Source organism: Mesonia phycicola (assembly GCF_900141885.1).
GTDB lineage: Bacteria > Bacteroidota > Bacteroidia > Flavobacteriales > Flavobacteriaceae > Mesonia > Mesonia phycicola.
This window is the reverse complement of the sequence record NZ_FQYY01000001.1, coordinates 1-57671: the sequence shown is the minus strand read 5'-3', so window position 1 is coordinate 57671 and position 57671 is coordinate 1. Positions and strand designations below refer to the sequence as shown.

57 protein-coding genes (1 of these 57 running past the window's edge) are annotated in these 57671 nt (G+C 29.2%); 14 read left to right on the top strand and 43 right to left on the bottom strand.

The window, feature by feature from the left end; translation table 11 throughout:
* On the bottom strand, nt 1-754 hold the 5' portion of the coding sequence (locus BUC03_RS00300; RefSeq protein WP_073147072.1) for a hypothetical protein. Its footprint begins 53 nt before the window's first position; only the first 754 of its 807 coding nucleotides appear in the window; it begins with the start codon at nt 752-754; the stop codon falls past the left edge of the window.
* Between the two features lie 136 nt (nt 755-890).
* Between BUC03_RS00300 and BUC03_RS00295 the strand changes: the two genes are divergently transcribed.
* The 5 genes from BUC03_RS00295 to BUC03_RS00275 all read left to right on the top strand — a co-directional run bounded on the left by BUC03_RS00295 (nt 891) and on the right by BUC03_RS00275 (nt 6478).
* Complete coding sequence (locus tag BUC03_RS00295; protein WP_143159108.1) at nt 891-1262, top strand: hypothetical protein; 372 nt, start codon at nt 891-893, stop codon at nt 1260-1262.
* 322 nt (nt 1263-1584) lie between these two features.
* Nucleotides 1585-2505 carry a hypothetical protein gene (locus BUC03_RS00290; protein WP_073147071.1) on the top strand — a complete coding sequence of 307 codons (921 nt, stop codon included), beginning with the start codon at nt 1585-1587 and terminating at the stop codon, nt 2503-2505.
* Nucleotides 2506-2509: 4 nt separating this feature from the next.
* The gene (locus tag BUC03_RS00285; protein WP_073147069.1) at nt 2510-4486 is read left to right on the top strand and encodes a TonB-dependent receptor plug domain-containing protein; all 1977 of its coding nucleotides are present in this window, start codon (nt 2510-2512) and stop codon (nt 4484-4486) included.
* Nucleotides 4487-4526: 40 nt separating this feature from the next.
* Entirely contained in the window at nt 4527-5375 is an 849-nt protein-coding gene (locus tag BUC03_RS00280) for an MbnP family protein (protein ID WP_073147067.1), read from the top strand.
* Nucleotides 5376-5443: 68 nt separating this feature from the next.
* Nucleotides 5444-6478, top strand: coding sequence for a cytochrome-c peroxidase (locus tag BUC03_RS00275; protein ID WP_073147065.1), 1035 nt, complete (start codon nt 5444-5446; stop codon nt 6476-6478).
* 134 nt (nt 6479-6612) lie between these two features.
* Here the strand turns inward: BUC03_RS00275 and BUC03_RS00270 are convergent, their stop codons facing one another.
* The 10 genes from BUC03_RS00270 to BUC03_RS00225 form a co-directional block, all read right to left on the bottom strand.
* Nucleotides 6613-6999, bottom strand: coding sequence for an acyl-CoA thioesterase (locus BUC03_RS00270; RefSeq protein WP_073147063.1), 387 nt, complete (start codon nt 6997-6999; stop codon nt 6613-6615).
* On the bottom strand, nt 6996-7562 hold the full coding sequence (locus tag BUC03_RS00265; RefSeq protein WP_073147061.1) for a PAS domain-containing protein: 567 nt from the start codon (nt 7560-7562) through the stop codon (nt 6996-6998). The genes BUC03_RS00270 and BUC03_RS00265 overlap by 4 nt, the downstream gene beginning before the upstream one ends.
* 163 nt (nt 7563-7725) lie before the next feature.
* The gene (locus BUC03_RS00260; RefSeq protein WP_073147059.1) at nt 7726-9093 is read right to left on the bottom strand and encodes a spondin domain-containing protein; all 1368 of its coding nucleotides are present in this window, start codon (nt 9091-9093) and stop codon (nt 7726-7728) included.
* Between the two features lie 104 nt (nt 9094-9197).
* Nucleotides 9198-10670, bottom strand: a complete 1473-nt coding sequence (locus BUC03_RS00255) for a HAMP domain-containing sensor histidine kinase (protein WP_073147057.1) — start codon at nt 10668-10670, stop codon at nt 9198-9200.
* Nucleotides 10671-10674: 4 nt separating this feature from the next.
* Nucleotides 10675-11376: a response regulator transcription factor gene (locus BUC03_RS00250; RefSeq protein WP_073147055.1), complete on the bottom strand. Its 702-nt coding sequence runs from the start codon at nt 11374-11376 to the stop codon at nt 10675-10677.
* A gap of 295 nt (nt 11377-11671) precedes the next feature.
* Nucleotides 11672-12355 (bottom strand): type 1 glutamine amidotransferase domain-containing protein, encoded by a 684-nt coding sequence (locus BUC03_RS00245; protein ID WP_394333492.1) that lies wholly within the window; start codon nt 12353-12355, stop codon nt 11672-11674.
* Nucleotides 12356-12493: 138 nt separating this feature from the next.
* The gene (locus BUC03_RS00240) at nt 12494-14728 is read right to left on the bottom strand and encodes a TonB-dependent receptor (protein WP_234971582.1); all 2235 of its coding nucleotides are present in this window, start codon (nt 14726-14728) and stop codon (nt 12494-12496) included.
* 103 nt (nt 14729-14831) lie between these two features.
* A complete protein-coding gene (locus BUC03_RS00235) occupies nt 14832-15410 on the bottom strand; it encodes a DUF1287 domain-containing protein (RefSeq protein ID WP_073147051.1) in 579 nt (192 codons plus the stop codon).
* 118 nt (nt 15411-15528) lie between these two features.
* Nucleotides 15529-16041 carry an ankyrin repeat domain-containing protein gene (locus BUC03_RS00230; protein ID WP_073147049.1) on the bottom strand — a complete coding sequence of 171 codons (513 nt, stop codon included), beginning with the start codon at nt 16039-16041 and terminating at the stop codon, nt 15529-15531.
* 55 nt (nt 16042-16096) lie between these two features.
* Nucleotides 16097-17617 carry a catalase gene (locus BUC03_RS00225; protein ID WP_073147048.1) on the bottom strand — a complete coding sequence of 507 codons (1521 nt, stop codon included), beginning with the start codon at nt 17615-17617 and terminating at the stop codon, nt 16097-16099.
* 111 nt (nt 17618-17728) lie between these two features.
* Here BUC03_RS00225 and BUC03_RS00220 point away from each other — a divergent pair, with 111 nt between their 5' ends.
* The gene (locus BUC03_RS00220) at nt 17729-18652 is read left to right on the top strand and encodes a hydrogen peroxide-inducible genes activator (RefSeq protein ID WP_073147046.1); all 924 of its coding nucleotides are present in this window, start codon (nt 17729-17731) and stop codon (nt 18650-18652) included.
* An 81-nt stretch (nt 18653-18733) separates the two neighbouring features.
* Here BUC03_RS00220 and BUC03_RS00215 read toward each other — a convergent pair whose 3' ends face one another.
* The 11 genes from BUC03_RS00215 to BUC03_RS00160 form a co-directional block, all read right to left on the bottom strand.
* Nucleotides 18734-19576 (bottom strand): DUF6503 family protein, encoded by an 843-nt coding sequence (locus BUC03_RS00215; RefSeq protein WP_073147044.1) that lies wholly within the window; start codon nt 19574-19576, stop codon nt 18734-18736.
* Nucleotides 19577-19730: 154 nt separating this feature from the next.
* Nucleotides 19731-21224, bottom strand: coding sequence for a DUF5018 domain-containing protein (locus tag BUC03_RS00210; protein ID WP_073147043.1), 1494 nt, complete (start codon nt 21222-21224; stop codon nt 19731-19733).
* Between the two features lie 589 nt (nt 21225-21813).
* The gene (locus BUC03_RS00200; RefSeq protein WP_073147039.1) at nt 21814-22290 is read right to left on the bottom strand and encodes a Dps family protein; all 477 of its coding nucleotides are present in this window, start codon (nt 22288-22290) and stop codon (nt 21814-21816) included.
* A 70-nt stretch (nt 22291-22360) separates the two neighbouring features.
* Entirely contained in the window at nt 22361-24508 is a 2148-nt protein-coding gene (locus tag BUC03_RS00195) for a DUF748 domain-containing protein (RefSeq protein WP_073147037.1), read from the bottom strand.
* Nucleotides 24509-24801: 293 nt separating this feature from the next.
* Entirely contained in the window at nt 24802-25221 is a 420-nt protein-coding gene (locus BUC03_RS00190; RefSeq protein ID WP_073147035.1) for a hypothetical protein, read from the bottom strand.
* A 22-nt stretch (nt 25222-25243) separates the two neighbouring features.
* Nucleotides 25244-25651 carry an OsmC family protein gene (locus BUC03_RS00185; RefSeq protein WP_073147033.1) on the bottom strand — a complete coding sequence of 136 codons (408 nt, stop codon included), beginning with the start codon at nt 25649-25651 and terminating at the stop codon, nt 25244-25246.
* Between the two features lie 6 nt (nt 25652-25657).
* Complete coding sequence (locus BUC03_RS00180; protein ID WP_084112703.1) at nt 25658-26260, bottom strand: YceI family protein; 603 nt, start codon at nt 26258-26260, stop codon at nt 25658-25660.
* A 72-nt stretch (nt 26261-26332) separates the two neighbouring features.
* Nucleotides 26333-26893, bottom strand: coding sequence for an RNA polymerase sigma factor (locus BUC03_RS00175; protein WP_073147031.1), 561 nt, complete (start codon nt 26891-26893; stop codon nt 26333-26335).
* A 151-nt stretch (nt 26894-27044) separates the two neighbouring features.
* On the bottom strand, nt 27045-27965 hold the full coding sequence (locus BUC03_RS00170; protein ID WP_073147029.1) for a hypothetical protein: 921 nt from the start codon (nt 27963-27965) through the stop codon (nt 27045-27047).
* A 125-nt stretch (nt 27966-28090) separates the two neighbouring features.
* Nucleotides 28091-29428: a hypothetical protein gene (locus BUC03_RS00165; RefSeq protein WP_073147027.1), complete on the bottom strand. Its 1338-nt coding sequence runs from the start codon at nt 29426-29428 to the stop codon at nt 28091-28093.
* A gap of 18 nt (nt 29429-29446) precedes the next feature.
* Nucleotides 29447-31861, bottom strand: coding sequence for a TonB-dependent receptor (locus tag BUC03_RS00160; RefSeq protein ID WP_084112701.1), 2415 nt, complete (start codon nt 31859-31861; stop codon nt 29447-29449).
* A gap of 100 nt (nt 31862-31961) precedes the next feature.
* Here BUC03_RS00160 and BUC03_RS00155 point away from each other — a divergent pair, with 100 nt between their 5' ends.
* Nucleotides 31962-32933, top strand: coding sequence for an AraC family transcriptional regulator (locus BUC03_RS00155; RefSeq protein WP_073147025.1), 972 nt, complete (start codon nt 31962-31964; stop codon nt 32931-32933).
* A 26-nt stretch (nt 32934-32959) separates the two neighbouring features.
* Here the strand turns inward: BUC03_RS00155 and BUC03_RS00150 are convergent, their stop codons facing one another.
* On the bottom strand, nt 32960-33694 hold the full coding sequence (locus BUC03_RS00150) for a flavodoxin family protein (RefSeq protein WP_073147023.1): 735 nt from the start codon (nt 33692-33694) through the stop codon (nt 32960-32962).
* 226 nt (nt 33695-33920) lie between these two features.
* On the opposite strand from BUC03_RS00150, the gene BUC03_RS00145 reads away from it, so the two are divergent.
* The 4 genes from BUC03_RS00145 to BUC03_RS00130 all read left to right on the top strand — a co-directional run bounded on the left by BUC03_RS00145 (nt 33921) and on the right by BUC03_RS00130 (nt 37153).
* Nucleotides 33921-34730, top strand: a complete 810-nt coding sequence (locus BUC03_RS00145; RefSeq protein WP_073147021.1) for a YHYH protein — start codon at nt 33921-33923, stop codon at nt 34728-34730.
* A gap of 6 nt (nt 34731-34736) precedes the next feature.
* Nucleotides 34737-35351 (top strand): toxin-antitoxin system YwqK family antitoxin, encoded by a 615-nt coding sequence (locus BUC03_RS00140; RefSeq protein WP_073147019.1) that lies wholly within the window; start codon nt 34737-34739, stop codon nt 35349-35351.
* Nucleotides 35329-36021 carry an SCO family protein gene (locus tag BUC03_RS00135; RefSeq protein ID WP_073147018.1) on the top strand — a complete coding sequence of 231 codons (693 nt, stop codon included), beginning with the start codon at nt 35329-35331 and terminating at the stop codon, nt 36019-36021. The genes BUC03_RS00140 and BUC03_RS00135 overlap by 23 nt, the downstream gene beginning before the upstream one ends.
* 139 nt (nt 36022-36160) lie before the next feature.
* Entirely contained in the window at nt 36161-37153 is a 993-nt protein-coding gene (locus BUC03_RS00130; protein ID WP_073147016.1) for an IS110 family transposase, read from the top strand.
* Nucleotides 37154-37236: 83 nt separating this feature from the next.
* Here the strand turns inward: BUC03_RS00130 and BUC03_RS00125 are convergent, their stop codons facing one another.
* Entirely contained in the window at nt 37237-38160 is a 924-nt protein-coding gene (locus BUC03_RS00125) for a ketopantoate reductase family protein (RefSeq protein WP_073147014.1), read from the bottom strand.
* 202 nt (nt 38161-38362) lie between these two features.
* On the opposite strand from BUC03_RS00125, the gene BUC03_RS00120 reads away from it, so the two are divergent.
* Nucleotides 38363-39202 (top strand): oxidoreductase, encoded by an 840-nt coding sequence (locus BUC03_RS00120; protein WP_073147012.1) that lies wholly within the window; start codon nt 38363-38365, stop codon nt 39200-39202.
* A gap of 128 nt (nt 39203-39330) precedes the next feature.
* On the opposite strand, the gene BUC03_RS00115 is transcribed toward BUC03_RS00120, so the two are convergent.
* From BUC03_RS00115 to BUC03_RS00105, 3 genes are all read right to left on the bottom strand, one after another.
* Entirely contained in the window at nt 39331-40095 is a 765-nt protein-coding gene (locus tag BUC03_RS00115; protein ID WP_073147010.1) for a DUF2490 domain-containing protein, read from the bottom strand.
* Between the two features lie 207 nt (nt 40096-40302).
* On the bottom strand, nt 40303-40971 hold the full coding sequence (locus BUC03_RS00110; RefSeq protein WP_073147008.1) for an ATP-binding cassette domain-containing protein: 669 nt from the start codon (nt 40969-40971) through the stop codon (nt 40303-40305).
* The gene (locus BUC03_RS00105) at nt 40972-41253 is read right to left on the bottom strand and encodes a hypothetical protein (RefSeq protein WP_073147006.1); all 282 of its coding nucleotides are present in this window, start codon (nt 41251-41253) and stop codon (nt 40972-40974) included. It abuts the gene before it with no gap.
* Nucleotides 41254-42183: 930 nt separating this feature from the next.
* On the opposite strand from BUC03_RS00105, the gene BUC03_RS00095 reads away from it, so the two are divergent.
* Both BUC03_RS00095 and BUC03_RS00090 read left to right on the top strand, forming a co-directional pair.
* Nucleotides 42184-43098 carry a helix-turn-helix domain-containing protein gene (locus BUC03_RS00095; RefSeq protein WP_073147002.1) on the top strand — a complete coding sequence of 305 codons (915 nt, stop codon included), beginning with the start codon at nt 42184-42186 and terminating at the stop codon, nt 43096-43098.
* A 119-nt stretch (nt 43099-43217) separates the two neighbouring features.
* On the top strand, nt 43218-43955 hold the full coding sequence (locus tag BUC03_RS00090; RefSeq protein WP_073147000.1) for an SDR family oxidoreductase: 738 nt from the start codon (nt 43218-43220) through the stop codon (nt 43953-43955).
* An 835-nt stretch (nt 43956-44790) separates the two neighbouring features.
* Here BUC03_RS00090 and BUC03_RS00080 read toward each other — a convergent pair.
* The 16 genes from BUC03_RS00080 to BUC03_RS15140 form a co-directional block, all read right to left on the bottom strand.
* Entirely contained in the window at nt 44791-45534 is a 744-nt protein-coding gene (locus tag BUC03_RS00080) for an SDR family NAD(P)-dependent oxidoreductase (RefSeq protein ID WP_073146998.1), read from the bottom strand.
* 10 nt (nt 45535-45544) lie between these two features.
* Nucleotides 45545-46129: a DUF4334 domain-containing protein gene (locus tag BUC03_RS00075; RefSeq protein WP_073146996.1), complete on the bottom strand. Its 585-nt coding sequence runs from the start codon at nt 46127-46129 to the stop codon at nt 45545-45547.
* 201 nt (nt 46130-46330) lie between these two features.
* Nucleotides 46331-47080: an SDR family NAD(P)-dependent oxidoreductase gene (locus tag BUC03_RS00070; protein ID WP_073146994.1), complete on the bottom strand. Its 750-nt coding sequence runs from the start codon at nt 47078-47080 to the stop codon at nt 46331-46333.
* A gap of 124 nt (nt 47081-47204) precedes the next feature.
* Nucleotides 47205-47783, bottom strand: a complete 579-nt coding sequence (locus BUC03_RS00065) for a Crp/Fnr family transcriptional regulator (protein WP_073146992.1) — start codon at nt 47781-47783, stop codon at nt 47205-47207.
* Between the two features lie 153 nt (nt 47784-47936).
* On the bottom strand, nt 47937-48371 hold the full coding sequence (locus tag BUC03_RS00060; RefSeq protein ID WP_073146990.1) for a hypothetical protein: 435 nt from the start codon (nt 48369-48371) through the stop codon (nt 47937-47939).
* Nucleotides 48372-48699: 328 nt separating this feature from the next.
* Entirely contained in the window at nt 48700-49230 is a 531-nt protein-coding gene (locus BUC03_RS00055; protein ID WP_073146988.1) for a hypothetical protein, read from the bottom strand.
* Nucleotides 49231-49387: 157 nt separating this feature from the next.
* The gene (locus tag BUC03_RS00050; protein ID WP_073146986.1) at nt 49388-50665 is read right to left on the bottom strand and encodes a sulfatase-like hydrolase/transferase; all 1278 of its coding nucleotides are present in this window, start codon (nt 50663-50665) and stop codon (nt 49388-49390) included.
* A gap of 305 nt (nt 50666-50970) precedes the next feature.
* Complete coding sequence (locus tag BUC03_RS00045) at nt 50971-51858, bottom strand: carotenoid biosynthesis protein (RefSeq protein WP_159432683.1); 888 nt, start codon at nt 51856-51858, stop codon at nt 50971-50973.
* Between the two features lie 86 nt (nt 51859-51944).
* On the bottom strand, nt 51945-52544 hold the full coding sequence (locus tag BUC03_RS00040) for a Crp/Fnr family transcriptional regulator (RefSeq protein WP_073146982.1): 600 nt from the start codon (nt 52542-52544) through the stop codon (nt 51945-51947).
* A gap of 173 nt (nt 52545-52717) precedes the next feature.
* Nucleotides 52718-53146, bottom strand: coding sequence for a hypothetical protein (locus BUC03_RS00035; protein WP_073146980.1), 429 nt, complete (start codon nt 53144-53146; stop codon nt 52718-52720).
* Nucleotides 53147-53326: 180 nt separating this feature from the next.
* On the bottom strand, nt 53327-53668 hold the full coding sequence (locus BUC03_RS00030; RefSeq protein WP_143159107.1) for a hypothetical protein: 342 nt from the start codon (nt 53666-53668) through the stop codon (nt 53327-53329).
* A gap of 238 nt (nt 53669-53906) precedes the next feature.
* A complete protein-coding gene (locus tag BUC03_RS00025; protein ID WP_073146976.1) occupies nt 53907-54470 on the bottom strand; it encodes a helix-turn-helix domain-containing protein in 564 nt (187 codons plus the stop codon).
* A 594-nt stretch (nt 54471-55064) separates the two neighbouring features.
* Nucleotides 55065-55256 carry a hypothetical protein gene (locus tag BUC03_RS00020; RefSeq protein ID WP_073146974.1) on the bottom strand — a complete coding sequence of 64 codons (192 nt, stop codon included), beginning with the start codon at nt 55254-55256 and terminating at the stop codon, nt 55065-55067.
* A gap of 217 nt (nt 55257-55473) precedes the next feature.
* On the bottom strand, nt 55474-56211 hold the full coding sequence (locus BUC03_RS00015; protein WP_073146972.1) for a PA3715 family protein: 738 nt from the start codon (nt 56209-56211) through the stop codon (nt 55474-55476).
* Between the two features lie 256 nt (nt 56212-56467).
* Entirely contained in the window at nt 56468-56842 is a 375-nt protein-coding gene (locus tag BUC03_RS00010) for a GNAT family N-acetyltransferase (protein ID WP_073146970.1), read from the bottom strand.
* Nucleotides 56843-56991: 149 nt separating this feature from the next.
* On the bottom strand, nt 56992-57671 hold a 680-nt coding region (locus tag BUC03_RS15140), incomplete at its 5' end, for a hypothetical protein (RefSeq protein ID WP_073146968.1).

The following is a 57671-nucleotide window of genomic DNA, read 5'->3' as shown; positions in this document are numbered from 1 at the left end:
CAATGTCTTTTTTAAAATCTTTTAAATTGAAGTTTAATTCATTTATAGAAGAATACATTTTTGTAATTCTTAATAGTGAAGGAGGTAAACTTAAATTTTTGTAAGCAGCCAATTTGTGGTGTCCGTCTAAAATAAAATTTCCAGAGTTGTAATTAGATTGCCAAGAAGTACCGTCTTTGTAACTACCTTTTGATTTAGCCTGCCCACTATAAACAATAGCAGTAGGTCTAATGCCTGTATTTAAAAGCTCTTCGTAATGTTTAACTCTTTCTTGGTTTAAGCTTTGTGTAGGTTGGGTGTAAATAAAATATTCACTAAACCCATCGTAATAAGATTCAGATAGAAAATCTAAATTTTCTTTATCTTCACAAAACTCTATTTTGCCTTTTTCTCTCATAATTTGATTAGAGGTATAGAGGTGGTGGTTTTTAGCAATATCCCAAAAATCAGAAATATCATATTCAGGTTCAAAACTTAACTCATAAGTTGCATTCTCAAAAAGACTAAGTAGTTTATTAAGATGGTTAATGTTATTTTTCAATTTAAACTTTCCAGAGTTGAGTTTTTCTTTTAGGTCTACATCAATTTTTTCTTTATGTTCTTTTGTGTAAGAAAAAATAGCATAAAATTGAGCAATAGAACCTTGACAATCACTCCAATTTATCGCTAATGGCTTAATAAATTTTAAATAGCTACCAAGCTCATTCATTTTTAATTGAATAAGAGATTTACCATTTTCTACTTTAATAATCATATAGAAAAAACCTTTAAAGTGAATGTGTGTTTAACGGGGGAAAATGTATATAATAATTGTCAAAAATAATAATGCTTCAGTGTAAAAAAATAAATAAAATTTAGCCTTTTATAAATAAAAGTAAGATATTTGTAGAGTGAAAAAGGCAACCTTCATATTATCTTTTCTAATACTTTTTAAGCCTGTTATTCCTGTGTTAGAATATATGGCTTTTTACGATTACATTAAAACGGAGCTTTGTGTAAATAGAGACAAACCTAAACTTCAATGTAATGGTAAGTGTTATTTAATGAAAAAATTAGCCGAATCTTCCGAGTCAGAGTCTGATAATGATAAAAACAACTCTTCAACCTCTTCAGGAGAACTTCAAATTGTTTTCTTTCAAGAGTTTTCTATAAATAATTTATTTATTCTTCCAAAAGAAGAGAAATCAAAAGTACTTTCTTCTTATAGCAATATCTATAAATTTAGTTTTATAGATTGTATTTTTCACCCTCCACTAGTTTAATTACATTTTATAAATAAATTACTCTGTACTATATATTCTAAAATTTTCAATAAGAATTATATACGGATACGTTATGCTGTTATTTTAACGAAATAGAATTTTGTATTTCTGTTTAATTGGTAATAAACCAACTTAAATGGTAGTGCAGCAATTTTATAAAAGAGTACTTTATTTATCTTTTATAGGAGCTATAAAAAGCAAGGTTTTGTATGTATAAATATGCAATTGAAATTAAGCATTGCTTTTTTTACTCCTACCCAAACACTAGCGTTAACATAAACGATTAGCTAAATTTTTATTGGCTTTTCTAAAATTAATTAAAATGAAAAAATATATTTTTTTTATCGCGACCCTGTGTCTTATAATTACCTCTTGTACGTTAGACAAAACAGATTATGAAGCAGAAATAAACACAGAGGTAACAGAGTATTTTGAGTTTGAAGAAGCGCTTACTATAAGTAGTGCTACTTATAAAGTGAGTATAGAAACTTTAAATGCTAGCTTTTTTAAAGGTTATAATGAAATTCATTTAAAAATTATAGATACGCAAACCAACGAAAGCGTAAAAGGTTTGCCAATTACTTTTTTACCAATATTAACAGATGCTAACGGTAATAAATCTTCTTGTCCGCATTTATATAATTTAGAATACAATGAAGAAGAAGCTTATTACAAAGGCTATGTAGTTTTTACTAGCGAGAGTGACACCACCAATAATTGGCAGCTCTATATTGATTTACAAGATGAAGAGGTAAATACTTTAAATGAAGTAATTACGGTAGAGTCACAAACCAATATGAATTTGAATATGACTGCTTTTACGGGTAATGATGATGAGCAATATTTTATAGCATTAATAGCCCCACAAAGTCCAGGAGTATCAGAAAATGATTTGGTAGCGGGAATTTACAAATACAACCAGCCTACCACTTCTGAAGGTGAATTTCCAGATTTATCTCAATATTCATATAGTAAAGTAGAAGGCTATACTTTGTATTTAGACCCCAGAATGCCAGAGCCTTCTATGGGGAACCACTCTTCACCAAATAACCAAGACTTAACTCAAGGCGAAGATGGTTTGTACTACGGTGTGGTTAATTATACTATGACAGGAAACTGGACCTTAAATTTCATTTTTAAAAATGAAAATGGAGAGCTTATAAAAGGGACAGAGGTTTCTACAGATTTTACTCCAGGAATAGAGGGAGAAAAAAGTGAACTATATATTGACATCTTATTTTAATTTCATGAATAAAATTATAGTTGTTATTTCTCTTTTGTTAGTCTCTTGGCTTCAAGCGCAAGAAAATACCTCTACGCCAGATAGTTTAGAGGTAGTAGTTATTGTAGCAGCAAAGAAAAGCAAGATAGAAACAGACTTAAAAATGGCAGTTTCTGTAGATGAGTACTTAGCTTCTTCCGACAATATAAGTTTTATAAAAAGAGGATCTTATGCTTGGGAGCCATTACTAAATAATATGAGTACAGAACGATCTGTAGTAACTATAGATGGCATGCATTTATTTGGTGCTTGTACAGATAAAATGGACCCAGTTACTTCTTATGTAGAAAGTAATAACCTTTCTGAGGTTGAGGTGAAATCTGGGCAAGAAGGAAGTATGCACGGCTCTACAGTAGCAGGAAGTATAGATTTAAAAAGAAGAAGTACACCGTTTGGCTTAGTTAAAAAATGGAAAGGAGACTACCAAACTGGTTTCGAGTTTAATAACAATCAGTTTTTTAATTTTGGTAACGTAGCCTATTCTTCAGATAAACTTGTGATAGATGGAAGTATTTCTAGTAGAAAAGCAGAAAATTATAATGATGGTAATAACAAAGAGATTAAACACTCGCAGTATAATAAATTTAACACCTCTCTTGGGCTAGCATACAAAACAGGAGATTTATCTTCTGTACGTGTAGATGCTATTTTTGATAAAGCTAAAGATGTGGGGTACCCAGCACTACCTATGGATTTATCATTATCTAGAGCTTTAATAACCTCACTTGCTTATAAACAGTTTTTTGAAAAAGGACTAATTAAAGTCTGGGATACAAAATTATACTTCAATACCATAGAGCATTATATGGATGATACTACAAGACCAGAAAACCTTGTACATATGGATATGCCTGGTTGGAGTACAACTTATGGATTTCTTTCAAAAATTAATTTGAAAAAAGATAACTACTCTTCAGAAATACAATTGAATGCGTACGACAATTTATCTATTGCAGAAATGAGAATGTATCCGCAAGATAGAAGTGAGAGAACTATGTTTGCTTACAGTTGGCCTTGGGTAACTACTCGTTATGCAGGTTTATCTATAAATAACTCTTGGGATATTACTAATAAAAGCCAATTGAATTTTGGAGGTAGTTTGGGGGTAAATTACAATTACTCTAAATATGTAGAGTTTAATTGGATTTTTCATCCGGGAGCGCCGCAAGAAAAAACTAGATATTTACCTAATCTCTACGCCAACTACCAATTTCATTTAAATAATTTTAATGCATCTGTTGGTGGTGGTTTCGGGCATAGAGCGCCTTCTGTTTCAGAAGGTTATGGGTATTATATTTATAATAGTTTTGATAGGTATGATTATATAGGTGATCCTAATTTAGAAAATGAAATTTCTTATGAAGCTAACGTAAGTGTTGGGTTTACTTATAAAAACGGAAGCATACAGGCAAAAGCTAATTATTTCTATATTCAAAATTATATTATAGGTAGAATTTTAAGCGCGGGTAGCCCCATGAATTACCAGTCTGTGGGTGTAAAAGGCTACACTTCGTTAGATTATTCTACATTATTCAACTTTTCTCTACAAGCTAAGTATGCCATTTTAGAAAATTTACATTGGAATGGAACATTAACTTATGCTAGAGGTTTAGATGATAATAAAAATAACCTACCATTTATACGTCCGTTAAGTTACCAAACAAGTTTACATTTTAAGCATCACAAATTTGGTTTTTTAACCTCTTTAAATGGAGATGTAGAACAAATTAATTACAGTCCAGAATACGGAGAAGATAGAACACCATCTTACACCAATTGTAATATTTCTGCAGATTATACTTTTCAAATAAAAAATAAAAAAACGGTAGTGCAAATAGGGGCAGAGAATGTCTTTAATAACTATTACAGTACATATGCAGATTGGGGAAACATACCAAGAATGGGACGCAATTTTTTTACGTCTCTTAAAATAAATTTATAAAAATTAAACAAAAACTATTAATAATTAAATCAAATCAAAAATGAAAACCATTAAAAATTATTTCTTATTAGCAATTGCCTCATTAACTATTATTTCTTGTAGTGATGACGATACACCGGTGGCAAACAATGTAACTTTAGAATTTAATAACACTTTTAAAGGCACGCCAATTGTTTTGGGAGAAGAAGCTTCTACCACGGCAACTGTAAATACTTCTGCAATGGGGCAAGATCACTATTTTTCAGAATTGAAATACGTAATAAGTAACATTCGTTTAATTAAAGAAGATGGTACAGAAATACCTTACAATGTAAATAATTTAGATAACGGAGCAACTGTAGTTAATCAATCTAAAGAAGAGACATTGTCTTATGTTTTAAGTGAAATACCTACCGACAATTACAATCAAATAAAATTTGGATTAGGAGTGAAAACAGATTTAAACACCTTAGATGAGGTGAGTTTTCCTGAGTTTTATGCATCTGCTGGGGCAAACGATACAGAAATGCATTGGGAATGGGGTACAGGATACCGTTTTACTAAAATTGAAGGATTTTACGGTGCAGATGATTCAGAATTATCTTTTCACTCTGGGAGTACTATAGAAGGAGAAGAAGGTAATTATACACAAGGTGTAGATGCTTATAGAGATATTATATTAGATCTTCCTGAAAGTGCTAATGTTGGTAATAGTGCGCCAACAATTAAAATTGAAGCAGATTTTGATGCTCTATTAAGTGGGCACACTAATACTATAGAATTAGGAGAAGATAACGCAACGCCTAGTGTACATTCTGCAGCAAATATGGAGTTATTTGTAGATAATTTAGGAGGAAATGGTAGTGATGATGTTACGGGAATGTTTTCTATTATTTCTGTAGAAAACTAATATAATTTTTGAGTCGGTTATTATAATAGATAACCGACTCTTTTTCTTCTTATCTTATAACCTATCTTATGAAAAATAGTTTAAGAAATTTATCTGTTATTTTTTGTTTTTTAACATTAGTCTCTTGTAGTAGCGATGATGATTTTAGTTATGAAGTGGTTTTATATGATAATCCGGAAGTTGATTTAAATATACCAGAAGGTTTTCCAGAAATTAACAGCTATGCATACAATAATATTTCTACAAAATATGGAGTAGAGTTGGGTAAGAAATTATTTAATGATAAACAATTAAGTGCAGATAATACAATTGCTTGTGCTAGTTGCCATATGCAAGAAAATGCATTTGCAGATCATAATGCTATTGGTATAGGTATAGAGGGTAGAGTAGGTTTACGTAATGCACCACCTATACAAAATATGATATTTATGCAGGCCTATAATTGGGATGGAAACAAACTAGAGTTAGAAGAACAACCACTAGTACCCATTATTACTTATGAAGAAATGGATTCTTCTATAGTAGAAGTTATAGAAAAGATAGAAAATGATGAAGAATATGTTGAGTTATTTATTAAAGCTTTTAATGGGGAAGGAGTTACCGCAGAAGGAATATACAATAGTATTGCTCAATATGAATATACCCTTATTTCTGCCAATAGTAAATATGATAAAGTAAAACGAAAAGAAGGAGAAACTTTTACCGAAAGTGAAGCTTTAGGGTACAGCGTATTTCAAGAAAAATGTATGAGCTGCCATAATACAGAGCTCTTTACAGATCAGAGTTATAGAAATATAGGTTTTCCCGTTAACCCAAGTACCGAAGAAGGTGGACGTTCTAGAGTAACAGGTGAGTTAGAAGATTATTTAAAATTTAGAGTACCTTCTTTACGTAATATAGAATATACCGCTCCATACGGTAGTTTTGGTCAATTTGCTAGCTTAAAAGAAGTACTAGATTATTTAAGTAACGGTGTATTAGAGGCAGATAATTTAGACTCAATATTGAAAGAAAATAACAACAAAATACCATTAACAGAAGTAGAGAAAGAAAATTTAATTGCTTTTATGAAAACGCTGAGTGATGAAGAGTTTATTAATTAAAGCAGAGGTAAAAATATAAATAGTAAATTAATTAGTAGTACAAAGATTGCTTTACTAATTAATTTACCATTTAAGCTCTATTAAAAAAGAATAGGAATTCTATTTTAACTAGAAATAGATATAGTAATGATAGATTATAAAATTTTAACCGGAATTTTATTTTCATCTATAGCAACAAAAGTAAACTCTCCAGAAACAGCTTTAAACTTAGAGTCACTATACATTTCTTCTACATAAATATCTACTCGTACTTTTAAACTTGTATTACCAACGTGGGTAACATAACCATCTAATTGAATTATAGTACCTGCAGGAATAGGTTTTTTAAAGTCTATTTTATCACTACTTACCGTTACCATTTGTTGTCTACTAAATCTTGTAGCGGTAATAAATGCAGTCTCATCCATTAATTGCATAGCTGTACCACCAAAAAGAGTATCATAATGGTTGGTAGTGTTTGGGAAAACTGCTTTAAAAATAGTTGTTCTAGATTTTTCAATTTTTAAACTGTGGTCTGTCATATTACTTCTTTTTCAAAAGCTATAAAGTGTGTTACCTCTTTATTGTAGAGAGGAATAATTTTAACTTCACAATTATAACTAGTTTTATCTTTTCTGTAATTAATTATTACTTCTTTAAAAGGTTTATTATTTGTGAGGTTTTCTTTGATTCTATTTTTTGTTTCTGTAGAAGTTTTTTCTCCTTGTAAAAATTTTGGAGTTTTATTAATGGCAAATTTTTTAGAATAACCTGTCATGGTAGAAAAGCCTTCATTTACCCAAATAATTTTTTGTTGCGCATCTGTAATTACCAATGCTTCATAATCATTAACAGAGAATTCTTGCTTCAAGTTATTTTTCCAATTATATTTTTTAGCTAATGATTGAAAGTGCAATAATTCTTTGTTTTTTCTTGACTCAATAATTTTTTTATGATAGTTATCCATGAAAAAATCCCAACTTAATAGTGGCATCATAGAAGAGTTTAGGGTAGAAATTCTATTCTCTATTTTTTTGTACTCTTTCTCACTTAAATTAGAAAGATAAAAATCTAACCCCACCATATCTTCAAGTTTATTTTTCATTTTAATTAGATAAATAAAATAAGAGGTAAAATTAAATAACTATTATTTAATGAAAGGCTAAATAATAAAAAAAGTGACTAAACTTAGTGTTTAGTTACTTTTTAGAAGTAAAAAACTCACCTTTCCTTTTTCATATAGAAAAGATGAGTTACAAAAAAACAATTTATAGATTTGGGGTAATTGTTATTTTTAATACACTATCTACTGCAGGGTAATCAAACCCGTCGTTTACTTGATCTAATAATTGAACAGTACCATTTTCATCTACACCTGTATCTGCAGCTACTTGGTTAGTTACTGTATTAGCACCAATTGCAGGTTGCTCGTTAACTTCTGTACCAGCATCCCAAAGAGAAACCATACTTGTAATATCACCGTTTATTGCATTTCCGTTTGCATCAAATAAAGCAATACCAGTATCATCTGTTGCAAATAATATATCATTTGTTGCAGCTAACATTGTAGCGAAAGATAAGTAATCACCATCTTCTGCAGAGAAAGTAAACTCATAAGAAGCACCAGGTAAAAGTGGACCAGGAGAGCTACTACCAACAGGAGTATTAATTACAGCTCCAGAAATTTGCCCTTCTAAAGAACTTAAATTATCATTTAAAAGAGAAGTATCTCCGTCTTCAGCAATATGTTCAAGACCTAGTCCGTAATCAGCACTATTAGCAGTAAATAATGGCATAGTACCTTCTTGGTGTGTTACCCAAACCCCTGGAGAAGAAGGGTAAGTTACGCCTGTAGTACTGGCTGTGTAAGTACCTAATGGCTCAGTGTTTCCGTCTTCTGCAATTGCTTCAACTCCTTGATCAAAGTCAGGTTCTCCTTCTTCAAATAAAGGGTTGTCTGCACTGTGTACCACATATACTCCAGGAGATAATGGTGCTGCTTTCATACCATCACTTGTATTTAAGCTTGCAGTAGATAAATCTTCAATAGAAACGGTAAATTGTGTACCTTCTACGTGAGTAACTGTTACATTAATTAACTCATCTACATCTGGGTAATTAAACATAACTCCATTAGTAACATCTTCTATTTTTAATACATTTCCGTTTTCTTCTACACCAGTATCTGCAGCAGCTTGATTACCAACAGTATTAGGGCCTACTGCAGGTTCTTCATTTACCTCTGTACCAGCATCCCATAAATAAACTTGGTCTGTTACATCTCCAGAAAAAGGATCACCGTTTTCATCATAAAGAGCAATACCGCTTCCTTCTGGAGCAAAAAACAAATCGTTGGTTGCAGCTAGCATAGTTACAAAAGAAACTTTGTTATTTTTACCAGCATCAAAAGTAAACTCATAACTTTTACCTGGAGTAGCAGGACCTGGATTAGAATCACCAACAGGGGTGTTAAAAACTCCAGAACCTATAAAATCATTTACTGCAGCAATGTTTTCTATAGTAACCGTGAAGCTTGAAACTGTTGGTGATGTTGTAGTAGTTGAATCATCATCATTATCACAACTTGCAAAAAGACTAATGATGGATAGTAAGGTAAATAATTGAAATTTTTTCATCTCTAAATATGTTTATTTGTTATATCTACAAATATCTTCTTAGAGTATCACCAAATTATAACAGAGTTATAACTATACCATCAAATATTTAAAACAATTTATAATTATACAGAGTGTGGATTAATAGGAAGGTTGAAATAAAACTGGGTTCCTTGATTTAAAGTGCTGGTTACATTAATGGTAGCATTGTGTAAATCCATAATTTTTTTAACAATGGCCAAACCTAGTCCGCTTCCTTTTTCTGCATCAGAATAAAATTTACCTTTTCTATATCTTTCAAAAATAAATGGAAGTTCTTGAGAAGAAATACCACTACCTGTATCTGCTACTTTTATAGAGACATAATTATTATCTCTAGTAAGCTCTAGGGTAACCACATCTCCAGCTTTACAATGTTTTATTGCATTATCAATTATGTTTTGTAATGCTCTATCTATTAAAGCTATATCTGCGTATACTAATGGTAAATCTTTAGAATATATGGTGTTAATATTTATCCCTTTATTTTTTGTGATAATTCTATATTTATCTGCTATGTCTTGAATAATTTCTGCCATTTGAATAGCTTCTGGCTGTAATTTTTTTTGATTTGCTTCTAAAATGCTTAGTTCAAACAAATCGTTCACTAGTTTTTTTAATCTTTCAGAATTTTTTAGAACAATTTCCATGTAACGAGTTTTTTCTTCGTTATTAAGCTCATCACCTTTTATTAATATTGTTTCTACAAATCCTTGTATAGAGGCTATAGGTGTTCTTAAATCATGAGAGATATTTGCTATAAGTTCTTTTCGTAATTTATCTACACTCTGCAATTCTTCTATGTTATTTTGAATTGTACTAGCCATATCATTATATGTATTGGCTAATAATCCCATTTCTCCGTGTTCTACACCAGTAACTCTTGCATCATGATTACCTTCTTTAAAAGATTTAAATGCAGATATAATTTTATTAAAATTTCTAGTAATTATATAAATGAAAAGTAGCGCTACCAGAAGAGCCGCAAATAAAGCATATAAAATTGTACGCACACTCAATTTACGTATGTAGCTTGCTTCGTGTTTTTTTATAAGCGTATCATAATCATTACCACCTACAATGGTATAGATATATCCTACTTTTTGATTGTTAAATAGGTATGGTGCTGCAGAAAATATTTTTTTAGTACCTGGTAATTTTGGATCGTCGCCTTTTACAAAAGTATTTCCATCTTTTGCTATAAATTCTTTTATAGGTTCAAGATTAATTTTTTTTGCTTTTACCTCTTTATTCATGGCAACATGTTTAAGAATATTGCCTTCTAAGTCTAGTAGATAAACTTCTGTAGCAGGATTAGTAGCCATTACGTGGTGCATTAATTTGCCCATTTTAGCTTCTACCACAGTATCTCCATTATACAAGCCTTGTATCTCTTCAACAATAAATTTAGAGACATCTTTATTTAAACCTTGAGAGATTTCATTGTGATAATCTTCAGAGAGGCGTGTAGAGGTTTTAGTAATAAGAAAAGCTAGTAACACAAATAAAAGTGTTAAAACTCCTGCTATTTTGTAAAATAAGGTGTTTTTTGTTTTCATAATATTATAATTCAGAAAATCTATATCCTACACCCCAAGTAGTAAGTATATATTCAGGATTGCCAGGGTCTTTTTCTATTTTTGCACGTAATCTATTAATGTGAGAATTTACGGTGTGCTCGTAACCTTCAAACTCATATCCCCAAATTAAATGAAGAAGTTGTGCGCGGCTATAAGTTTTACCAATATTATTAGATAGTAAGCAGAGTAACTCAAACTCTTTTGGGGTAAGATTAAGACGTTCTCCGTTTAGCTCTACTTTTCTCAACTCTTGCGTAATTACTAAGTCTTTATGGGTAAGTACAGGTAGGTCGTTGGTGTTTTTTGTTGGAGTAGTATCTAAAGAACGCCTTCTTAAAATAGCTTTTACTCTAGCTTGCAATTCTCTAATGCTAAAGGGTTTTGTCATGTAATCATCTGCACCTGTTTCTAAACCAAGAATTTTATCTATTTCGTCACTTTTACTGGTAAGCATTAAAATAGGAGTGTTAATATTAGACGCTCTTAACTCTCTACAAATATCTAAGCCTTTTTTACCTGGAAGCATTAAATCTAAAATAATTAGATCATATTCATTTTTAGAAGCTTCAATAAAACCTTCGTTCCCATGGTAACAACATTTTAAAGTTGTTTGGTCATCTTGAAGGTTAATTGTTACTAACTCAGCAATATGCACATCATCTTCAACTACTAAAATTTTAACCATTAAAATTATTTTTTGCGAGCAATCTACTTATAAAGTATCAAGAAAGTATCCCGATTCTATTTCATTTTATAAAAGAAAACTATGTTGTTATTAAATAAAGTTAGACGTTAATAAGTTAGGTTTCTTTCAGATAAAAATAATTTTTTTCTTAATAAATTGAATAATTCATTTTTCTTTTAATTAACTCTAAGAAAAATATTGGCAATAAGGTTGGAATAATATAAAAAATTCTAACAAAAAAGTGACTTAAACCATTGGTTTAAGTCACTTGGTATAGTTGAAAAATTATTTTCTTCTATTTTAATTTATCTAGCAAATACTCTGCTACCAACTCTGAAGAAGCAGGGTTTTGACCAGTAATTAAATTACCATCTACAATAGCATAAGTTGCCCAATCATCTTTTTTAGAATAAATACCTCCATTTTCTTTCAGCATATCTTCCACTAAAAATGGTACTACATTAGTTAACTGTACAGCTTCTTCTTCTCCGTTAGTAAAGCCAGTTACTTTTTTACCACTAACTAAAGATTTACCATCTTTGGTTTTAGTATGTTTAAATACAGCAGGTGCGTGACAAACAGCAGCAACAGGTTTGTTACTATTGTAAAAATCTTCAATTAAAGCAATTGCATTTTTGTCTTCTGCTAAATCCCACAACGGTCCGTGACCTCCAGGAAAAAAGATAGCATCAAAACCTTTCTCTTTTACAGTTTCTAACTTTTCTGTTTTAGAAAGTAGAGCCTGCGTTTCTTTATCTTCATTAAATCTTACTGTAGCAGGAGTTTGAAAATCTTCTTCATTACTTTTTGGGTCTATTGGTGGTTGCCCTCCTTTGGGAGAAGCTAATGTAATGTTTACACCTTTATCTTTTAGTAAATAATATGGTGCTGCAAATTCTTCTACCCAAAATCCAGTTTTGTGGCCAGTATCCCCTAAATCTTCGTGACTTGTTAAAACAAATAATACCTTTTTCATCATCTTTTTTTTAAAATTCTTTTTCTTTCAAAATTATCAAGAAAAGAGCTTTTAAAAATTGATGTAGGATAATAAATAAACTAAATATTTTTGGTTTTTTTTAGGGATCTGCTACACTTGTAAATTACTTTAATGGTAGGTTTAAAAATTATATTGAATTGTACCTTTTGCAAAAAATGGAGTACCTGGAGTAAAATGTATTTCTTCTACAGAGTTTGCTTCATTTTGCAGTCTAGATTCTGTAGCAAATTGTGTTTCATTCCATTCGGTATTTAGTAAATTCTGAATTTGTATACCAAACTCTAAATTTTTCCATCTATAGCCAGCATTTAAATCTACTACGGTGTAACCTTCTGCTACAATAGAATTATCTTCGTTAGCAGGTCTATCTTTTAAATAACGAACATTGGTACTCCCGTAAATACCACTTTTATGTTTAAAATTAATACCACTAACTAAGGTGAAATCTGGCGCTAACGGAATGTAATCTTGCCCGTCTGCTTCGTCAATTGCTCTAGCATAGGTGTAGTTTACATCTAAATTCCAGAATAGAGAAGAGGTAGGTTGGTATCTGTAGCTTAAATCTATACCTTGTCTTCTTGTTTTTCCGCTTGGCTCCACAATACCAGCATCACCTACGTACACAAATTCTTGTTCTAAGTATAAATACCAATACGCCATATTTAATAGCATTTTAGGTGAAATTTTCCAGATATATCCAAGATCAAGCCCGTATGCCGCTGGTAAAATATTTACACCATCTTCTGCAACAACTACACGAGTATCGTTAGAGTGAAATCCTTTTCCTGTTTTTAGGTAGAGTTGTAAATCTTCAGATTGATTGTATAGAATATTAAATTTAGGACTAACTACTGTTTTGGTATTGGTTTGCGTTTCATAAGTAGTTTGTAGATGATCATTATACATAAAGTTGAAATAATCTACACGTAGGGTAGGGTTAAAGGTCCACTTTTTAATATTGATTTGCGTACCTAAATAAGCTCCAAAATTAGTTTCATTTATATCTCCAAACTGAATTTGATTAAGTGTTGTGCTTCTATTTAAGGTGTGAGAAAGTTCATTATTTTTACTTACATCATTTCTTAAGCTAATACCAGCAGTGAAATTACCTTCTATTGTATTGGTGAAAAAATCTTTTTTGTATTCACTATTTACCCCATAAATCTCACGGTTTTCTTTCTGCTTAATTTGGTCACCGTTAATAGGGTCGTCTAAAAAGAAAGTGAAATTAGAATATAATTCAAAATCATATTGAGAGTAGTAAATGTTATTTTTTATAGATGAGGTTTCATTAATTACTCGATCATAATTCACTAGAATATTTTTTCTGCCAGTTGTACCACCTTCTGTATCATCAATAGCACCAAATCTTCCTATTAATCCACTTTCAACTGCTCTTACAGGTATTTGTCCAGAGGCATCCCAAGTGCTAGTAAAGTAAGAGGCAGTTATACCTATTTTGTCTCTATCATTTACTTGTGCTGTATATTTTCCGAAGAGATTTATTCTGTGAAAATTTTGAGGACTATCAAAGGGTCCGTCTGTACTTATATATTCTGAAGCAACGTAAGCATTTTGATGATCATCGTTAAGTAAGTTAAACATACCAAGTAATCTCTGGCTGTTAAATTGGCCAGCTTCTAATTTAATAGAACTATTATCTAGTCTACTTTTGGTTTTAAAATCTACAAAACCTGCGGTTGCAAAATTACCTTTGTCTTCGTTATACGGACCTTTACCAAAATCAATTTTTTCAATAGTTTCTGGAATTACAAAATGCAAGTCTGAGTAACCTTGCCCGTGAGCGTGAGAAACCATATTAACTGGCATTCCGTCTACATTTATACTAATATCTGTACCGTGATCAATATCAAAACCTCTTAAAAATATTTGCTCAGCTTTACCACCACCAGCATGTTGACCAATAAAAAGACCTGGAACTTTTCTAAGAATATCTTGAGAAGAGTTTACGGGGTTTATTTGAATATCTATATCTGAAATTAAATGAAGCGCATTAATTTTATCTGTAATAACTACTTCATCTAGAGAAATAGAAGATCTGTTTAAGTAGATTTTTAAAGGCTCTTCTAAAGATTGAATAATGACTGGTTGGTTTTTAAATTGCGTATGGCTAAATACTAACGTATCTCCAATTTTAGTTTTACTTAATTGAAAATAACCTCTAGCGTCACTATGGGTATGTTGGTTGTTAGATTTGTTTAGAATTTGAACTCCTAGCACAGATATATCATATTGATCTACTACAGTACCTTCTATAGTTTGGCTGTAAATAGTAGAATAGGAGCTAATAAATAATAAAAAAAATAAGGAAAGTTTAATTTGAAAATCAGGCACGATTAAAGGTTTTTATTGGGGTTTTGTTTTCTTCAAAAATAAACTATTTGATTTTTTAAGGAAATTTTTAATTGAAGATTAAATTGAAATATTTTAATAAAATTTAGAGGTAACGATAGTGACCAATAATTTTATAACTAAAAAGACAATCTTCTAATACTTGCCCACCACCAATATTGTGTACTATTAAATACCTATTACCATCAGTAGATTTCTTATTTACCACAATACCTATATGAGTTAGGCCACCACCTAAACTCCAAGAAACTACATCACCTGGTAAATAATCTTTAGGGTTTTGGCTAATTTGGATACTAGCATTATTTCTGCTAAAAAAAATCATTAGGTTAGGTACTCTTCTATGGTCAATATTTTTATCTGTAGATTTTAAACCCCAATTTTTAGGATATTTGCTAAAATTAGCTTTCATATCTTCATGAACTAATTTTTGTAAATCTATACCAACTTTTCTATAAGCTCTTATAATTACATCTGTACAAACTCCTTTATTTGCAGGTACATCTCCGTTTGGATAATCTATCGAAAAGTAGCTAGGGTCGTAAGTTACATTTTGGGTAGTAAGCTCTAAAGCAGCCGTAGATAAATTTTTAGCAGGTATTTTGTTTTGGGAAATTACCAGTAAATTTGAAAATAAAAATACAATAATTAAAATCTTCTTCATCTGCGGTAGTTTTTATCAAGAGTATTTATTAAAACAAAAAAGTCTAACAATATTTAATTATTAGACTTTAAAGGTATTAAAATTAGACATTATGCTCTCTGTAAATTACATAGATTTTTTATTTTAAAAGAGCAATAATATCAGTATTACCTTGCATTTCTGCGTGTTTAAGAGCGGTATTACCTCTATTGTCCATTATTTTTTTATCTGCATTGTTTTTTAATAGGTAAGAAGCTATTTCTTTATGCCCAAATGTACTAGCGTAGATTAGAGCTGTAGCATTATTAAAATTTAGCTGATTTACATTTGCTCCGTGATCAATAAGCATTTTAGCAATATTAAAATCACCTTTAAAGCAAACTCCCATTAAAGCGGTATTTCCAGAAAGATCTTGTGCATTAATGTTACAATTTTTTTCTAACAAGAATTCAACAATTTCTGTTTGTCTGTTGTAAGTTGCTAATATTAGCGGAGTAAAACCTTTATGGTCCACAGCATTAATAGTATCGTTATTTAACTGGTACAGTTCTTCTAGTTTATCTACATCACCACTTCTAGCAACATCAAAAATAGATTGCGAGTAACTACTAATGGTAAAAACGAAACTTAATATAATGATGATATTTTTCATAATTAAAAAGATAAATAAGAGGAAGCAAAAACTACTTCCTCTATATTATTAATTTTTAGTGCATAAAATCTTTTTGAGAAAAACCTAGCTCTTTTGCTATTCTCATCCCAAAATCTCTATCTGCTAAGTAAAAATGAGTAATCATTTTTTTCTGTATGTTCTTATCTGTTACTTGCCCTAAATCTCCTTTTAAATTTTTAATTAAATTGTCTTTTTGCTTTTTAGACAGCGATCTGTAGAAATCTCCTGCTTGTGCAAAATCATTAGTTTTAGAGATTTTCTTTTGAGTAATAGTAACGTTAGTAAGTGTAGTTTCTGCTTGTTTGTACTGTGGGTCTTCTTTTAAAGAAGCCTTAGAACTTGGTTGGTAATTAACATCTGGATTTTCAAACCTTTTATTGCCAGAGCTAATCCAACTATCAGAATTATAGTTATTAGGCTCTTCTAAAGGTTTGTTTACCTCTAATTGTAAAAAATTAGGACCTAATCTATGTCTTTGTGTATCAAAATAAGAAAACAATCTACCTTGTAATAATTTATCTTCAGAAGGCTCTACACCAGGTATTAAAGCTCCTGGAGAAAATGCAATACTCTCTACTTGCTCGAAATAATTAACAGGATTTTGATTTAATGTCATAGTACCTATTTTAATTTTTTCTATCTGGTCTGCTGGCCAGTCTTTAGTAGCATCTAAAGGCCAAAAATCAAAAGAATGGATATCTTCTGGAGCAATCATTTGCACATATAAATCCCATTGTGGGTAGTTTTTATCTGTAATATCTTTTCTTAAACTAACAGTAGCGTGTTGCCAATCTTTACCTTGTTGCTCTTGCGCTTCTTCTACAGTAAGATTTTTTTCACCTTGTTTAGATACCCAAGAATACTTAACATAAGTTACTTTACCTTCTTTATTAATCCATTTGTAACCGTGTACACTACTACCATTCATATACTGGTAACCTTTTGGTATACCTAAATCTGTATACAACCTTGTAAGCATGTGGGTAGATTCTGGTACGTTTGAGAAAAAGTCGAAAAATCTATTAGGGTCTTGTTTATTAGTAACTGGAGATGGTTTTAAAGAGTGTACCATATCTGGAAACTTAATAGCATCTCTAATAAAAAATATTGGTAAGTTGTTACCTACAATATCATAATTACCTTCTTCAGTATAAAATTTTACTGCAAAACCTCTTGGATCTCTAGCCGTTTCTGGAGAACCTTTTCCATGAATTACAGTAGAAAATCTTACTGCTAAATCTGTTTTTTTACCTACTTCAGAAAAAAGAACTGCACGAGTATATTCAGACATATCTTTGGTAGCTTCAAAATATCCAGAAGCACCCGCACCTCTTGGGTGAACTACTCTTTCAGGAATTCTTTCTCTATCAAAAGCAGCTAATTTTTCAACCAAATAAATATCTTCTAATAAAACAGGTCCGTATTCTCCAACCGTTTTAGAATTTTGATTATCACCTACCGGTACGCCACCATTGGTAGTGATAGTTTGGTTGGTTTGTGCAAACCCAGCCCAAACTAAAGAAAGCATTAAAAGTGTTGTTAATTTTAGTTTCATTTTTTTGTATCAATTTAATTTATTAGAACGGTGTAAAAATCAATTAGATAGCGTTATTAATCAAATTAATACTTTATATACTTGTATTGTTAAAATTAATATCGTTAAAAAATGACCTTACAGCAATTACAGTATGTAATAGCCTTAGATACTTATAGACACTTTGTTACCGCTGCAGAAAAATGCTTTGTTACCCAACCAACAATCACTATTCAGGTAAAAAAACTAGAAGAAGAAATTGGTTTTTTAATTTTTGATAAAAGTAAATTTCCATTAAAACCAACAGATTTAGGAAAGGTATTTATTTTGAAAGCTAAAACTATTTTAGATGAAGTTAGCGAGCTAAAAAATATGGTGAATGTAGAGCTAGATAATTTGGAGGGCGAATTTAAAATAGCAGTAATACCAACTATTTCTTCTTATTTAATTCCTTTAATTTCAGGTTCATTTTCAGAAAAATACCCCAAAACTATTTTAAAAATTCAAGAGTTAGAAAGTGATCAAATTATTTTAGCACTTCAGAAAAAAGAAATAGATATAGGTATTTTAGTTACACCGTTAAATGAAGCTTTTATTAGAGAAATTAAACTCTATAATGAGCCTTTTGTATTTTATGGGCAAAGCGATTATTTTGATGACGAAAAAAAATCTATTGATATTGATGAGTTAGAGAAATTAGAGAATGTATGGTTATTAGAAAAAGGACATTGTTTTAGAAATCAGGTTTTAAATATTTGTGGTAAACAAGAGAACTCTAATACAATTCAATTTCAAAGTGGTTCTATTGAAGCTTTAAAAAAAATGGTAGATAATTATGGTGGTTATACCTTAGTGCCAGAAATGGCTATTAATGCTAATGATACGGGAAGAATAATTCATTTTTCTGAGCCTAAACCTATTAGAGAAGTAAGTTTGGTAACGCATCAAACATTTTCTAAAGAAGTATTATTAAATGCTTTACGTTTAGAAATTATAGAGAAAACACCATCTGAATTTGTGAAAAATGAACGTTTTATAAAGGTTAATTGGAGGTGAAATATGATAGAATATATTATAAAAAACGCGCAAAACTCAGGTGAAGTTTTGCGCGTTTTTATTTTTAACTATAAAAGCTTTTTATTTTTGAAAATCTGCTTTAGTTAAGTTGTTATCAAACTTTATATCTGTCCAGTTAGCAGTAACCCAAGGTTTATCTGTAACTTCAGCATCCCAATTAGATGCTTTGTATCTACGTTTAGATGGAATTAAAAAAACATCTACTTCTGTATATTCTAATTGCATTAATGAAGGTGTCATTTTGTTATAATCTGCCACAGTAAATAAAAATTGATCTACTAGTTTAGTGTCTTTATTTATATATACTTGGTAAATGTCTCTTGGTTTTTTATCTTCTGCATCAAAAGAAATTTTAACCACATCATAAGCAGTACTATCTATAGTTTGTTCTTTTACATACTCGTAATTTACACTAGGATCCATTAATTTTTGCATCATAGTAAACCAATAGTAATTTGTTGGTCTATTAAAAGCTACTTTTTTTAAGGCTAAAGTGTCTGTTACTATTTCTCCATTGTGTTTTAACCAGTACTCTTTACCATCATAACCTTGTTCAATTTCTCCTTCTAAATTAGGCATGGTTCTTTCGTGTTGTGTGTAGTGACCATACGATAACTCTCCGTCAAACATATATTTTTCTGTAGATACGTTGGTTTTATTATCTGGAGTTTGGTAAGTGTAGGTAAATACCACGTCTTTTTTATCTAATAACTTATTGTAATCTCCAATTTTTTGAGTCATATTATATACTAACTCATGAGCTTTGTTTTCAAATTCTAATTTTTTTTCTTCTGGAGTTACAGTTTCAGAAACTTGTGTTTCTTCTGTTTTATTTTGTTTTTCTTCTTTACAAGAAATTAGAGTAAAAATAGAAATGGCTAATAAAGATAGTTTTATTTTCATGGGGTGTTTTTTAGTTGAATTGATTCTTTTTTTTTAAAATAACTTCAGTAATTAATTCTTAAGAAGTAAATATATCAAAAAGGAGACAATTTTTAGGGGGTTAACATTTTATTGTAAAAGATTATAATGAGAGTAGTTTCTCAAGTATATTGGATTAATTAAATACAGCATTTACGCTAACACCTCTTCTATACCCTAAACTTGAAGCTTCAATTAAAGTGATGGTTTGTGATGACGGGCTATGTCCATAATAAGACGGAAAAAAATTATAGTTTAAAGTAAGAGATAATTCAGTTCTTTCAGGATTAACTGTTAAATCATAGTTATTAGAGTTAGTTATTATATATATATAACCATTAGAAGCTATTGAGATATAATCGGGTAGATTTTCTCCTTTTATTATTAATGTATCTCCTCTATCGTAGGATTGTTGATTTATAGAAGTGATTATAGGGGCATTTTCAGATTTAACATCAAGATAATCTAAGGTTTCAGCTAATGTATTACCATTAACTTTATATTTCAATTTATAGTTATTTGCAGATACTATGTTTTGAGGAAAAACTAATTTGAAACTTGTATATATTCCATCTACATATTGTGATTGTTGTGAAAGGTAATCTATATAATTAAGATTATAAGAGTTAGAGTTATTTTCTAACACTAATGAGGAATTAGGTATGTTTAAATCAACATTGTAAGAGCCAAAAGCTGGTGTTATATTAGCAAAATATTGTAAATGATATGTAGAATAATTATAATTAAACATACATATTTTAGGGGTCATAATATAATTATTAGAAGTTCCATCTTCGGCAGTTACTTTATAAGTTATGGGTAAGTAAAAATTTTCATTAGTCCCAGGTTCAAAAGTATATGTAGCCCCATCTGAGAGTATGATGGTAGATTTAGCCTGACCTATACCTTGGGTAGTTTCTACATCAATTGTTAGATTTTCATGGTCTATAATAGCATTATGGATTTTGTTATTATAAAATAGTTGATAGCTAATAATTTTCTTTTCACTAGAAAGTATAATATTATTATTAACTATGATTTTATAATTATTTCTGGCTCCATTTTGTGCTACAACTGTATAACTAATTGGTTCATTAAAATTTTGAGCTTCTTCAGAAGAGGGGAATATCTTTGCATCATCTGAATATTCAATTATTGGGATAATAGAAGGGTTTTTCTCTATTCCTTGTGTATTGATTGTGATTGTACTTTCTACTTCATTAATAATTCCATTAAATATTGTATCATTTATTTTAATTTTAAATGATTCTATAAAATTATTAGAATTTTGACTTTGTGCTTTAACAGTATAAGTACTTTTTATGCCATTTTCAGCTGTAACTGTATATTTTACATCATCCTTAAATACTTGTGAAATATCCATACTTGGTGAAATCGTAGCTTTATTAGAAATTTTTATAATAGGAGTTAAAGGTTGATTTAAATCAACATCCTCCATATTCACAATTATAGAAAGTGTACTATAATCAATTTCTCCATCAAAAATTTTATTTTGATCATTTATACTAAAAGAAAGAATTTGATTTTTACTACTAAGAGATTCATCATCATCAGAGCAGCTTGTAAAACAAAATGTTAGTAATAATAATAAAAATATTCTAGGTGCCATTAATTTTTAGTTTGTTTAGATTATAGATTCTTATAAGAAGCTATAATCAATAATATTAAAACAGTTTAACGACAAATAAATTTATAGTTAACTGTTTTAAATATTATAATTGTTAATTTTGGAAGCAAATATATCAAAAAGAACTGAATTTGATAGAGGTGATGTTTTTGAAGATTAAATAGATATTGAGCAATTATTTCATATCAAGATGCACGGTTTGTAATAAAAAGTCAAAAAATGTTTCAAAATCAATTAAAGTAAATATTATAGGGATGATTAAGAGGAGACAAATAAAATACTTATATGTTTTCTGTGTTTGATTATAGAAAACGAGTATTAGTATATAAATAATTAAATAATAAAGAAATAAAAAGCCAAAAGCAATACTAAACAGTGGCATAAAACCGCCCATAAATAATGTGATAACCATTAAAACTAAAAGTATAATCCATATAATTTTGGTTATAGTTTTTATTGTTTTCATAGATATAGTTTTACTTTTTTTATAACTGTTTTTATATAAAAAAAGCGCTAAATAATTACAGTAATTACTTAACGCTTCGTTTTATTTTAAGGTTAGGATTTAATTTTATTTATTTAAAAAAGAAGAATACATCCAAACCATTTTTTCTTGCTCTCTTATATAATCACTCATTAATGCGCTTGTCCCTTCATCTTCAGCGTCAGATGCAAGACCAAGTAATTCTCTTTGAAGAATTAAAGTAGTTTGAAAAGATTCTAAAATACTTTTTACAGCTTTACCGCCATCACTAACTTCTTCACTTTCTTTAATTTTAGAGACTTTTCTGTAATCTGCATAATTGTGCTTTGGTGAGTAGCCTAAAGTTAAAATTCTTTCTGCAACTTCATCAATTTTAAGAATTAAATCATTGTATAATTCTTCAAACTTCACGTGCAGTTCAAAAAACTTTTCTCCTTTAATATTCCAATGAAAACCTCTTGTATTTTGGTAAAATATAGAATAGTTAGCTAAAAGATCGTTTAGTTTACTTGCTAACTGCTCAGATTTGTTAGTGTCTAATCCTATTTGGTTTTTTGTACTCATTTTATGTGTTTTTTGTGTCGATTAATTTTCTACTACTAAGGTACGATTTTTACAGGATTTGCTAAAGGTTTTATTCTTCTAATAAATCAAAATTTATTTTAAATCTAGGGGCAGAGTTAACATTTTCTGTTTGTTTAATATCTAAACTTTTTACAGTAATATTGGTAGAGTCTTTTGCTGTAGTTAGAGCGGTAGTAATATTTTTTTCTAAGGTTTTATTATAAATATTAACTAAAGAGTCTGCTGTTTTTGAGTTGATTAACGTGTATGCTTTCTCTTTTACGCTTAAAGAATCTATTGCTACTTTGGTGTTAATGTAATTTTGAAACCCAGTTTGGTCTTCTAAATAGTTTTTATTTTTTTCTTGAAAGTATTTTTTGCCTAATTCTGAAAAAACAATAGCGTCTCTTTGTAAGTCTGTATCTACAAAATGAGCTAATTCAATTTTTAAACCTTTTTTAAGTGTTTCAATTTCTAGAAGTTTATGTAGTTTTTTAATGTTGTTTTCATCAGGGATAGTGTCTGTGTATTTAAAAACTAACTCTTCATAATCTTTAGGGTTTACATCTACAAGTGTAGAAAGAGTAGTTACTGGGCTAGCTGCTGTTCCTGTAATTCTGTTTTTAAGCGTTGTCCAGACTATTTTACCAATATTAATTTCAGGATTGTTTAAATTACCACGAACAGGTACCTCTAACCGAACTTCATTATTTTTATCTTTTAGAATAAATAATGCAAATTTAAGAGGCAAGCTGTATAAACCATTTTTTTCATTTTTTACTTTAGGGTTTTTTACCAATAATTGATTTTCACTAATAAGGTTTGCATTGGTTAATTTTGAGGTTGAATAGTAATAAAAATCACCAACCAAAACACTATGTCCCATATAGTATTGAGAGTATATATTAATATCTGATAACTGAAATTTTTCTATACTAATACCTAAATTTAAATTATCTAAATTTTGAGGATTATAGCCAAGTTTAGCATCTAGATTACCACGATTATTTAAAAGCATATTAGCATTTATATTTACCCAATCTGCTTGGCTATCTATTTTATCAGAATTAATTTTGATATCATTTAAGTGATAATCAAAATTTTTGCCTGTTAAATTATTTCTGTAATCCATTATTCCATCTTTTACAATAAAATTATTAATGGTATAGTGTAAACCTGTAGCTGTGGTGTCTATTTGTGTTTTATATTCTTCGTTAGCCAGCGTATTATCTTCTGTATCTACTTTAAATAGTTTCACTAAGTTGTTAGTGATAGAATCCATTTCAAAATAAATGTATGGAGTAGAGAGGGTAAGTGAGTCTAACTCGTATGTAGCATTTGCATAATCTATAAGTTTTAATGCAGAACTTATTTTTTTAGACTTAATTACTTCTTTGTTATTTTTATCTGTTAAGGCAAAATCGTCTATATTAACTTTACCAGAAACAAGTGTGTTTATGGGATTATTCGTATTACCTTCTATTAATATTTTAGAGTTTAATATACCTTTTAAACTGTTTATGTCTGCATATTCTAGCGCATATTTATAAAAAGGATCTAGTATTAAATTGTTAATAGTTACTTGAGCATCATAATCACCATCTGCAGGATTAATATTTAAAGAGGTCTCTAAATAGCCACCGTTTTTAAAATTAAATTTGATGTCTGCATTGCTTTTTTCTTCTTTATTCCAACTTATATTATCCATAAAAATTGAAAAATCATCTATATGCGTGGTATGATCTACATTTTTATTATTGAAAAAGAAATTAGCATTTTTTAATTCAATATTAGAAATATCATATTTTACAGTTTCTGATTCTTCCGTAGTAACAGTATCATTTTCTTGCGTATGAAAAGCTATAAGATCGTCAAAATTAAAAACAGAATCTTTAAGGGTCGTGTTTACTGTTAAACCATCTATATAAAATTGTTCAATTACGGTTTCGTTAAATAGAAGTTTGTATGGCTCTAGATTGACTATAAGCGTATCAAATTTTATAAATTCATCTTGATTATTTTCTTCTAGCATTTTAAAATTATAAACTTTTGCAGTACTAGAGAGGTAGTTGTAGTGAAGTTCTTTAATGTCTATTTTTCTGCCAATAAGTTCTTTGCTGTTATTAATGGCATAATCTTTAATAATTCCGGGTAAAAAAAACAGTACTAATAGTATTATTACTAATATACCAATTAGTATTTTTTTGCCTTTGCTCATGGGGGTTAAGTTGTTATAGTAAGTATATATTTTATTGGTAGAGCAAATTTACTAATGCTTGGTTATAAATACTTTTAATTGTTTGTTTTTTTATTAAATAAAAAGTGTTTTTTAAAATAAAATAGGCTACAATATTTAGTGTATAAATCTTGACTTAAAGCCACTTCCAGAAATTTTATAAATTTCTTGGGGGAGGGAAGTGTGGGGTGATTTATAAACTTTATTGTAGCCGTTTTTTTAATAGTAATTTTAAACCTTTATAATTTTTATAAAGGTTTAGAGCTAGATAACTATTATGCGGTAATTGTGTTTAGCTTACTATTTCTTAGCATTAAAAAATTTATAGTAGAAAAGGTAGTAATAAATAGTGCTATAACCACTAGCATCCATTTAGGTTCTGTACGTAATAAAAATTCAGATAATAATGCACCTAACATTATACCTATACCTAATAAATACACAAGTGGATTAGGTTTTTTACTTTTAAATATTACACCCAAAGCGCTTAAGATGTATAAAACCGCTATGATTAGTAACAATACTCCTGTAGACATTCTAAAAAATGTAGGGTCTACGCCAATAGGTTTAGCCATTTCTATAAACTGTTCTACCACCATTGGGTTGCTGGTTAGTTTAGAAAGTGAAAACCTTATAAATACTAAGCCAATTAGAAGGCTAGTACTTGCAATAAAAATTTTTCTAGTTTTTTTCATTTTCAATTTTTTAAAGTAAAATTTATTTTAATTCTGTTGCGTGTTCAATATTCCACTCGCCCATAATTTGTCTATGTATGTAACATGCGTTTGCCTGTTTTAATAACTCATCTCTTTGTTCTTGTGTAATATCACCTTCAATATGAATAGCAACTTTTATATTTGTTTTTAACCCGTTAGGTTCTCGTTTTACTTCTTGAGAGAGTTCTGCATTTACTTCTCCAATTTCCCAATTCTTCATTCTAGCAATGTATCTAATAGTTGCTACTTTGCACATCGCTAGACCGCTTAATACTAATTCTGAAGGAGCTAAACCTAAGTCTGTCCCTTTACTTTTTATAGGTTCGTCACCAACAATGCTGTGTGTGCCGTTTGTAATAATACTTTGGTAACCTTCGATAAGGTTTTTAATTTTAATAACTGTAGCCATGATATTTTATTTTTTATGAGTTAATTCCATTGGAATGTTAATATTTACTTCGTCTCCTACAACCATTGTAGTAGCCCAATCTCCTGTACCAACTCCATAATCTGTTCTATTAATAGAGGTGTTAAAATTTACTCCTAAAACACTGGTGCCTTTCATCATAGGATGTTCCATTTCTCCTGTAATTTTCATAACAAGAGTGATGTTTTTAGTTTTATTTTTTATGGTTAGTTTACCGTGAAGTAAGTATTCTTTATCAGATTGTTTTTCAAATTTGGTTGATTTGAAAGTGATATTTGAATAATTTTTGGCGTCAAAAAAATCTGTAGATAACAAGTGATTATCTCTTTTTTCATTTCTTGTATTTACACTGTTGCTGGCAATGGTAAAATTTGCCTTGCTGGTTTCTAAATTGTTAGCGTCAAAATAGAAATCTCCATCAAACTCGGTAAAGTTTCCTGGTACAGAAGAGAAGAAATGATTGATAGAAAAATTAACAAAAGTATGTGCTTTATCTATTTTCCAAGAGGTTGCTTCTTGAGCGTTAGAAGTGTAAATGCTTAGTATGGCTAAAACAGCCGCAAATGTTATTTTTTTAATTTTTAAAAACATGGTTTAAATTTTATAAAAGTTAGGATAGCCAAAATGAACTATCTATACCTTTATACCATTGTTTCTAAAAAATCACCCAATAGAATTATTTTTTTTTAATTTTTCTTCTTCCAGTTTAATTTTTCTAATTTGCTGTACGCACTTATGTTTTTGATTTTGAGCGTTATGCTTACTAGAATAGCCGTAATCTTTTTGAATTTGATCTATTTCTTTTTCATTAAAAAAAATGTCATGAATAAGTTTACTACAGTGATTTGTAATTTTTAATAAGTAACCTTTTAGTTTTTCTGAGTAGTTCTTCTCATTTTCTATAGATTCATTAATAGACTCTTGGAAGTGATAAGATTGAATTTCATCAATAGACAATTCAAAATTTCTGCTTCTAAGTTTTTTAAACCACAAGTTTTTACAAATAGCATATACGTAAGTGTTGATAGAAGCGGTTAATAAGAAGTGATCTTGCCTTAATTTTTCTACGAGAACAAGCATAGCATCTTGAAATAAATCTTCAGCATCTATTTTGCTACCATTATTATTTTTTACAAAGCTTAAAATTTTAGAAAAATTTTCTTTGTATAATTTCCCAAATGCAAAATTATTTTCAGTTTTTAAGTCGTCTAAAATGTTATTCATATTTTAATTACTGAATATTTAATTTATAAATAAGATTAAATTATTTCAGTTGTAGATTTAGTTGAACAACATTACAGTCTCCTTTTTTAGGATTTCTTTACTATCTAGCTATTAAAATCGTTAAAAAAAGATTGTTTTACTTAAAATTAATTTATTTTGATAACATTAATTCTTTTCTTTTAGCCTCATCTTTCACGCTTTTTTGTTTCCAGTATGGCTCATTTATACTAGATTTTAAACGGGCAGTAGTAATTAAATCACTTCCATTATCTTCTATCCAACCTAAAATTTTAAAAGGAAAATTTTTCTCTGATTCTATAGTAATTGTTCTATTTAGCGTAGAGTATTCTATTTTATAAGTAATAGATTTTTTATTTTCGGTTTTAGAAATTTTAGCTTTTTCTGGTTGTAAGTTTTTATGAGATGATCTACTGTATAGGGTAGAGGGGATTAAGTCTATCTCTCCTAAAGGTAATTGCCCATTGTTTATACGAATACGCGTCATTAAATCTTCTTCTAGTAAAGCAGCATCAAATTGTTTTTTTTCATCTCCTGTAGATTCAAAATAAGTAAATTGCTGAAAGTTGTATTTTTTTTGGTCTAAGTTTAATTGCGTGAATGTTTGTCCACACCATTCTTGAATACTAGTGGTAGATTTTAAGGTTAAAGGGTGGTTTTGTGTGTCTACAGGTGTAAAAGTAGATGTAACAATAGAATAATCATAAATACCAGTATTAAACTTACGTACTTGGTTCAATTTCATTACCGTTACTTTGTCTTTCCCAGCTTTATCGGGTCTATCTAGCTTTACTTGTTTGCTTAAAGAAAATGGTTCTGTTACAAATATCAAGACAACTTCTCCGTCTCTTATTTCATTATATCTAGCTTGTTTGAGCTCGTAGCTGTTTAGTTCGGCTTTACCTGTATACCAATAGTCATTAAACTTATTATTAGTAGTGGTAGAGTTGTCTTGTTTTGTAACAACAGCTAATTCTGTTTTGTTATTTTTTTCTGAATTACAACTAATACACGCAAATAATACTAAACATAAAATAGTAAATCTGAAGCCCATAGAATTTTAAATTAAGTTTCTGTGTTCTATTCACAAAAATTATTCCTGTTTTCATAATTAAACAAAAAAATCCCTACCTGAATTTATCAGATAGGGATTTTAATAAATTATTATGTGTGTGTGTGTTAGAAAGTACCTATAAAGTGGCTTCCTGTTACGTTAACTAATTCAGCACCTTTAATAACTTCACCAGTTTCTGTATCTACTACATAAATATTTCCATTTTCTCCTACAGGAGCTTGAGTTAAGTAAATCTCAGTTCCATCAACTACAAAACCTTGGTATTGGAATAAGTAGAAATCTGGGTCGTAAGGAATTGCGTCAATTTTTGTAGCCGTTTTAGCATTTAAATCTACTAAAGCAAAAAATCCTTGTGCACCTGCAACACCTTCTGCAGAACCATCGTGACGGTAAGCTAATACAGCTTTACCATTAGCTGCTGGTCTCCAAGCTAATACATAAGCTCCTTGAACACCTAAAGCATCATCTAAATTAAAGTCGTAAGAATCATCATATTGATTATCTGCATCAATCTTTAAGATGTGAGAACCTTCTGGATCACTTTGGTTTGCCTGGTAAACACTTCCGTTATATTCAAAAGCATTAATACTACGGTATCCGTTTGTATTACCATGACCTACAGTTGATGTAATTACAGTTGGGTTTAATAGAGAAGGGTAGTCTAATACAATAGTTTTAGAACCTAAAATTTCATAATCGCTATCACTTTCTGTAGTAGCAGGATCAAGTTTACTTAAACGTGCACCAATGTATAATTTATCTCCAGCTGCATTTAAAGTTGGCATATCTATTCTAGAGATATAATATCCAGCAGCTTCTTCTTCTGCACTTAAAGGAACGCTATGCTCTTGGAAGTTGTTAATTAAAGAGTTTTCTAAATCTAAAGTTACTACTCCAATAGTAGCTTCTGTTCTAGTATAATTACCTTCTTCATCAAATTCATTTTCTGTATTAACATAAACTGCAGATCCAGTTTTGTCACCATCAAATAATTTAATCCATCTAGGAGCTGTTCCTACGTATGGTGCAATACTTATTTCACTACCTGTTTGCGTAAAAGTTTGTCCACCACCTACAGTGTATTTTGTATAGTTACCACCAGTATCACCAGCATAACTAATGTTAAAGATAGTATTACCGTCTTCAGATGATTGTAATCTAGCAGTTCTGTTAGATGGAGCTATAAAACCATTATCAAAAGCTTCAATAGAGACTTCTGGATTTTTAGCATCTTCACTACTTACAGAGTAAATTAATGTACCTCCATTACCATCACCTGGATCATCACCCATTTTTGCTGCAGCAACAGTAATCCATCTAGAATCGTTTGGATTTGTAGCTGTGTCTGTACTACTGTCATCATCGCTACTACAAGATGCCAATACACCAATAGAAATTGCTAGTAAAGCTAGTCTTTTCATGTTCATTGATTTACGTTTCATTAGTTTTTGTTTGAAAGGTTAAAATTTATTTATTGAATAATTAAGTTTAAAGTAAAATGCTCTTCCTGGCTTTTGTACAGATAAATTATCATATACAGCTTCATCAAAAATATTTTTGATATCAAAGCTTGCCACTAATTTTTTGTTAGGGAAAACATAGCTTATTCCTAAATCTTGTTGTAATTGTCTAGGTATTTTAAAAAATTCATCTCCTACTGTATTAGATCCTTGTGCAGGCAGGTATGAAAATTCATCTGTAAAATACATTGTATAGAAAAGATTTACCCTAGATTTCTTTTGAATAAGATCTTTAAATGAATAACGTAAGCCACCATTCATTGTGAAAAATGGGGTGTTTGGTACATCTATTTCTATACCGTTACTTACAATGTCTAATTCAAAACGTGAGACATTAAAATTAAATCCAAAATTTTTATTATAAGTATAATTTAACTGAGCATCAAAACCTTTAGAGGTACCACTTCCTTGGTTTACGTAAACAATTAATTCATCATCAATATTTAAAGAAGTTTCAATAGGTAAACCAATTCTATCTTCTATATTTCTTGTAAAAAGATTTGTAGCGACAGAGAAGGTGTGTTTTTTAATATGAAAGTTTCCAAATTTAAAACCAAGATTATAATTTTTGCTCTGTTCTGGATTTATGTATGGGTTTGCAACTACATTGTCACCATCGTTACCAAATACTTCTGTTTCATTTGGTAAACGAATAGCTTTTTCTGCAGAAGCTAATAAGGTAATTTCTGGTATTATAGCATAAGATGCAGCAAAACCATAACCTTCATATTTGTTATCACTGCTAATTTCTTCATCTACTATTATATTATTTCCGTTATCATCTTGTACAATTGCAGGATCTATACTAATTGTTTTTTGATGATAATGTTTACCAAAAATGCTAGCTCTTAATTTATTTTTAAAAGCTGTTAACTCATAACTTAGTGAGAATATATTTTTGTGCAAATCTCTTGTGCCTACAAAAGTATTTTCTAATACAGATTTTAAAGCATCACTATCTTCTCTATCTATGCCACTATATACGTGATTTGCTAAAATTTTGTGGTGTTTATTAATGCTATAAGAAACACCTGTTCTTATAGAAGCCACTTTTCTTTTAATTTTAGCTAAAGTAGGGCCACCTTCTTGTTGAGATCTCCAGGTATATTGATATTCATCTCCTTTATAGTCTATAGCTCTTTCTCCAGTCCAGCTATAAGCCCAAGCAACCGTATCATTCACCATACGGTTTCTTTTCCCGTAAACACCATTAATGTTTACGTCTAAACCTTTAGTAAATAAATCTTTCTTTTGGTAGGTTAAATTAGCTAATAAAGCATCAGATTCTAAAAAACGATCTTTATATGGAGTAATTGTCATGAAAGCACCGTGTTGTACTTCTTTATAATCATCAGACCCTGTAACTCCTACAAAAAATTGATCTGCCCATTTTACATTGGTAAAACCAACTTGCGCTATACCTCCGGTAGATCTATAAGCATCGTTAAATCGTCTTGCTGTAATAGGGGTCTGTACTCCACCTAAACCAGTTACTACAACACTTCTTCCTGAAACTTTATAGTCATTGTCTGAATAATTATGAAAAAGAGATGCTTTTACCGTAAATCCAGATTCTTCAAAACGATATAGACCATTGATGCTAGCTTGTAAAGTATTGAAAGAACCGTAAGAAATTGATGCATTTAAATTTGTTTTAGCATCTTTATTTAAAATTATATTAATGGCACCGCCCAAAGCATCGTCTGCTAAATGTCCTGGTACTACACCTTTATATACTTCAATGTTTTTAATCATAGAAGGTGGGATGCTATTTAAACTAAAAGAGGAACCGTAAGTAGAAATTGGTATACCATCTATAAATATACGTACAGCATTACCAGATAAACCATTTAAACTATATTCTACCTCGGAGCCTAAACCACCATTTTGACGAATTTTAACTCCAACGGTTGTATTTAATAATTCATTTGTTTGAATACTTCTAAGGCTAGCTTCTTTAGTGTTTACTACATTTACGGCAAAACCACTTGTTTCTTTTTTTGTTTTTTCTGTTTTACCATTAACAAGTACTTTTTCTAAAGACTTAATATCTTCTTCTAAGCTAAAATTTAAAACAAGGTTATTTTTATTAGAGAAATTTATCTCTTTAGTAACTGTAGAAAATCCCATATATGAGATTTTAATGCTATGTTTTCCTGCAGAAATATTTTTAATTTCGTAAAAACCATCACTATTAGTAAGGGTTACTTGTTTGTTATTATCAAGAGAAACTGTTGCCCCAAAAATAGATTGGCCCAAATTGTCTGATACTTTTCCTGAAAGAGTATTTTGACTATCTTGCGAGTATGCAGATATGGTGATAATAAAGATTAAAAGAAATAATTTTAAATTCACTTATTTAGACTTAATAAAAACAATTACTTTTGCAAATGTATCTTGTTTATATTAGTTCTTAATAACGCAAAAAGAACTTAATATAACGTAAAAGGAATTAATGAAAATTCGGTTTAAAAGTATAGGATTTAATAATGGAGAGTTAAAAAAATGCTTTGATAAAGGCATGCGTACATCTTTATTATTAGAAAATAAGCACTCTAATTTAAATGTAGGTACGGGAGAGTTAAAAGAAATTCATTTAAATCAAGCTTTTGTATTACATCAAAATTACAATAATGTAAATTTAGAGAACCACTCTTTACAGATAAAACAGAGTCAATCTGTTTTTTTACTTCAATTTGTGATGGAGGGAAATAAAACCATTTCTATTAATGATATAGAATATCACTTGACAAGAAACACATATAATTTGTTTTATATACCATCGTTATCTTACACGCATAATTACTTTCAAACCAAGAAGAATATTTTAAATATTTATTTTAAAGAGTCTTTTTTAAAAGACAAGATGGGTAAATCATTTATAAATAATTCTAAACAGTATTTAGAAGCAAAAAAAGAAAATCAGTTTTATTCTTTTTTTGAAAAAGGTTTGGTGGTAAATAAACAGCTACGCAATATTATAAATGAATTTTTAACTTGCTCTTTTGAAGGGGTTACTAAAAAATCTTACTTAGAGGCTAAACTAACCGAGCTAGTTCTCATGGCATTAGCTTCTAATTATTCAGCCACTAAAACATACAATTTAAGAGAAGCAGATAAAGAGAATTTAATTAGAATAGAAAATTATATGCGTGCTAATTTAAAAGAAGATTTAAGCATAGAAAAATTATCTGCATTAGCAGGTTTTAATACTTCTAAGTTTAAAAACGATTTTAAAGAAGTATTTAAAATGCCTGTATTTAAATACCTAACTAGTTTAAGAATAGAAAAGGCGATAGAATTAATTTTAAAGCACGATTATACAATTTCTCAAGCTTCTTATGAGGTTGGCTATAAAAATCCGCAGCATTTTACAGTTGCTTTTAAAAAGAAGTTAGGTTACTTGCCAAGTGAATTACTTACGTAATTTTAAAAACCTAGCATATTAATAAATTAACGGTATTCGGGATTTTCAAAATTCCAACGAGTGCCATTGTCCCATTTTTCTCGAGAGTTTCCATAATTAGAATATCCATTATTTGCTTTTAACATAGAAGCTAAGTGAAGTAGATTGTAAGTCATAAATGTGGTATTTCTATTTGTAAAATCACTATTAAAGCCTACGGGTTCTTTTAATTCTTCTCCTTTCCACACTTTATCTCCATAACTTGGTCCTGGGCCAACCTTGCCTATCCATCCGCAATCTGCTTGTGGCGGTATGCTATATCCAACATGTTGTAATGAGTATAAAATACCCATAGCACAATGTTTTATACCATCTTCGTTACCTGTAATTATGCAGCCACCAACTTTCCCGTAAAATAAATATTGTCCCTTATCATTTACCATTCCGCTCATTGCATATAAACGTTCTATCAATTTTTGAGCTTCACTAGATTTTTCACCTAACCAAATTGGAGTACCAACAATTAAAATATCTGCATCTATAATCTTTTTAAAAATAGAAGGCCATTGGTCTTTATCCCAGCCGTGCTCAGTCATATCTGGATATACACCACTAGCAACTTCGTGATCTACTAATCTAATTTCTTCATGTCTTACGTTTTCTTTGTCTAAAATGTTTTTAGAAACATTAATTAAAAGCGAAGTATGACTTTCTTGTGGAGATTTTTTTAAAGTACAGTTTACAAAAACTACTTTAAGATCACTAAAATTTACTTTTTCCATAACTATATATTTAAGAGACTTTTTTGAATATACCAAAAACAGAAACCATCAGAGGGATTTTTAACATTATTCACCTTTAAATTATTATATGTTTAATTAATTAAGAATTTTATATAAGGCTAAATAGGCGTATTCACTTAAAAGATCATTTGTTTCGCAGACTTTATAAATTACCTAAAGAGTAATTAAATACATTTATTCTATAATCAATTTAAATCGAAGAATTATGAAGAAAAATGTTAGAAGTAAATTATTCCCATACTCATTATTTGTTTTATTTATTTTAGGAGTTTTTGTTTCTTGCGCAGATGATGATTCTACTACCGTAGAAGAAGAAGAGGTGATAGGTGAAGGAGACGATGGAGATAACGATGACGATGATGATGATGATGAAGTTGCTACAGAACTTCACGCAGCTTTTGAAGCTTTTAATACAGAGGCAACAACTATTTATTTAGACGGTAGCAATGTAGTTATAGAAACCACAGGCTTACCAAATCACGAAACTGTATATTGGGGAGAAGGTAACGATTTGTATTTAGAAGAACCAGATGTAGAAACTACTCCATCAATTATGTCTAGTAATAATAATGCTGTAACAATTACTGTAGATGCTACACCAGATTTAACAGGAAGTACAGTTGCTACAGAGCTAAACACTATTGGTATTGCTGTAAGTGGAGCTTCAATTTTTAACGATCAAGAAGGAAACGGAGCTTTAAGTCAAGCAGCTGCTAGTTTAGATTGGACAGGTGCACACATTGGTCCTGGAGTATATCATTATCACTTAGAGCCAAAAGCTTTTTCAAATGATGATGAAAATTTAGTAGGTATACTTTTAGACGGTGTGTTTCTTTACGGACGTAAATGTTACTCTACAAGTACATATCCAACAGATTTAGATGAGTCTGGAGGTCATACTTCGGTTACTCAATATACAGATGGTAACGAAGAGTATCACTACCATATTATTAATGAGTTATATTCTAACACAGGATCTTACATTGCTTTTGCTGGTCCTTTTCAAGGTTACTAATTTTTTATGAAACCACTTTTATTAATATCATTTATTGTATTTGTATTCTCTAGTTGTACTAAAAACAATCTTCAGAAAAATAATAGTACAGTTACAGAAATAAGCAAAACTGTAGTTATTGATAGCGTACAAGTATTAAAAGAAAATTTAGTATTAAATCAGTTAGAGGGTAAATGGTATTACAACAACAAACCATTTTCTGGTTATTCTTTAAAATATCATGAGAATGATACATTGGGAGAAAAAATTGGCTATAATAAAGGAAAGAGAGAAGGAGTAGCTAGAAAATGGTCTAAAAATGGGGTATTACGTATAGAGTCTTATTATAAGCATAATAGGTTAGATAGCGTGTATAAAAGCTGGTGGGAAAATGGAGTATTATCTGCAGAATCTCACTATATAAATGGAGTTAAACAAGGGGTAGAGAGAGAATGGTACCCAACGGGACAATTAGCAAAAAAAAGACAACTTGTAGATGGGAAAGAAGAAGGTCTACAAAAAGCTTGGTTACAAAACGGTGCATTATATGTTAATTATGAAGCTAAAAATGGACGTATTTTTGGTATGCGAAGAGCAAATTCATGTTATAAATTAGAAGATGAGGTTATTAGCGATTATTAAAAACTACAAGATATTAGCAATTTTATTAGTAAGTATTTTTGTTAGTTGTAAAGAGACATTGAAAAAGGAAGATATTAAAGTTACTGAAACCAGTAGAACAGATTATTTACCATATTACAATGAAAAATCTTTTACACCTAATTGGTTAACACCTAATACAGAAGAAGAAAAAAACTTTCATAAGATACCAGATTTTAAATTGGTAAATCAATTGGGAGATACCATTACGCAAGAAACGTTTAAAGACAAAATATATATAGCAGATTTTTTCTTTTCTACGTGTCCTGGTATTTGTCCGCAAATGACAGATAATATGTCTAAGATACAGAAAGAGTTTAAAGATAATTCTGAAGTATTGTTACTAAGTCACTCTGTAATGCCCTCTGTAGATTCTGTTTCTGTTTTAAGAGAATATGCAAAAGAACATGGCGTAATAGACAATAAATGGCATTTAGTTACCGGAGATAAAAAACAAATTTATTCATTAGGAAGAGAGTCTTATTTTGTAGAAAATGATTTAGGAGAAGAGAAAAGCATAGATGATTTTTTACATACAGAAAACTTTTTATTAATAGATAAAAATAAACACATTAGAGGTATATATAATGGTTTAAACAGAGCTTCTATTGCACAATTAATTACAGATGTAAAAGCTTTAGAAAAAGAATAGTACATATTACCCATTTTTATAAAATAAAGAGAGAAAAGGTTCTGCTATACGATGAAGCGTAGACTTCGACAACATCGATAACCAACTCTCTTTATTTTATAGTTTTTGTAAAAAAGCAGTTTCTAATAAAACAAGGCATATGTATAAATGCAAAGAAACGTTAGGAGTAGATATTAGTAAAGATTTTTTTGATGTTTATAGTACTATTCACGGGCATTATCAATTTGCAAATAACTTTCAAGGTTTTAGGTTATTCAGAAAAAAATTAAAAAAAAGCAGCTTAGTAGTGATGGAAGCAACAGGCTATTATCATTTTCAGCTAGCTCAATATTTATATAAAAGATCTATTTTAGTGGCAGTAGTAAATCCGTTATCAGTAAAACGGTTTTTACAGATGAAATTATCTAAAATAAAGACAGATAAGAGTGATGCAAAGGCTATTTGTGATTATGCACTAGTTAATAAAGTAACTTTATATACTGCAAAAAATAAAACACAAGCAGAATGTTTACAACTGTATAGCTTAATGGATAGTTATATAAAAAAAAGAACAGTCACTAAAAATAAACTTCACGCAGAGAAAATATTAGGCATTCCTTCTATGTATGTATTTAGGTCTTTACAGAGAGATTTAGAACATTTGTCTAAAGAAATTACTGAAATAGAAAACAGATTATTAATTATTCTTCAAGAAGCATATCCACAACAGTTTTGTTTGCTTACAAGTATTCCGGGTATTGGTATCAAGACGGCACTTTTTCTAATTATTATCACTAACGGATTTTCTAGATTTGAAACATCTTCACAACTTTCTAGTTACGTAGGCATAACACCTACTATAAGAGAGTCGGGGAAAAGTATACGTGGTCGAAGCAGAATTAGCAAAGTAGGGAACAAAAAATTAAGAAATCTATTATTTTTATGTGCTTTTACCGCTAGTAAAAACAATAAAAGCTGTAGTGACCTTTATAACCGAATAATAGCCAAAGGGAAAAGTAAAAAATTAGCTTTAATTGCAGTATCTAATAAACTAGTAAAACAAGCGTTTGCAGTAGTTAAATCAGGCTTTCCATATCACGAAAATTACCAACCTTCTTTACATGTTAAGCAGTTTGTAAATTCAGAGAACTAGAAAGTGATGTGTATTTAAATAGGAATATAAAATATGGTTTACTAAATTTCACCTAAGTGAGTAAACCATATTTTTTTAATGAATTATTTATTGGTTATTTTCTCATTCATTGCTTTGTAGGTATCTACGTTTATACCAAATTTTTCACCATTATTAATTACAAAATCTAATAGATTATATTTTTCATTATTTTGTTTCTTATTTTCTATGTCTAATTGAAGAGATGTTTTAGACGCATACGGAAATTTAGATAACATAGCTAACGAATCTTCAATATCCTTATGGGTTAGAGTTATGTTAAATTTGTTGGCCAAACTTAGCACTTCTTTCATCATTTTTTCAAGTATCTCCATGTACTCCGTACTTTCCTCTAATTCGCCAAAAGTAATATGAAGAGCACTCGTCATTACCGCTAATGGAGATACGAAAAGGTATTTTTTCCATAAAATTTCTTGAATGTTATGGGTGTAAACCACATCTAATCCACCTTCTATTAACAATTTTTCAACCCATTTAAAATCGAGCTCGTCATTATTTCCTATAAATATTTTACCTGGTCCGCCCACATGTTTTACCACTCCTGGCTGTTCAATATTAGAAGCTACGTATATGCAACCTTCTAGTATATTGGTAGGGTTAATATCTAAATTGTGTTCAATAATACTTTTTGCATCTACTCCATTTTGTAAAGGAATAATAACTGTTTTAGAATGAATACATTTTTTATAACTACTAATAGCAGTTGCTAAAGAGTAAGACTTTGTAGCAACAATTAAAACATCTAATAAGCCAATTTCTTCTGGGTTGTTAGACGTTAAATTAGCATTAGCAGTAATAGTTTCTTGTGAAGTAATAAGTGTGAGGCCTTTATGGTTAATTACCTCTTTTGTTTTATCACGGCAAATAAATATTACTTCTACCTCGTTACTGTTTTTATAACTTTTAGAAAGTTTGGCACCAACAAAACTACCAATGCCGCCCATTCCTAAAATTCCTATTTTTTTCATTACTTAAAATTTTTACTTTTTCTAGAAAAGTTATGATGGTTAAATTTACTCATTTTTAAAACCTATTTTTATTATTATTATTTCAAATTATATTAAATCTATTTATTTACCAGAGTTTAACTTCATTTAGTTAGCATTCTTTAAAATTTTAGTAATTTTGACATATAAATAGATTTTTTTACAAATTTTCAATAAAACAAAAATGAGTACAGATAAAAAAGTATGGTTTATTACTGGTGTTTCATCAGGTTTAGGCAAGCAGTTAGCTAAAGAAGTATTAGCACAAGGTCAAATTGTAGTTGGTACTTTTAGAAAACAAGCCCAAGTAGAGGCTTTTAATAATGAGAGTCCAGGTAATTCTTTTGGTGTACTTATAGATGTAGCTTCTACAGAAATGATTATAGATGGTGTAAAAACTATTTTTGATAAATTCGGAAAAATAGACGTAGTAGTAAACAACGCTGGTTATGGTGCTATGGGAAGTGTAGAAGAAATTTCTGATGAAGAAGTTAGAAGACAGTTTGAAGTAAATGTTTTTGGTGTATTAACTACTATTAGAGAAGTATTACCTCAAATGCGTAAACAACGTTCTGGTCATATTATTAATATTACTTCTATTGCAGGGCGTATAGGCTCTCAAGGTTTAGGGATTTATAACGGATCTAAATTTGCTTTAGAAGGTATTGGAGAAGCTTTAGCAGCAGAGTTAAAGCCATTAAACATAAAAGTAACTAATGTAGAACCAGGACCATTTAGAACAGAATGGGCAGGAAGCTCTGCAGCTTACGATAATACTAAAATTGAAGATTACGAATCTACAGTAGGTGAGCGTATAAGAGGTTTACAAAAATTAAGTGGTAACCAACCAGGAGACCCAGCAAAAGCAGCTGAAGCTATCTACAAGTTAGCACAATTAGAAGAAGCGCCAGTACATTTACCTTTAGGTAAAATTGCCTATGAAGTTTTTGGAAATGTAAATAATGGATTAATAGAAGAGTTAGCTAAATTTGAAAGTTTAGGTAAAAATTGTGACTTTGAATAAGTTATTATAATTACTTCTAATGCATAAAAAAACCGCTTTTAAAGCGGTTTTTTTGTTTGTATCTAGCTGAGGTTTTTTAGAGCAAAAATGAGAAAGGCATTGCTAGTATAAAACCAAGTTAATTTATTTTAAAAGGGGTTATTTAGTACCACATCAAATGCAAGATAATGCACATTTGTTATAGAAGATTTACCTATCAAATCATTCATATAACCTAAGTTACAAGTGATTTTTTGTTGAGGAAATAATACAGAATAGTATAAACAGAATCTAGTCTCTTGATATTCAAAACTGCTCCACTTACTGGTTTTAGTCGTAGAAAACAAAAATTCTGCGGTAGTAATAATTTTTTGAGTTTTTAAAGAATTTAGGTTAAAGGATGCTTTCCCTCTAAAACGAGAACGAAATTGTGTGTTTTTAGTAGCGGGACTAAAATCTGGGTTATAAAAATAACGAAGTTCTGGTCGGTAACTAAATGAATAATCTACATTTTTATAAGAGTTAAGGTAAGAAAAACGGCTATAAAACCTTAGTTCTTGTCTAGCCTTAGGTGTATCTATAGAATAAGGTTGTGTAGATTGGTATTTATTTTGCCAACGGTAACTTACCGCAAAAGAGTATTTCCAGTTATCTTTAAATTGATGAGTAACCTCTTCATTAAAAACATATATAGAGTGTTTTTTTACTAAATTATAGTCATCTGGATCACTAACTCTTCCTGTACCAAAATGAGTAGCAGATTTAATAGTTTTTTCTTTATTAAGGTTTTGTTTTACTCCAATAGCAAACCAAGAGGCTAAGTTTGTTTTCCCTAATCCTGGAGGAGTAAATTGAGCTAAACTTGTAGAACAAGTGGTAATTGTTAATAGAAATAATATCCACGTTTTTAACATAATTTGCTTAGATAAAAATTTATTTTAAAACAAATTAAAGGCTCAAATATGGAAAGAAATAGGAATATTATTTATGCAAAAAATAAGAGGTTTTCTCCGTATTTTTCATAGTCAGTAGGTCGTATTTTACAGCAAAATAGGCTTGTAAAATTGTATGTAATAAATGCACTATTTTAGCTAAAAGGGGGTGAGTAGAGTAAAGCTTATCTATAAGTTAGAAGTTAAATAATTAAATTTTTCTAAATCTTTTTTATTGTTAATAGAAATTAATGTAGCATCTTTTAAAACAAAATTTCTGTTAGTCACTCCAAGCACATCGTTGTAATAATGATCTGTTAAAATTATACCTTTTGTCTTTTTAATTTCTTGTAAAAATTCTTTAATCACTTCTTTATAAAGTGGTTCTATCATAGAGAAAGGCTCATCTAATAAAATAAACGGATGATTTAGGTTGCCAAAAATTAGTAATTCTAAATATCGTAATTGACCAAGAGATAATTCTCCAACTCTTACGTTATCAAAAGAATAAACTTGTGGTGCATAAAAAACTTTGTCTTGTTGCTCTTCAGAAGAAAAAAATAACGGAATTACATCTCTTACTTTTAACTCTTTTGGCAAAAAGCTATCTTGTGGCAAGTAGCCAATTTTTTTGGAAGCTATAACCTCTTTTTGAGGTAATATATTAGAATTAATTTTAAGCTGAATAGAATCTGCTTTGGTGACTCCAAATATTATTTTAAATAAAGTCGATTTTCCAGAACCATTACGGCCAAATATCCCAATTATTTCTCCTGTCTGACAGCTAAATTTAATGTTATTTAGTACAGTTTTTTTGCCGTAAGATTTATTTAGGTTGGCTATATCTAATACATCCATTTATAGAAACAATTGGTAAGTTAAAATAATAAAAACAGATATAAAGAAGTTAAGTAAAAGTACTCTTTTTAGAAGGTGTTTTTTTGTGTAACCTAAATTATAATATGTGTAATATTCATTTTTTTTAAAGGTTTTAAAACCTAAATATCCCACAAAAATACCAACTGTAGAAAATAGTACAGCACTCCAAAAAACGCTAGAAAATGCACCAACTAATAAGCAAAATACTACATTAAAAATATTTACATCTAGTACGTATTTTAAAACTGCTTTATTAAACATTTTCTAAATTATAATTCTATCTACAAATTAAAACTACACCTTTAGCAAAATACATTAATATTAATCAAATCTCAATATTTTATATATTAAAACTTTAAGTCTTTTAATTATTTACAAAAAAACATTTATCCTTGTTTTAATATAATTTTCGTCAACTTTAAAGTTTGATAAAAAGTAAACATTTTCATTATAAATAAAATAATCTACAAATAGAAAACTAAAAGTTAAATAAGGTTCTACTTTTGTAATACAGTATATTATAAATTTTTACTTTTTTTAATTTTGAAGAGAAAAATATTTTAAAATTGTTAGTTAAAACACTGAAAATTAATATTGATACTTTAAAAGTAAACTCTAAAACCAAAGTAGGGCTAAATAATAATTGCTATTAAAAAAATACCTTTATATGAAAACACATAAGAAATTAAATATTGTGGTTATTACTATGTTATTGGTATTGGTAGTACTTATATTATTAATTCTTAATGATAGTCCTATATCTTGGAAAATTCCAGAAACATTTATATTGGGATTTCCTATATTTTTTCTCATAACACTCGTACTATCTATAATTTCATTTCGAATTAATAAAAATAAAACAGCTATTATAACTAGTGTAATTTCAAGTATTTTTTTTGCTTTAACATTCTTAGTTACAATGTATTTAATGAGTTATACTTACAGCCATTAAAAATATCGAATTTAGATAGAAAATGTTTTAAAAATTACTAAAGAAAATATTAGATAATTAAAATTAACTAATAAAGTTTAAAAACAGAAAAAAGAATGATAACAACTATATCATTCTTGCTAAAGTTAGTTTTGTATTATAAATATTCACTTCTAAATATAGAATTTTACCCTTTTTATTATCTTTACTTATAAAATTTTATCTGTAAAATGATAATATAAACTCATCATTGTTGATTAATGAAATACGACAATCCTGAATCTAAATCTTTAGTTGAATTATATGAAAAATTAAATCTTCGTATTGACTGGGTTAAGCCTATAAAGGGATTTACAATAAATAATTTAAAAGATGTTGGTTTTCAATTACCCTATCAATCGCCTTCATATAGACCTAATTATTTTTCATTTATATTCATAAAAAACGGTAAAGGAAAATATTCTATTGATGATAATACTTTTAATGTAAAAACTCATTCTATTTATTTTACAAATCCAAGTAATCACAGAACATTTTATTGGGATAAACTTGAAGAAGTTTACCTAATTACTTTTGATGAGATTTTTCTAAAAAAATATGTTGATGAAAATGTATTTAACTTATTCCCTTTCTTATTGTCAGAAACAGTAAGTCCTAAAATTGCCGACACTAAATTTTTCAATGATATAGAAAATATATATTTACAAATAAATAAAGAATACATTAAAGAAGTTACCGATAAAAATAAAATTATTGGACATCTTTTAGCAGTATTGTTATATAAAATTAAAGATTACTTTTGGAAAGATTATAATCCTATTTTTGAAGGAAACCGTAGTTCTCAAATTGTGAAATTATTTAAAGTTCAGCTAGAAAAACATTATAGAGATTTAAATAGAGGCACTATAAAAGAAGTATTTAGAGTAAAAGATTATGCAGATGCTCAAAATCTACATCCAAATTATTTAAGTAATGTTATAAAAACTAAAACTGGGAAAACTATTTCTGAATGGATAACACAAAAGACAATTATAGAAGCAAAAACTCTTTTGCAAAATAAATCACTTTCCATTAAAGAAATTGCCTATCAGTTAGGTTTTTCAGAAACTGCACACTTCAGCAATTACTTTAAAAAGCATATCGGTTTGTCTCCAAATCAATTCAGAAAATCATAATTTATTTTCAAATAAATTAACTTCTTTAAAATTTACAACTTATACTGTATTTTTCGTAACAATAGACTTTAACTGTCTAAATACATTTGAACTATTAAAAGTAAATAGTAAGTAGTCAAATGAAAAATTTAAACAACAAAGTAATCTTAATAACAGGAGCATCAAGAGGTATTGGAGCAGAAGTTGCTACAGAGTTAGCCAAACAGGGAGCAAAAATTATCGTTAATTATGCTGGTAGTAAACCTGAAGCTGAAAAATTAGTATCTCAAATTAAAACTATTGGTGGAGACGCAATTTCTATTCAAGCAGACGTGAGTAAACCAGCAGAGGTAAAATTACTTTTTAATGCATCAATCAAATATTATGGCAAAATAGATGTATTAGTAAATAATGCAGGAATAATGATAACCAAATTTATTAAAGATACCTCTGATAATGATTTTACCAAACAATTTGATGTAAACGTGAGAGGTGTATTTAATACGTTACGAGAAGCTGCAACAAAATTGGCCGATAACGGGAGTATCATTAATTTTTCTACAACGGTAAATCGTTTAATACTCCCAACTTATGGAACTTATGCAGCAACAAAAGCTGCGGTAGAACAGTTAACCAAGGTATTTTCAAAAGAAATAGGAAGAGGTGTAAATGTAAATTCTATTTCACCAGGACCAACAAACACCGAGTTATTTGTAAAAGGAAAACCACAAGAGGTTATAGACCGTTTAGCCTCAATGAATCCATATGGGAGAATTGGAGAAACAGATGACATTACAAGTATTGTAGCTTTTCTTGCAAGTGATGATGCAAAATGGATAAATGCCCAAAACATAGGAGTTAATGGTGGAATGGCTTAAATTAAAAGCTATGAAAATTTTAAAAACAGCAATTATATTAAGGCTGTTTCGATACTGTAGTATTTAGTGTACCAATACCCTAAACTGGTCAATTTGGGTTATGTTTTAGGCTAGATAAGTTATTATCTTTTTGGTAAGTCAATTCACGTATTATACTGATATGGTTGTGTCCGTTTTTAGTTGTAATGTAGGTAATATAACTTAGCCATAATTGTTCCGAACGAGTAGGGACGTGGTCTTTTATAAGGTTCTTATATTTTTTGTACATACGGTCAGAGTTAGTAGTAGTGATGTAATTTTTAGTTTTAGGGACGAGAAGGTTATTAATTCTAAGAAATCTATAAACTTTATCTCTATCTCTATCTCTATCTCTTTTGTTAATGTTTTCAGTAATGACTTTTTTGACATATCGACGCCTGTAATAAGTTCCATATCCACGATTATGTTTTGTAGAAAGTCTTTTTAAACTCTAGTTCTTTAATCTTTTCCCTTAACTTTTTAATTTACTCATTATTTTTTTTTAAAGGTATTCGTGATGTGCTTCGCAGTTCATCGTTCTTACTCATACCATTATTTTATTGCACTAAGGTACTGTATTTTCTTAATCAATAGATAATAGTTGTTCAGGGTACATCGTATTTTTTAGAAGCCTGGTTGTTTGATATATATCCTGTAAGGATTTGGTCAACGACTAAAAGTTTTGTCTCTAAAATTACTTTTTGATAGGATTTTTTTTGCCAGTGTTCATTTTGTGATTTCATAAGTGACTATAATTAATGGCTTAATTTTTAGTCAACCTATTTCAGGAAAGTTCATTCATTTAAATATTCTTAAATTACATAAACCTGCTTAGTAATGATGTAATTTTAGCAGAACCAGGATAACATATTTTTTTACCTCTTTTTATACTTTTTTCAACTGTTTTAACAACATCTTCAGGAGAAGAGGTCATATATTTTTTAAAAAAAGAGGTGTTAAAAATATCAGGCTGATCTGTTTGTTCTGCTTGTTTTAAAAGAGGTGTATCTACAGCTGGCGGACAAACAAGTAATATTCTTACTTTGGATTTTTTGTTTTCTTCAATTAATACTTTCGTGTAAAAATTATTGGCACTTTTAGTAGCTCCATAAGCTCCAAATTTTGGGGTAACTAGCATTCCCGCAGTAGAACCGTAAATAATTACATCGCCACAATTTCTTTTTAACATATCAGGAATTACAGTCTGGCAAATGTTTACCATTCCCGTATAATTTATAAGCATTAATTTATTGATATGTTCTGCTGTTAAATCTTTTAATAACCCGGCTGGCATAATTGCGGCGCAATTAAACAAACGATCTATAGTACCTAAATTGGCAATTACTTTGCTAATTACTTCTCTTACTAATTTTATATCAGTTACATCGCAATAATACGGGTGTATGTTTTTTGATCTTGATGCTGTCTTCTCTAAACCTTCTTTATTAACATCTAGTATGGCAACTATTGCACCTTCTTCTGTAGCTAATTTTATAGCATGTAATTGTCCTATACCACTTGCTCCTCCTGATATAATTACTACTTTATCTTTAAATTTCATAGGTAATAGTTTATAAATTTATTTTGAAGTTTGTGTTGTCATCTCGTTGAAGTACAAATGCATATGGGAAATTTTTAGAATTACCTTTTTTATCCATCAAACCTAAAACCGTATTTTCATCAATTTTTACAAAATGATCATTTATTGGTTTTGCATCATAGGCCATAGTTGCAGTATACTTTCCTCTATATTCAATCATTCTAAGTCTTGCACTAGATTTTTTTGTTTGTACGAAAGGTTTTGATAATGCCATTAAAACTCCCAAGACTTTATTTTTTGGAACATTAATATCCATTGGAAGATATTTAGGGTTTACAGAATATAATTGAGTTTTATTCTTTGTATAGAAAACCAATGGATGTACCTCTTCTGGGGAAATAAATACTTTACCATACCAGCCAGATGGCACTAGCATGCCGTCTAAAGAATGACCTGTTTTTATTTCTTCACCTTTCCAACGGCCAGTCATAAAATCTAAATTTACGGATTCTAATTGATCATAAACCCTAAGAACATCTGCTACATTACCTTTTTTATTTGTAAGCAACTCATTTAGAAGTTCTTTATTTACTTTTTGTTTATTATCAAAATTCATAATACACTATTTTAATTGTCAATATGTAAGAGTAAATAACTCTAATACAAAAGTATTATGCCATTGGTTTGTAGGAGTGCACCATATGGTGCGAAATTAAAAGTCTGTTAGGGTTATGATACCATTTTCAAAGACTAAAAAAAAACAGAGCAATTTTGCTCTGTTTTTTATAAAGGTAAATCTTGATAATCATAAGTTTTATTAAACAGCCGTATATCCACCATCAATTAGATAATAACCTCCAGTCATAAAAGACGATTTTTCAGAACTTAAGAATAATACTAGTTCGGCTACCTCTTCAGCTTTACCTAATCTATTCATAGGGTGTTTAGCTTTAAGCATTTCTAACATTTCAGTATCTGCCATTTTCAGTAAGGGAGTCTCAATATATCCAGGTCCTACAGCATTACATCTAATATTTTTTTGTGCATATTCTACACCTATATTTTTTGTTAAACCAACTACTGCATGTTTAGTGGTGGTATATGCAGACGACATAGGAGCAGCGGCCATCCCGTGAATAGAGGCCATATTAACAATAACACCTCCGCCATTTTTTTCCATCTGTTCTAGCTGATATTTGCAATTTAAAAACACACCATTTAAATTAATAGCAACTACTTTTTCCCAAGAACTAACCGAATATTGTCCTGTTAAGTTTTGTTCTCCAGTGATTCCGGCATTATTACAAGCAATATCTAGTTGTCCATATTTTTCTACTGTTTTATTAATCAAATTCTGAATATCTTCTTCTTTAGAAACGTCTGCCTCAATAAAAAAAGCTTCTCCTCCTTGAGATTTTATTTGGTTAACAACAAGCTGCCCATTTTCTTCGTTAATGTCATTTATAATTACTTTAGCTCCTTCTTTGGCATACAAAACTGCTACAGCTTTACCTATTCCAGATCCAGCACCAGTTACTAATGCTACTTTATTTTTTAACTGTTTCATATTATATTTATATTTTATTGTTTTTATAAACCCTTACTGTAAATAGTTATTACAGTGGCAATTTTCAGTATAAAAGTAGCATGACTCAATTAAAAATAAACGCACCATTTGGTGCAAAAACTAATTAGTGCTTTGAGAAAACACGTCTAAATGTATTTCTATGAATGCCTAAGTAAGATGCAATTTGTACGTATGGAAATAGTTCAAAAACTTTAGGGTTTTGATGTTGTAGTAGTGTTATTTTTTCTTCAGCAGATTTAACTTGTAGTATTTGATTTTTATGAACTGTTTTTACAAACTCTTGCTGTGTTAGTAAAAATTCAAATTGAAGAAATCGAGGATATTCATTGTACAATTTTTTAATTTCTTCAATATAAAAATAAGACACAATAGCCTCTTCTTGAAATTTTATATTTAAATTAGATTTTTTTTGTAGAAAATAACTCTCATAATCAAAAAGAATTTCTGGACCACTAGGATAATAAAAGTCTTGAATAACTTCTTCAGCATGATTGTTTATTATATACGAATAAGCAATTCCTGTTATTAATAACCCCATTTTTTTACAAGTAGTATTCTCTTCTAAGAATAACTGATTACGCTTAAAGTGTTGAACTGTAATGTGTTCTCCTAATACTGCTAGTTCATTGTCAGTGAGGTTAAAATGGCTGTATTGCTTTTGTATATATTTTAAGATATCCATGCTTTTTATTAAAGAGTTTTGGTTTCTATAAACCCAAATAATATTATATTATTTTCTATACATGGAATTTTAGGCATAAAAATAAAAAAACTAAAGCTCTTTTGTGTAAAACAAATTAACTTTAGTTTTTTATTTATTGTTAATTGGTATTTGTTATTCAATTTTTTTATCTGAATTTTCGCCTTTAACTTTAGCTTGTTCTCGTTTATTTAAAACTAAGGCCCTTTGTTGTTCTCTTTTAATTTTAGCTTGTTCTCGTTTTTTTAAAGCTAATGCTCTTTGTTGTTTTCTTTTAATTTTAGCTTGTTCTCGTTTATTTAAAGCTAATACTCTTTGTTCTTTCCTTTTAATTTTAGCTTGTTCTTGTTGATTTAATGCTAAATTTTTTTGATATTTTCTTTCAATTTTTGCTTGCTGTATCTGACTTAGAGTTAATTGTCTCTGTTTTTCAATTATCTGTTTTTCTTCAGCCCTTTGATCTAATTGATCTTGAGCATTAGTTTTATTATATAGAAAAAATAACATTAGCGTTATAATTGTTATTCTACAGATTTTATTTTGAAAATATATGTGAGCAAATTTTTCCATGTTTATTGTTTTAAAATATTAGTAATGAACTTCTTTTTTATAACGGTATTGTTTAATATTTATTTTGAAGTTTTTTTAAAAAAATAAAATATTGATTTGTATAGTTTAAATTTTCAATTTTTCATTACTAGATTTATTTAAAAGAATAATGTTTTAGACATACAAAAATTTTAAGAACCTGATTTGAATATTCTTGTGTTATTAAGTTAAGGGTAGGTGTAAGTTAGGAGTAAAGATAGTAAAAAGAGATAACTTTGACGCTTTTGCGTCTGTGTCTACAGGACACAAACAACCTTTAGTTGGAATTATACGTTGTTATATAACGTTTTTAATAACGTACTGCTAAATCCCAAATTTTTCTGTATAAATTATAAAAATTTAATAAACCTCTTTTTATAGGGAGAGCTTCAGGTGCATGTGCGTTAATTTTAATAGTATAAATATTATCAGAAAAAGTCAGAACGTTTTGGCAGCCATCAGTAAGGTTATCTGGTTTGCTATATATTTCATTTATTTTATTTACATCTAAATCTTTCAATAATAAAGCAATTTCATCAAATTTAGAAGTAGGTATTTTTATAGCATATTTTGAAAATAACTGTTTTAGAGATAATTTATGGTCGCCAATTGTGTCTTTTTGGTCATAAATTTTAAATAAATGACTTAAGGTATCACTATATCTATTTAGAACAATTTTCTTTAAAATTTTACCTCCATCAGTTCTGTTATAAAAACATTCTACTTCTAAACTAATATAATTTAATTCAATTTTTTTATTAATTTCATAGCTATTATTTGGAATTTGTGAGAATCCAAAATTTAAATTGAAAAATAATATTGTAAATAGTAATTGCTTCATTTATAATGTTATATAACTATTTTGTGTAATTTTCCAGCTATTGAAGTAATAGGAATAAAGATAGTAAAAAGAGATAACTTTGACACTTTTGCGTCTGTTTCCGCAGGATACAACTAAACCTTAGTTGGAATTATACATCGTTGGATGGTAGGTATTTTTAATTTCTTATCCTCAACAATTCAATTTCTAACTCTTCTTTAGATTTTTTTTCTATAGAATTAAGAGTCGAATTTAGAATGTTGTTTTTTTCATATGGATCGGTACTTAAGTTGTACATTTCTTCTTTTCCATTTACAAACACTAATAATTTGTAAGTACCATTACTAATGGTCCAAGCATCATTTTTTTCATTCTTCATTTCAGAATACTGGTACTTTCTAATAGATTTCTTTTCAGAAAAAAGTGTTTTAAAACTTTTACTATCATTTATTTCATCAATTTCTACACCTGCTATTTCGGCTATTGTAGCAAACATATCTGTTGTAGTAATTAAATTATTATCGATTCCTTTTCTTTCAACTCCCTTTCCAGACACAAATAAAGGCATATTTATACCACCTTGATATAAACTTCTTTTTACTTGATTTTTATTATATGGATCTTGGGTAACTATTGGTTCTGTACCGTTATCACCCATAAAAATAATAATTGTATTTTCTTTTTCTTCTTTTGATAGTGAATTTAAAAGTTTTCCTATTTGAAAATCCATAGCCTCTATAGAAGCCATAAAATAAGGAGTAGGATCTACATTTTCTGTGTAAGGAGGTAAGTTTCCTTGACTATGCATTTCTGCAGGAGGGACATGAAAAGGAGTATGTGGTGCATTATAGGCTAACCACATAAACCAAGGTTTTTCTTGTTTATTAATCCAATTGAACGCTAAATCTGTAAACTTTTTGGTAGTATATTCTGTAGCTGTTGTTTGCTTTCCTTTTTCAGATAAAGGCCAGTTGTAATAATCTTTTACAGAACCAATAAATATGCCTGCATAATAATCAATGCCAAATGTTTCTGGATTAATTGTTGTATCGTAACCAGAAATATGCCATTTACCAACTACAGCTGTCGCGTAAGAATTATTAGTATTTTGGTTAATATATTTTTGTAATAAAATTTCACTTTCATTTAATTTTTGATTAGCCCATCTTACATCTGTTCTATATCCATATTTACCTGTAATCATTGATGCTCTAGTTGGTGAACAAGTGGGGTATGTCCAGAAATTATTAAAGCTTAAACCTGCTTTTCTAATAGAATCTATATTTGGTGTGTGTGGTTTTATAGTTCCTTCAGTATATCCGGCTAAGGCATCTTTACCCATATCATCTGCTATAATAAATAAGATATTTGGTTTTTTATTAGCTGATTTTTTATTTTGATTTGTTTTACAACTCAAACATAAGATTGCTATTAAAAAGTACAGTGCTTTTTTCATTTAAATATGGGAGTAATTTATGATTATTGCCAATGTATTCGTGTAATTATCCGACGATGGTAAGATTTGGTAGTAAATATATAACAAAAAGAGCTAACTGTATTGCTTTTGTGTCTGTGTCTGCAAGAAATAACTAAATCTTAGTTGGTATTATATGGTGTTATGCAACGATTTTTTCATAGTTACCAATCATTACTAAAATTCTATTTAATTTATTGGATTCTAAATATACTCTAATACATTTAGAAAAATATATATTCACTAATTCTAGTTCTAAATGAAAACAAATAAACATATAATAACTACTATGTTTTCAAGTCACCATTTGCATCTTTATATAAATTTACAATTGCTAATACAGCAGAATATAACATCGTAAACACCATAACAGTTACCGAAATCTCATAAAGGTTTGCTACTGTCCATGTATTGCCTGCCAAATCTTGTATTTCTGTTTCATTGTCTATATGATAAATGTATTGTGTAACATAAGAAAAAGCAATAGTTAAATATAGAACGATTGGTTGCATCCAATAAAATTTCTTATCAACTAAACCTGAAGTTTTAATCATTTGTTGATTTTTGGCAAGAACTAGTGTAAATATTTGCATAAAAAGGTAGCAAGTGAAATACCAGCCAAGAAAATTAACCAAAGGTACACCTACAAAACCACCACCATTTTCCCAAACCCATAATCCTTGATAGGTAGATGTTGATGGGTCTTGAACCAAATCAAATTGCACCATTATAAACGCGCTAACCATAGGTAGCAAGAAAATATTCCTTTTTTTATCCAAATGACGATCGGCATGATTCATTATAATAGATCCTATAGTCCAAGACAAATAGCCAACTGCTATATAAATTGGACCTACAACTACCGGCACTTGGTCTATAAAAGGAACAGCAAAAGGAGCACTAGATAAATCGTAATGATAATTTCCAAAAGGGAAGCCCGTATGTATGCTTAAATCTTCTAAAAATGTGCTAACTGTATAAGCTAAAATAACGAATAGTCCGGTACCTTTCCAGCCATATCGAGCTACGCCGTGAATTACAAGAAATATACACCCTGCGAGAGCAAGAATTCCTGTTGCGGGCCTTGGGTCATGAACAAAAATAAGGTTACTTATAAAATAGATTAATATTAATCCCCAACCTAAGTAATAGCTCAATTTTGCAGAAGAACTCATTTTTTTCATAATATATTCTCATTAAATTTTTTCTTAAACAAATTAATGAGAAAATTAAATGACTTTTATGAAACTAATTTCATCTTTCAAATACTCTTTTTAATCTTACTTAACCATTGCGGAGTTACACCAATAAATTCTGCTATATATTTTGAAGGGACATTTCTTGTAACAGCATTATGTTCTGTTATTAAATAGCTATATAAATTCTTTTTAGAAAGACTTATGAGTTTTGTTTTCATCTGACCTTCAATTATAAGTGCTTGTAAAATTTTTGCATTATAATATTTATCAAAATTTTTGTACTCATTATTTAAACTAGTGATACTTTCACGATGAAAAGCTATTAATTTTGATTTTTTATATGCTTTTAGTTGACAATTGGAAATAGAGTTGGTAAAAAAACTTTCGGGCTCCGTCATATAGGGTTGATAATTATCGATGTAAAAAGCAATTGTTCTGTACTTTGAACTTTCCTCATTATAATATTGACTTATAAAGCCACCCTCAAGAATAAAATAAATATAATTGTTTTGTTCACCAATATTTAAAAGTATCTCATTTCTTTTTACTTGTATTAGTTTTCCTTTGGATAGATTTTTCTGAATTAAGTCCTCAGATATGCCATACTTAGCTGCATCTTGTATTAATCTTTTACTTAATTGATTGTTATGATATCTTGTCATACTATTGTTTCATAACGGTTTTGTATAATTTCCCGGCTAAGGGAAGGTCAGGAATAAAGATAATAAAAAGAACTAACTTTGACACTTTTGCGTCTGTGTCCGCAGGACACAACTAAACCTTAGTTGGAACTATGCAGTGTTGGCAACTGAATTTAATCAGTTATGAAATTTCTCTAATTAAATTTATATCGAATACCACCAAATCCGTTAACGAACAAATCTGCGTAATCTACCTCATACATTGGTTGTAATTCAATATGAAAAGAGAAATTTTTTAAATTCTCAAATGGAGTAAATTGAGCTCCTATCGGTACAACAATTCCATTCAAATTATTTACCACAATTCCTCCTCCAATATAAGTTCGATATTCTTCTCTTCGTAAAAAATTATAATTAAGAACTGCTTCTGCAGTTACATTCTCTAATGATGTGCCTGAATAAATCCTTAATTCCGTCCATAATTTTTCGTTAAAATCGTATCCGACACCTACTTTTGAATTGTCAGAATTTCCAAAGTAGGAAACGCTTACTTGTGCTTTCGCTTGGTAAAAAGAAAAAAGAAGATAAAAAATAAAAATTGCTTTTAATGTAATTTTAGTCATTGTTATAATTTATTACTAAGTTGTTATATCTCGTGGCTAACGGTTTTGTATAATCTCCCAGCTAAGGGAAGGTTAGGAGTAAAGATAGTAAAAAGAGCTAACTTTGACGCTTTTGCGTCTGTGTCCGCAGGACACAACCAAACCTTAGTTGGAATTATACAGTATTGTGGGTAGTGTTTTTTATTCCAAATATGCTATTCGTTCGCCAATAGTGTATTTCAATATATTCTTTTCCGCTTTATCTTTTATTTGAATTGCTCCATCGATCGTAAACTCTCCTAAACCTGTAACAATTATTTCATTCGTGTTATTATTAAGAACGATTTTGTCAGCATTCTTCAGTTCAATAATATCTGATTTAAAATTCACGTTTCCTTGGAATTCCATTGTGTTTTTTTTAGAGTCAAATTTGACGATATCGCATTTAAAAGACGGTTCGTTTTTTTCGTTTTCTATACTTTTATCCTGAGCAAATGAATTTACTCCAATTAAAAGTCCGATTAATAAAATCCAATTTTTCATAATATGATTTTTTAGTTTTCCATTTCTAAAATACATTAAATATCTGTAAATCAGTATTAATTTGAGTTCTGTTTTCGTTTTGAGTGTTTTTTCGCATTACCCACAACGGTTTAATATAACTTTCAGTTGCGTTGAATGAATGTTAAAGATAATAAAAAGAACTTAATTTGAAGCTTTTGCGTCTGTGTCCGCAGGACACAATTAAACCTTAGTTGGAATTATACAATGTTGCCACCAGTTATTTTATCAGTTTAATTATATTTGGATATAAATTTTCTGTTTTCCCTTTACTCGTTTTAAATGCAAAAACTATTGGTAATATTATGTTCAAAGTATAAAGTCCGATGAAAATATAAAAAAGAATAGGATAATAACCATAATGCATAATTTTCGAAAATGCGAATCCTGTTATACATAAAAATGTTATAATCGACCATAAGATTTGATAATTCAAAAGATTTGCTCCGATTTCTTTTAGTCCAACAATTTTATCTTTTTTATTTATCCATAAAATCAGAGGGACAATTATATTTCCAACAGGTATTGCTAAAAAGACTATTACAGAAAGATGAAAAATTGTTAGATAGCTTTTGTCAGTTTGTTTTCCATAATCTAAAATATCTTCTGCATTTATGTTAAGCACCTCGCAAACTAAGTTCAAGGTTTTTCCACGAGGTTCACTTTCGTTATTTTCAATCCGTTGAATTGTTCTTAAATTCACTTTTGCAGATTCAGCCAACTTTTCTTGAGAAAGTCCTTTTTTCTTTCTTATTTCTCTAATTTTTTTTCCGATTTCGTTCATAATTAATTTTGGTTTATTGTTACTACAAAACTACTTATGAATCTATCAATTTGATAACGGTTTGTTTGCGACATTTTTACGACATTCTTGTCAATATGTTGATTTTGTTGAGTTTTTTAATTGGCGGCAACGGTTTTGTATAATTTCCCAGCTAAGGGAAGGTTAGAAGTAAAGATAGTAAAAAGAGCTAACTTTGACGCTTTTGCGTCTGTGTCCGCAGGACACAACTAAACCTTAGTTGGAATTATACATTGTTGGCAACATTATTTAATTCAAACTATCTTTTATTTTTTCTGCTTTTTCAATCTTTAATGGGTTCGTTACTTGCATTTTTTGTTCACTCTTATTTTCGCCACGCTTCCAAAATTCAAGAGTTGCAAATGTTATTAGAAAATTTAAAATTGTAAAAACTATTCCGATGACTAATATTTTATTACCAAACTTTAATTCAAATTTCTTAAGTTTTCCATCTAAGTCTAGTATTTTGTCTTGCTTATCTTCTTTATCATTCTCGTATTTTTCTAATTCAAAATGCCCTCCTTTTCTTTTTGCTTTTTCTCCTTTTGTAGTCAGTTCAAACGAACCATTCCCAAATTAGTTAAAATACTTTCTGCTTTTTAAAAAATCGGCAATTTTTTCTGATAATTCATTAAAGTATTCTTTTTCGTCTTTAGTTTCATATTTAAGATGTTTCGGAACTAAACATTCATATATGTTAAAAAACTTATCGTCTTTTTCAGATAATAAAACAATATTAAAATATTTTACAATTTCGCTTTCATTCATTTTTCAGAGAGTGATTGGTATATTGTTGCCAACGGACTTATGTATGAAACGTAGCGTGCAAAAAGACACTAACTTTTCGGATTAACACAGAGCCGAATTTTTATATTTTGTTTTTAATTTTTCTCTTTTTTAAAGCCAAATTAAAAATTTGGCGTACCTTCTAAATATACACAAACCTTTTGGTTATGGACTTATTAGCTATGTTTTATACACCGTGTTACAAAACGTTTTTTTTGTATTTTTCACCATTATATTTTAATCGAATTGATTGAGATGTTCTCTTTTCTTCGTAGTCACAGTCTCCATTTTCGTTCTCAAAGTTTTTTATTGTTGTAATTTTGTTTTTTACTAAAATATCATAATAACCATTTGTTTTATTTGATGATATAATCAATATTTTCTTTTCATTTTTAAATTCTCCAGCACAGTTAGTGTCCCATTCGCCACCATAATCCATTACATCATAATTGTCTAATATTTTTTTTAATTTGTTTTTGGATTTTATAAATAACGAAATAGTCGTGTTACTATATGGATTAGCTTTAGACATTCCATAATAATTTACTCGTATTCCAAAAGCTCTTTTTTCTTTTGAAATTTGGTAAGGTGCAGTATCTATTATAATTTCTGATAAAACTACAGCATCAGACGTCCAATTATTGGTTTTTGAACTTTCATAATATTGATTTTTAATCTTTCCTGTTTCGCTGTCAACTATTAGAATATAACTGTTAAGTTCAAAAAAATAGTCATCTTCGTCTTCATTAGAAATCTCAGGAATGACTACAATAGTTTCAGACTGATTGTTTGGGATAGTTTTATAAGTAAACAATTCTCTTTTAATTTTTGATTTGTCTAAACCGAGTTGTTCGGAAACAATTTTAATAAAATCAATATTTTGAGAAAATGAAAATGTGTTTATAAGAAAAAAGAATATTAAAATGTAGTATTTCATTTCTAATGTTTTGTAACGGTTTTGTGTAATTTCCCAGCTAAGGGAAGGTTAGGAGTAAAGATAGTAAAAAGAGCCAACTTTGACGCTTTTGCGTCTGTGTCCGCAGGACACAACTAAACCTTAGTTGGAATTATACATTGTTAGGCACTGGCTTTTTTTCCATTTCGATTGTTTCCCAATTTTCATTTCCAACCTTTATACGTTTTATTGGTTTGTCAGTTTTTAGAAAACCAACTTTTTCATAACATTTAATTGCTCAAATATTCCAAGAATATACATTTAGTATAATTCTTTCCTTTTTTAGATTATAAAACCCATATTCAGTCAGTTTATTAATCAATTCCGTTCCGATTCCTTTTCCACGCATTGATTTTTCCCCGATTAAAATTCGAGCTAATTTCGCAACATTATCCTCTGGAATGTTTATTTCTGCAATTCCGATTGTTTCATTATTCTCGTTTTCTATTTTAAATACAGTTCTATTTGATTCCGATAAATATAATTCGACTTGTTTTTTGTCAATTGGAAAAGAGAAAATTTGTCCGGCGAATTGGACTAATTCCGATTCACTTGAAATCCATTTTTTGAGATATTTCCAATAATCTATTTTAAATGATTCTAATTTTATCACGATTGTTTTTTTAGCTTGTTGCCAACGGTTTTGTATAATTTCCCAGCTAAGGGAAGGTTAAGAGTAAAGATAATAAAAAGGGCTAACTTTGACGCTTTTGCGTCTGTGTCCGCAGGACACAACCAAACCTTAGTTGGAATTGTACAGTGTTACCACACGCTTTTTATTCCGTTAATTTTTTCTCCTTGTTCAATTAGTTTTTCTGAATATTCATCATTCTCATTAATTTCAAATATGTCAAATTCTACGTGTTTATAAAAGTATTTATTCAGATTTGTTTTGATATGTTCTATGTTTAAATCAATTTGTTTGGAAAGTTCTATTCCAATAACAAAATATGCTTCTTGATATTCCTCAACATTAACAAACAAGGCTGTATAAACATTTTTAACAGGAACAATATTTAAATCTGTTTTCTGTAAAGCTTTAATAATATTCTTTTTGTCAGATTTATTTACTTTTGAAAATATGTTGTGTAAAACCTGAATATTTACTTCTCCTTTTTCAAGATGTTCTTGAGTTAAATTAGTCAGTATATCTTTGGTAATGTCTATTCCTCCATTTTTATTGACTTTGTAAGCATCATAAGTTAAAAATGGACCTTTGAAAATGAACCAAGGTCCAAATATAAAATTCATTCTATTGTATTTTCTTTTGAATTTTTCAATTTCCTCGCTGCGTTTAATAAATATTGCAGGCGAAAACCTCAATAAAGATACTGCTCCAAGTCCAATTCTATAATTGAATAATATAAATTTACCTCCAGAATCAATGTCTTTTTTTAGACTTTCTAAATCATTATTCTTTATGTTCTGAAGTTTGTAAATCA

Bases quoted from the DNA above. Each gene is read 5' to 3' on its own strand.
- BUC03_RS00035 (WP_073146980.1), bottom strand. From the start codon at position 53,146: ATGACTAAAATTACATTAAAAGCAATTTTTATTTTTTATCTTCTTTTT.
- BUC03_RS00190 (WP_073147035.1), bottom strand. From the start codon at position 25,221: ATGAAAAAAACTAGAAAAATTTTTATTGCAAGTACTAGCCTTCTAATT.
- BUC03_RS00280 (WP_073147067.1), top strand. From the start codon at position 4,527: ATGAAAACCATTAAAAATTATTTCTTATTAGCAATTGCCTCATTAACT.
- BUC03_RS00020 (WP_073146974.1), bottom strand. From the start codon at position 55,256: ATGAATGAAAGCGAAATTGTAAAATATTTTAATATTGTTTTATTATCT.
- BUC03_RS00130 (WP_073147016.1), top strand. From the start codon at position 36,161: ATGTATAAATGCAAAGAAACGTTAGGAGTAGATATTAGTAAAGATTTT.
- BUC03_RS00230 (WP_073147049.1), bottom strand. From the start codon at position 16,041: ATGAAAAATATCATCATTATATTAAGTTTCGTTTTTACCATTAGTAGT.
- BUC03_RS00255 (WP_073147057.1), bottom strand. From the start codon at position 10,670: ATGAAAACAAAAAACACCTTATTTTACAAAATAGCAGGAGTTTTAACA.
- BUC03_RS00095 (WP_073147002.1), top strand. From the start codon at position 42,184: ATGAAATACGACAATCCTGAATCTAAATCTTTAGTTGAATTATATGAA.
- BUC03_RS00250 (WP_073147055.1), bottom strand. From the start codon at position 11,376: ATGGTTAAAATTTTAGTAGTTGAAGATGATGTGCATATTGCTGAGTTA.
- BUC03_RS00080 (WP_073146998.1), bottom strand. From the start codon at position 45,534: ATGAAATTTAAAGATAAAGTAGTAATTATATCAGGAGGAGCAAGTGGT.
- BUC03_RS00170 (WP_073147029.1), bottom strand. From the start codon at position 27,965: ATGGGCTTCAGATTTACTATTTTATGTTTAGTATTATTTGCGTGTATT.
- BUC03_RS00050 (WP_073146986.1), bottom strand. From the start codon at position 50,665: ATGAAAAAAGCACTGTACTTTTTAATAGCAATCTTATGTTTGAGTTGT.
- BUC03_RS00225 (WP_073147048.1), bottom strand. From the start codon at position 17,617: ATGAAACTAAAATTAACAACACTTTTAATGCTTTCTTTAGTTTGGGCT.
- BUC03_RS00165 (WP_073147027.1), bottom strand. From the start codon at position 29,428: ATGAAACGTAAATCAATGAACATGAAAAGACTAGCTTTACTAGCAATT.
- BUC03_RS00105 (WP_073147006.1), bottom strand. From the start codon at position 41,253: ATGTTTAATAAAGCAGTTTTAAAATACGTACTAGATGTAAATATTTTT.
- BUC03_RS00150 (WP_073147023.1), bottom strand. From the start codon at position 33,694: ATGGAAAAAGTAAATTTTAGTGATCTTAAAGTAGTTTTTGTAAACTGT.
- BUC03_RS00120 (WP_073147012.1), top strand. From the start codon at position 38,363: ATGAGTACAGATAAAAAAGTATGGTTTATTACTGGTGTTTCATCAGGT.
- BUC03_RS00180 (WP_084112703.1), bottom strand. From the start codon at position 26,260: ATGTTTTTAAAAATTAAAAAAATAACATTTGCGGCTGTTTTAGCCATA.
- BUC03_RS00065 (WP_073146992.1), bottom strand. From the start codon at position 47,783: ATGGATATCTTAAAATATATACAAAAGCAATACAGCCATTTTAACCTC.
- BUC03_RS00210 (WP_073147043.1), bottom strand. From the start codon at position 21,224: ATGGCACCTAGAATATTTTTATTATTATTACTAACATTTTGTTTTACA.
- BUC03_RS00015 (WP_073146972.1), bottom strand. From the start codon at position 56,211: ATGAAATACTACATTTTAATATTCTTTTTTCTTATAAACACATTTTCA.
- BUC03_RS00200 (WP_073147039.1), bottom strand. From the start codon at position 22,290: ATGAGTACAAAAAACCAAATAGGATTAGACACTAACAAATCTGAGCAG.
- BUC03_RS00025 (WP_073146976.1), bottom strand. From the start codon at position 54,470: ATGAACGAAATCGGAAAAAAAATTAGAGAAATAAGAAAGAAAAAAGGA.
- BUC03_RS00290 (WP_073147071.1), top strand. From the start codon at position 1,585: ATGAAAAAATATATTTTTTTTATCGCGACCCTGTGTCTTATAATTACC.
- BUC03_RS00270 (WP_073147063.1), bottom strand. From the start codon at position 6,999: ATGACAGACCACAGTTTAAAAATTGAAAAATCTAGAACAACTATTTTT.
- BUC03_RS00040 (WP_073146982.1), bottom strand. From the start codon at position 52,544: ATGACAAGATATCATAACAATCAATTAAGTAAAAGATTAATACAAGAT.
- BUC03_RS00245 (WP_394333492.1), bottom strand. From the start codon at position 12,355: ATGATGAAAAAGGTATTATTTGTTTTAACAAGTCACGAAGATTTAGGG.
- BUC03_RS00220 (WP_073147046.1), top strand. From the start codon at position 17,729: ATGACCTTACAGCAATTACAGTATGTAATAGCCTTAGATACTTATAGA.
- BUC03_RS00125 (WP_073147014.1), bottom strand. From the start codon at position 38,160: ATGAAAAAAATAGGAATTTTAGGAATGGGCGGCATTGGTAGTTTTGTT.
- BUC03_RS00135 (WP_073147018.1), top strand. From the start codon at position 35,329: ATGAGGTTATTAGCGATTATTAAAAACTACAAGATATTAGCAATTTTA.
- BUC03_RS00235 (WP_073147051.1), bottom strand. From the start codon at position 15,410: ATGAAGAAGATTTTAATTATTGTATTTTTATTTTCAAATTTACTGGTA.
- BUC03_RS00045 (WP_159432683.1), bottom strand. From the start codon at position 51,858: ATGAGTTCTTCTGCAAAATTGAGCTATTACTTAGGTTGGGGATTAATA.
- BUC03_RS00110 (WP_073147008.1), bottom strand. From the start codon at position 40,971: ATGGATGTATTAGATATAGCCAACCTAAATAAATCTTACGGCAAAAAA.
- BUC03_RS00090 (WP_073147000.1), top strand. From the start codon at position 43,218: ATGAAAAATTTAAACAACAAAGTAATCTTAATAACAGGAGCATCAAGA.
- BUC03_RS00070 (WP_073146994.1), bottom strand. From the start codon at position 47,080: ATGAAACAGTTAAAAAATAAAGTAGCATTAGTAACTGGTGCTGGATCT.
- BUC03_RS00060 (WP_073146990.1), bottom strand. From the start codon at position 48,371: ATGGAAAAATTTGCTCACATATATTTTCAAAATAAAATCTGTAGAATA.
- BUC03_RS00285 (WP_073147069.1), top strand. From the start codon at position 2,510: ATGAATAAAATTATAGTTGTTATTTCTCTTTTGTTAGTCTCTTGGCTT.
- BUC03_RS00145 (WP_073147021.1), top strand. From the start codon at position 33,921: ATGAAGAAAAATGTTAGAAGTAAATTATTCCCATACTCATTATTTGTT.
- BUC03_RS00185 (WP_073147033.1), bottom strand. From the start codon at position 25,651: ATGGCTACAGTTATTAAAATTAAAAACCTTATCGAAGGTTACCAAAGT.
- BUC03_RS00175 (WP_073147031.1), bottom strand. From the start codon at position 26,893: ATGAATAACATTTTAGACGACTTAAAAACTGAAAATAATTTTGCATTT.
- BUC03_RS00195 (WP_073147037.1), bottom strand. From the start codon at position 24,508: ATGAGCAAAGGCAAAAAAATACTAATTGGTATATTAGTAATAATACTA.
- BUC03_RS00275 (WP_073147065.1), top strand. From the start codon at position 5,444: ATGAAAAATAGTTTAAGAAATTTATCTGTTATTTTTTGTTTTTTAACA.
- BUC03_RS00030 (WP_143159107.1), bottom strand. From the start codon at position 53,668: ATGAAAAATTGGATTTTATTAATCGGACTTTTAATTGGAGTAAATTCA.
- BUC03_RS00115 (WP_073147010.1), bottom strand. From the start codon at position 40,095: ATGTTAAAAACGTGGATATTATTTCTATTAACAATTACCACTTGTTCT.
- BUC03_RS00260 (WP_073147059.1), bottom strand. From the start codon at position 9,093: ATGAAAAAATTTCAATTATTTACCTTACTATCCATCATTAGTCTTTTT.
- BUC03_RS00055 (WP_073146988.1), bottom strand. From the start codon at position 49,230: ATGAAGCAATTACTATTTACAATATTATTTTTCAATTTAAATTTTGGA.
- BUC03_RS00140 (WP_073147019.1), top strand. From the start codon at position 34,737: ATGAAACCACTTTTATTAATATCATTTATTGTATTTGTATTCTCTAGT.
- BUC03_RS00215 (WP_073147044.1), bottom strand. From the start codon at position 19,576: ATGAAAATAAAACTATCTTTATTAGCCATTTCTATTTTTACTCTAATT.
- BUC03_RS00155 (WP_073147025.1), top strand. From the start codon at position 31,962: ATGAAAATTCGGTTTAAAAGTATAGGATTTAATAATGGAGAGTTAAAA.
- BUC03_RS00265 (WP_073147061.1), bottom strand. From the start codon at position 7,562: ATGAAAAATAAACTTGAAGATATGGTGGGGTTAGATTTTTATCTTTCT.
- BUC03_RS00075 (WP_073146996.1), bottom strand. From the start codon at position 46,129: ATGAATTTTGATAATAAACAAAAAGTAAATAAAGAACTTCTAAATGAG.